Origin of the sequence: Candidatus Ancaeobacter aquaticus, assembly GCA_030765405.1 — a bacterium.
In the GTDB taxonomy this organism is placed as follows: domain Bacteria; phylum Auribacterota; class Ancaeobacteria; order Ancaeobacterales; family Ancaeobacteraceae; genus Ancaeobacter; species Ancaeobacter aquaticus.
The window spans coordinates 1-57,671 of record JAVCCP010000051.1 but is presented as its reverse complement, the minus strand read 5'-3'; the positions used below and the strand labels follow the sequence as shown (position 1 = coordinate 57,671).

At 36.7% G+C, this 57,671-nt stretch carries 45 protein-coding genes (1 of these 45 running past the window's edge); 5 read left to right on the top strand and 40 right to left on the bottom strand.

Annotated features, from left to right (window positions below):
• The 10 genes from P9M13_06685 to P9M13_06640 all read right to left on the bottom strand — a co-directional run.
• Window positions 1-283: the 5' portion of an aldolase catalytic domain-containing protein gene (locus P9M13_06685; GenBank protein ID MDP8262970.1), read on the bottom strand. Its footprint begins 668 nt before the window's first position; the window shows 283 of its 951 coding nt (coding positions 1-283); its start codon is at window positions 281-283; its stop codon lies off the left edge, out of view.
• Between the two features lie 89 nt (window positions 284-372).
• Window positions 373-993, bottom strand: a complete 621-nt coding sequence (locus P9M13_06680) for a redox-sensing transcriptional repressor Rex (protein ID MDP8262969.1) — start codon at window positions 991-993, stop codon at window positions 373-375.
• A gap of 8 nt (window positions 994-1,001) precedes the next feature.
• Window positions 1,002-2,261: an Nramp family divalent metal transporter gene (locus P9M13_06675; GenBank protein MDP8262968.1), complete on the bottom strand. Its 1,260-nt coding sequence runs from the start codon at window positions 2,259-2,261 to the stop codon at window positions 1,002-1,004.
• Between the two features lie 11 nt (window positions 2,262-2,272).
• Window positions 2,273-3,052 (bottom strand): acetolactate decarboxylase, encoded by a 780-nt coding sequence (gene budA / locus P9M13_06670; GenBank protein MDP8262967.1) that lies wholly within the window; start codon window positions 3,050-3,052, stop codon window positions 2,273-2,275.
• Window positions 3,053-3,505: 453 nt separating this feature from the next.
• A complete protein-coding gene (locus P9M13_06665; GenBank protein ID MDP8262966.1) occupies window positions 3,506-3,862 on the bottom strand; it encodes a macro domain-containing protein in 357 nt (118 codons plus the stop codon).
• A gap of 14 nt (window positions 3,863-3,876) precedes the next feature.
• Window positions 3,877-4,296: a secondary thiamine-phosphate synthase enzyme YjbQ gene (locus P9M13_06660; GenBank protein MDP8262965.1), complete on the bottom strand. Its 420-nt coding sequence runs from the start codon at window positions 4,294-4,296 to the stop codon at window positions 3,877-3,879.
• Entirely contained in the window at window positions 4,280-4,813 is a 534-nt protein-coding gene (locus P9M13_06655) for a VanZ family protein (GenBank protein MDP8262964.1), read from the bottom strand. Before P9M13_06655 ends, P9M13_06660 begins: the two co-directional genes overlap by 17 nt.
• Complete coding sequence (locus P9M13_06650; protein ID MDP8262963.1) at window positions 4,810-5,280, bottom strand: flavodoxin domain-containing protein; 471 nt, start codon at window positions 5,278-5,280, stop codon at window positions 4,810-4,812. Before P9M13_06650 ends, P9M13_06655 begins: the two co-directional genes overlap by 4 nt.
• A 10-nt stretch (window positions 5,281-5,290) precedes the next feature.
• Window positions 5,291-6,202 carry a tetratricopeptide repeat protein gene (locus tag P9M13_06645; protein MDP8262962.1) on the bottom strand — a complete coding sequence of 304 codons (912 nt, stop codon included), beginning with the start codon at window positions 6,200-6,202 and terminating at the stop codon, window positions 5,291-5,293.
• 27 nt (window positions 6,203-6,229) lie between these two features.
• Entirely contained in the window at window positions 6,230-7,774 is a 1,545-nt protein-coding gene (locus tag P9M13_06640) for a 4-alpha-glucanotransferase (protein ID MDP8262961.1), read from the bottom strand.
• Between the two features lie 115 nt (window positions 7,775-7,889).
• Between P9M13_06640 and P9M13_06635 the strand changes: the two genes are divergently transcribed.
• Window positions 7,890-8,597: an RluA family pseudouridine synthase gene (locus tag P9M13_06635; GenBank protein ID MDP8262960.1), complete on the top strand. Its 708-nt coding sequence runs from the start codon at window positions 7,890-7,892 to the stop codon at window positions 8,595-8,597.
• 4 nt (window positions 8,598-8,601) lie between these two features.
• Here P9M13_06635 and P9M13_06630 read toward each other — a convergent pair whose 3' ends face one another.
• The 3 genes from P9M13_06630 to P9M13_06620 form a co-directional block, all read right to left on the bottom strand.
• The gene (locus tag P9M13_06630; GenBank protein ID MDP8262959.1) at window positions 8,602-11,331 is read right to left on the bottom strand and encodes a hypothetical protein; all 2,730 of its coding nucleotides are present in this window, start codon (window positions 11,329-11,331) and stop codon (window positions 8,602-8,604) included.
• Window positions 11,332-11,334: 3 nt separating this feature from the next.
• Window positions 11,335-11,754, bottom strand: a complete 420-nt coding sequence (locus P9M13_06625; protein ID MDP8262958.1) for a cyclic nucleotide-binding domain-containing protein — start codon at window positions 11,752-11,754, stop codon at window positions 11,335-11,337.
• A gap of 75 nt (window positions 11,755-11,829) precedes the next feature.
• On the bottom strand, window positions 11,830-12,783 hold the full coding sequence (locus P9M13_06620; protein MDP8262957.1) for a tetratricopeptide repeat protein: 954 nt from the start codon (window positions 12,781-12,783) through the stop codon (window positions 11,830-11,832).
• Window positions 12,784-12,863: 80 nt separating this feature from the next.
• On the opposite strand from P9M13_06620, the gene P9M13_06615 reads away from it, so the two are divergent.
• The 3 genes from P9M13_06615 (at window position 12,864) to P9M13_06605 (ending at window position 17,478) form a co-directional block, all read left to right on the top strand.
• Window positions 12,864-14,525 carry a glycosyltransferase family 39 protein gene (locus tag P9M13_06615; protein MDP8262956.1) on the top strand — a complete coding sequence of 554 codons (1,662 nt, stop codon included), beginning with the start codon at window positions 12,864-12,866 and terminating at the stop codon, window positions 14,523-14,525.
• Window positions 14,526-14,562: 37 nt separating this feature from the next.
• A complete protein-coding gene (locus P9M13_06610; GenBank protein MDP8262955.1) occupies window positions 14,563-16,227 on the top strand; it encodes a glycosyltransferase family 39 protein in 1,665 nt (554 codons plus the stop codon).
• A 240-nt stretch (window positions 16,228-16,467) separates the two neighbouring features.
• The gene (locus P9M13_06605) at window positions 16,468-17,478 is read left to right on the top strand and encodes a DUF1016 N-terminal domain-containing protein (protein MDP8262954.1); all 1,011 of its coding nucleotides are present in this window, start codon (window positions 16,468-16,470) and stop codon (window positions 17,476-17,478) included.
• Between the two features lie 303 nt (window positions 17,479-17,781).
• Here the strand turns inward: P9M13_06605 and P9M13_06600 are convergent, their stop codons facing one another.
• The 15 genes from P9M13_06600 to P9M13_06530 all read right to left on the bottom strand — a co-directional run bounded on the left by P9M13_06600 (window position 17,782) and on the right by P9M13_06530 (window position 33,249).
• The gene (locus P9M13_06600; protein ID MDP8262953.1) at window positions 17,782-18,519 is read right to left on the bottom strand and encodes a PEP-CTERM sorting domain-containing protein; all 738 of its coding nucleotides are present in this window, start codon (window positions 18,517-18,519) and stop codon (window positions 17,782-17,784) included.
• 691 nt (window positions 18,520-19,210) lie between these two features.
• A complete protein-coding gene (locus P9M13_06595; protein MDP8262952.1) occupies window positions 19,211-19,885 on the bottom strand; it encodes a PEP-CTERM sorting domain-containing protein in 675 nt (224 codons plus the stop codon).
• A 498-nt stretch (window positions 19,886-20,383) separates the two neighbouring features.
• On the bottom strand, window positions 20,384-21,112 hold the full coding sequence (locus P9M13_06590) for a PEP-CTERM sorting domain-containing protein (protein ID MDP8262951.1): 729 nt from the start codon (window positions 21,110-21,112) through the stop codon (window positions 20,384-20,386).
• An 84-nt stretch (window positions 21,113-21,196) separates the two neighbouring features.
• Window positions 21,197-22,120, bottom strand: coding sequence for an RluA family pseudouridine synthase (locus P9M13_06585; GenBank protein ID MDP8262950.1), 924 nt, complete (start codon window positions 22,118-22,120; stop codon window positions 21,197-21,199).
• A 108-nt stretch (window positions 22,121-22,228) separates the two neighbouring features.
• Entirely contained in the window at window positions 22,229-22,612 is a 384-nt protein-coding gene (locus P9M13_06580; GenBank protein ID MDP8262949.1) for an SMR family transporter, read from the bottom strand.
• Between the two features lie 78 nt (window positions 22,613-22,690).
• Complete coding sequence (locus P9M13_06575; protein ID MDP8262948.1) at window positions 22,691-23,296, bottom strand: DUF1318 domain-containing protein; 606 nt, start codon at window positions 23,294-23,296, stop codon at window positions 22,691-22,693.
• A 15-nt stretch (window positions 23,297-23,311) separates the two neighbouring features.
• The gene (locus P9M13_06570; GenBank protein MDP8262947.1) at window positions 23,312-24,565 is read right to left on the bottom strand and encodes a hypothetical protein; all 1,254 of its coding nucleotides are present in this window, start codon (window positions 24,563-24,565) and stop codon (window positions 23,312-23,314) included.
• Complete coding sequence (locus P9M13_06565) at window positions 24,566-25,012, bottom strand: DNA-binding protein (protein ID MDP8262946.1); 447 nt, start codon at window positions 25,010-25,012, stop codon at window positions 24,566-24,568.
• Window positions 25,013-25,015: 3 nt separating this feature from the next.
• A complete protein-coding gene (locus P9M13_06560) occupies window positions 25,016-25,582 on the bottom strand; it encodes a nitroreductase family protein (GenBank protein ID MDP8262945.1) in 567 nt (188 codons plus the stop codon).
• Window positions 25,583-25,606: 24 nt separating this feature from the next.
• Entirely contained in the window at window positions 25,607-27,466 is a 1,860-nt protein-coding gene (locus tag P9M13_06555; protein MDP8262944.1) for a gamma-glutamylcyclotransferase family protein, read from the bottom strand.
• Window positions 27,467-27,556: 90 nt separating this feature from the next.
• A complete protein-coding gene (locus tag P9M13_06550; GenBank protein ID MDP8262943.1) occupies window positions 27,557-27,826 on the bottom strand; it encodes an HU family DNA-binding protein in 270 nt (89 codons plus the stop codon).
• A gap of 98 nt (window positions 27,827-27,924) precedes the next feature.
• On the bottom strand, window positions 27,925-30,027 hold the full coding sequence (locus tag P9M13_06545; GenBank protein ID MDP8262942.1) for a tetratricopeptide repeat protein: 2,103 nt from the start codon (window positions 30,025-30,027) through the stop codon (window positions 27,925-27,927).
• A 32-nt stretch (window positions 30,028-30,059) separates the two neighbouring features.
• Window positions 30,060-32,084 carry an NAD-dependent DNA ligase LigA gene (ligA, locus tag P9M13_06540; GenBank protein ID MDP8262941.1) on the bottom strand — a complete coding sequence of 675 codons (2,025 nt, stop codon included), beginning with the start codon at window positions 32,082-32,084 and terminating at the stop codon, window positions 30,060-30,062.
• Between the two features lie 8 nt (window positions 32,085-32,092).
• On the bottom strand, window positions 32,093-32,686 hold the full coding sequence (locus P9M13_06535; GenBank protein MDP8262940.1) for a hypothetical protein: 594 nt from the start codon (window positions 32,684-32,686) through the stop codon (window positions 32,093-32,095).
• A 53-nt stretch (window positions 32,687-32,739) separates the two neighbouring features.
• Complete coding sequence (locus P9M13_06530) at window positions 32,740-33,249, bottom strand: gamma carbonic anhydrase family protein (protein MDP8262939.1); 510 nt, start codon at window positions 33,247-33,249, stop codon at window positions 32,740-32,742.
• 116 nt (window positions 33,250-33,365) lie between these two features.
• On the opposite strand from P9M13_06530, the gene P9M13_06525 reads away from it, so the two are divergent.
• The gene (locus P9M13_06525; protein MDP8262938.1) at window positions 33,366-34,865 is read left to right on the top strand and encodes a sigma-54-dependent Fis family transcriptional regulator; all 1,500 of its coding nucleotides are present in this window, start codon (window positions 33,366-33,368) and stop codon (window positions 34,863-34,865) included.
• A gap of 69 nt (window positions 34,866-34,934) precedes the next feature.
• Here the strand turns inward: P9M13_06525 and glmS are convergent, their stop codons facing one another.
• From glmS to P9M13_06465, 12 genes are all read right to left on the bottom strand, one after another.
• Window positions 34,935-36,779, bottom strand: a complete 1,845-nt coding sequence (gene glmS / locus P9M13_06520; GenBank protein ID MDP8262937.1) for a glutamine--fructose-6-phosphate transaminase (isomerizing) — start codon at window positions 36,777-36,779, stop codon at window positions 34,935-34,937.
• A gap of 63 nt (window positions 36,780-36,842) precedes the next feature.
• Complete coding sequence (gene nagA / locus P9M13_06515; GenBank protein MDP8262936.1) at window positions 36,843-38,030, bottom strand: N-acetylglucosamine-6-phosphate deacetylase; 1,188 nt, start codon at window positions 38,028-38,030, stop codon at window positions 36,843-36,845.
• Between the two features lie 162 nt (window positions 38,031-38,192).
• Complete coding sequence (accD, locus tag P9M13_06510; GenBank protein ID MDP8262935.1) at window positions 38,193-39,065, bottom strand: acetyl-CoA carboxylase, carboxyltransferase subunit beta; 873 nt, start codon at window positions 39,063-39,065, stop codon at window positions 38,193-38,195.
• Between the two features lie 44 nt (window positions 39,066-39,109).
• The gene (gatB, locus tag P9M13_06505; protein MDP8262934.1) at window positions 39,110-40,546 is read right to left on the bottom strand and encodes an Asp-tRNA(Asn)/Glu-tRNA(Gln) amidotransferase subunit GatB; all 1,437 of its coding nucleotides are present in this window, start codon (window positions 40,544-40,546) and stop codon (window positions 39,110-39,112) included.
• Window positions 40,547-40,607: 61 nt separating this feature from the next.
• Window positions 40,608-42,080 (bottom strand): Asp-tRNA(Asn)/Glu-tRNA(Gln) amidotransferase subunit GatA, encoded by a 1,473-nt coding sequence (gene gatA / locus P9M13_06500; GenBank protein MDP8262933.1) that lies wholly within the window; start codon window positions 42,078-42,080, stop codon window positions 40,608-40,610.
• A 36-nt stretch (window positions 42,081-42,116) separates the two neighbouring features.
• Entirely contained in the window at window positions 42,117-42,404 is a 288-nt protein-coding gene (gene gatC / locus P9M13_06495; protein MDP8262932.1) for an Asp-tRNA(Asn)/Glu-tRNA(Gln) amidotransferase subunit GatC, read from the bottom strand.
• Window positions 42,405-42,417: 13 nt separating this feature from the next.
• Entirely contained in the window at window positions 42,418-43,128 is a 711-nt protein-coding gene (locus P9M13_06490; protein ID MDP8262931.1) for a diacylglycerol kinase, read from the bottom strand.
• A gap of 34 nt (window positions 43,129-43,162) precedes the next feature.
• Window positions 43,163-43,645, bottom strand: a complete 483-nt coding sequence (gene ybeY, locus P9M13_06485) for an rRNA maturation RNase YbeY (protein MDP8262930.1) — start codon at window positions 43,643-43,645, stop codon at window positions 43,163-43,165.
• A complete protein-coding gene (locus P9M13_06480; GenBank protein MDP8262929.1) occupies window positions 43,646-45,940 on the bottom strand; it encodes an HDIG domain-containing protein in 2,295 nt (764 codons plus the stop codon).
• A 362-nt stretch (window positions 45,941-46,302) separates the two neighbouring features.
• The gene (gene aspS / locus P9M13_06475; GenBank protein MDP8262928.1) at window positions 46,303-48,096 is read right to left on the bottom strand and encodes an aspartate--tRNA ligase; all 1,794 of its coding nucleotides are present in this window, start codon (window positions 48,094-48,096) and stop codon (window positions 46,303-46,305) included.
• 196 nt (window positions 48,097-48,292) lie between these two features.
• Window positions 48,293-49,576 (bottom strand): histidine--tRNA ligase, encoded by a 1,284-nt coding sequence (gene hisS / locus P9M13_06470; protein MDP8262927.1) that lies wholly within the window; start codon window positions 49,574-49,576, stop codon window positions 48,293-48,295.
• A gap of 233 nt (window positions 49,577-49,809) precedes the next feature.
• Window positions 49,810-57,447, bottom strand: a complete 7,638-nt coding sequence (locus tag P9M13_06465; GenBank protein ID MDP8262926.1) for a hypothetical protein — start codon at window positions 57,445-57,447, stop codon at window positions 49,810-49,812.
• Window positions 57,448-57,671 lie beyond the last annotated feature (224 nt).

Below are 57,671 nucleotides of genomic sequence, written 5' to 3'. Positions count from 1 at the left end.
TATCTACACGGCCGACATCAACCATCACAGACAGTTTCGTGTTCGATTCAATCCCGTCGGTTACTTTTCTGATATCATCATCATGACAGAATTTCCAACGACCATATTCATCAGACGAAAAAAGCTTTGGTGAATTCTTGTATCCGATTTCCATATAATCAACTCCAGAGGCACTCACCGCTTTATAGACATCTCTAACAAAATCATGCTTAAACTGATGTTTATTGATTAATCCACCGTCTCTTACCGTGCAATCCATTACTCTAATTTCTTCTCTAAACATTAAAACCCCTCCTTGATAATACTTTAGGCTATACATTTACGCAATAAACCGTTCATTGTAACAGATTTAGGAAAATATGGGATATTTTTTTAGATATGAGTATTACAAAATAAGGAGAGAAACTCTATTGAAAGATCAATATCTTTTACTTTTACGTTTTGTGGCACGCTGATAGATATTGGTGAAAAGTTGACAATCCCCCTTAACCCGGATAATACCATTACATCAGCTACTTCCTGACTATATTCTTTAGGTACTGCAATTACCCCGATATCTGCATGTGTTTTTGCAATTATTTCCGGGGCACGTATAACAGGATATATACTCACGCCATGCATTTTTTTTCCGATTTTTGATTTTGTCTTATCGAATGCCGCAACTATTTTTATCTTTTTTCCCTGAAACCCGGGATATTTCATTATTGCTGTACCAAGGTTTCCCACCCCAAAAAGAACTATGTGAACAACATTTTGTTGAAGAACAAACTTTTCCAATGTCTTTTTTAATTCCTTTGTTTTATACCCAATCCCCGGTGTTCCAACAACTTTTCCGAAACTGGATATATCTTTACGGATTTGTGCATCAGTCAGTCCGATTATTTGAGCAAGCTGTTTAGAAGAGACTAAATAGCGTTTCTCTTTAATGAGTCCCTCTAATGTCCGAAGGTATAAAAGTACTCGTTCAATTGTTTTTTTTGATATAGTTTTCATATGTAACCCTATTTAATAAAACGCCAATATATAAAAATGACACTAAATAATGACATTAATGTAATTGCTAGCCAGCTAACGAGTCTCATAAAAAGTTTTGGTCTGTGTTCCTCCGGCATATCACCGCTGGTAACAACTTTAAAATTCAAATATGCAAGCGGCGGCGCGGCCAAAAATGCGAGAATTGTTGCAATGTCAACCATACTCTTTATCCCGCTTACAAAAAAACCGATGATACATATGGTAAAAACGACCAGAGATCCAAAAACGATCCAATAAAGATGCCTGATCCTTTTTTTGGTTTTAGGGAAAAGCAGTTTTATAGACCCTCTGATAGTACGGGTATATCCGTCGAAAACTGTCAGTGTCGTGGAAAACATTGTAAAAAAAGTAGCTATAGCGATAAAAAGCCAGCTCCACCCGCCTATTGTTTTTGTATATAGCGAGATAAGCTGCTCAGAAAACTGTATTCCAGAATTTGAGAACGTCTGACCACTTCCATACATAACAAGAGCTCCTAACAATAAAAAAGCAATAGCAAGAATACCGGTAAGGATATATCCGAAATTAAAGTCGAAGAGAACTTCTTTCATTGAAGGTGTATATCTTGTTTGTTTTTTTCGTTCAATGCGCCATAATGAGGGCCACACAGATATATCTAACGGGGTTGGCATCCACCCCATTAATGCCAGGAGAAAGGTTACTCCGGCAAGATTCCAAAGCTTTGGATGAACACTTCCCGAAAGCGCCGGGTTACCTTTAACTAATGCCGCAGATACTGCAACAAGCGTTGCAATAGCAAGTAGAGAGAGCATAATTTTCATCGCTTTATCCAGAAGCGGATACCGACCTAGGAGCAAAATAACCGCCACAACAATTATTACCGGAATGCTCAATAGAGCCGGAGAGATATCTATCCCGAACAAAAATCCGCCCAGACACGCGGTAACAAGTGTAACTGCCGCGGTATTAATAAAAGCCGCACACAAAGCCAGAACAAAAAAAATTGCCAGAGCCCATCGTCCCAGATTCAGATACCCTTTCAATATGGTCTTACCCGTTGCAGCAGTGTAACGATGCGCATATTCAAAGAATGGATATTTTAATGCAAGGACAAGGATAATTAATCCTATGAGTCGGTATCCATAATTTGCACCTGCACGCGTTGACTGCACCAAATGCGATGCGCCGATTGCGGCACCCGCAAACAACAAACCCGGGCCTATGCTTTTAAATATACCTAACCACTGGTGTGCTTTTTTATTCATATATTCCCATGCTATCTATACTCTGATTTTTGCGAATCAAAATGCATTTTATAGAACGGTTCCGTGCGAGGTAAAACCATAAAAAAAGTATCATCAGCATCTATCTGTACATACACATTCTTTGTCGTAGACGCCAAAAGATGCCCCCCATGTCTTCGGTCTTTAGATATAAAATGGAAATGATAACCGGGCACATTCAGATTATTAATATATGGAGGACACCGAAATCCGATAATTGTCCCTTCTATATCATTAAATTCAAAGACAGACTGGTCTTTTAAAGCGTCAGTAAGTTTTTGATACGGCTTTTCTTGTCGTGCAACGCTTCTTGTCCTAATATATTCGAACATTCCGTCAATACGTATTGCGTAGAATATATTCTTTGTCGGCAATAGTTTGTCGATATATGTCTTCATTTCATCGATTGTTTTTCGTTCATCTATCTTATGTAGTGCATCAGATGTAAATCCTGTCACAACTGCAAAAGGTGTTTTTGCAAGATTATCCGCTATCACCACTTTTCCGCTATGTTTTACCTGATAACATTCGCCGTCAACCATTACTAATTCACCGTCTAACCCATTAAAAGTGCCTATGCCAACGTCGCCATGCGCTTTTAAAGCGTGTATTGTAATATCGCCGTCATAATCTCCCTTTAGCAATGCGCCTATCGTTGACACCTGGAAGATTTCCCCTTCGTTTGCAATATATTTCTTCTGATTAACACAGCCACATAATACAAGAGCACTCGCAAGACACAACATTAAGCTACAGCGCATATTTTTTATCATAGTAGAATCCTTTTCCTGTTTTATTGTTCGCAATTTAATTTACGATATTCACTTTTATACAAACAGTAATCATTCTCTGAAAAACATACAAATATTATTTCATTAAACGCATCTATATACTGCATCCCTACTTTTAATGCTATTTTGGTTGCTTCTTGTAGTAGGTATCCATAGACACCGGTGCAAGGGGGGTTAAGAAAGAATAATATGACTAATTTGGCTGAGTCGATTTTGGAGCGAAACAAGGAACGAAAAGCGCCGCGTATCCCCTGTGATACGCAAGCGATGAGTGACACCGTTGTAGCCCAAAAGCGGCCAGCCCCTTCGGGGAGGCACATCTTTGGCCGTCTGCTTTGTTGCTCCTCCTTCACGTACTGCAAAGGGCACGCCAACGTCGTTGCGCCTTGCATACAGCTCAAAGATGAGCCTCCAAATTGGTCATATTATTCTTTCTTAACCCCCTATTGCCGGAAAAGCTATCGTCTTAATCTCTTCTTTTTGCGCTAAAAGAAAACTATTTCTATACGAGTTTTCAAGAAGTATGGATTCGTTCTTATTTTCTCCCCGCCAAATAGGACCAACGGTATGAATGATTTTCTTTGCATTTAATCTACCTGCATTCGTGATAACTGCTTCTCCCGTTATGCATCCTCCTATTTTCTGACATTCTGCCATAACGGTAGGACCTGCAGCTCTGTGAATAGCACCGTCAACACCCCCGCCACCAGCTAAGCGTTCATTTGCAGCATTAACAATAGCATCTACCTCACACAACGTGATATCACCACAAAATAATGTTATTCTCCCCACAATACCTCTTCTTTTTACTCACCCATTATCTGAATAACAATATTTCTATTTCTCGGTTGATTATCAAATTCTGCTAACACAACTTGCTGCCATGTTCCTAAAGTTAATTTTCCTTCAATAAGAGGGATAACTAAGGATGGTCCCTGTAATGCTGCCCGGATATGACTAAAACCATTTGCATCACCCCATGTATCGTCATGACTATAGTGTTTTTTTACAGGTGCAACCTTTTCGTAGAGATCGTTCATATCACGTATCATTCCGGGCTCATATTCAAATGTTGTTACGGCAGCTGTAGACCCCACGACAAAAACGGTGACAGTACCGTTTTGCACGTTAGTATCCTCTATAATACGTCCTAAATCATCTGTTATGTCAATCAGATCCAGGTTACCTTTTGTATTATACTCAAGATTTTTACTGATTATTTTCACAATACCTCTTCTCTTTAAATAAGACACACAGTATTATCCCCCATAAACCGCTTGCTATATTTATAAGAGAATCTCTCATTTCTCCTACTCTATACGGTATAAAATGCTGCACAACTTCATCGAGAACACCTATTATTACTATGAACAAAAGCGGATAGAGAACCTTTTTTATCTTTCGTGTCTCTCTAAGAGCTAATTCTTTGTATGCGAACCAGCCAAGCAAACCAAATTCTAGAAGGTGCAATCTCTCTACAGGATTTTTTATAAACCATATCGCAATAAGCCCTAAAGCAACGAAAACCGAAAAAAGAAAACATCTTTTATGAGATATTCTTTCCCGATAGTTATAGATTATCAGCAATACGCACAAGAGAATTATAATGCATCTTACCGCTAAATAAAAATAATGAAATCCTATCGCGCTTCTCAATGCATCCGATAGCTGTGCCGCAAAGAATGATGAAGCAAGAATCAGAAGAGTTATTCCAAGAGTTATTTTTGGTAATTGTATTTTCATAATTTTTTAATGAGTGTCGCAATATTTATTGCATGTTTTTTACAACAATCAATTGTGCGTTGATCTGGAGATCCTATTGCGACAGGACCATAATGATCTCCTTTTGGTTCCCCCTGCACGATCATACCGTGTATTAAAAATGCATTAATGATATCAAGAATAGTTGTTTCATTTCCTCCAGCAATATTCGCTGCGGATGAAAAAGCTCCACCTACCTTACCTTTCAATTTTCCATGCAAAACGACGCTTTCATCTAATAACTTTTTAATTTCCCATGCCATTGTCCCATAATATGTTGGAGAACCAACAACAATGCCGTCATACTGTTCTAATTCATTAGCCTTAACATCCTGAACTTTCTTTACATCTACATCAACACCTTCATCTTTTATGAAACCTCCTATTGCTGCGGCCATTTTTTCAGTGTTTCCCGTTCGAGAATAATAACATACAAGAACTTTAGACATAGCACTCCTCCTATTTATTTATATATTTTTTTAAAACTTTTGAAAGATTTTTATCTTTAGCGCCACCCAAAGATAGCGCAAGTTTACCATGATCGCGGGCCTTATCAAACTCTTTATCTTGATAATAGAGATGTGCTAGCTGTACATGAGCAAGAAGTAATTGAGGATTTATCTCAATCGCGTAATTAAAATACTCTTTTGCTTCATTGCGTTTACCTTGTTTTGTATAAATATACCCTATATTGTAATACACTATAGAGTCATGCGGGTTATACCTTAAAGCTTCCCTATACAGTTTTAGTGCATCAGAATAGATACCTTCCGCTGTCATTAAATTTCCGAGATTATTATATCCGTCAGATGAATGCGGGTGTAGTTCTATTACTTTTTCAAATGCTTTCTTCGCTGAGTCCTTATCACCGACTTCATACAAAGTTACCCCGAGGTTAATATACGCTTTTGTATATTTAGGATTATATCGCACGGCATCTTTGTATCGAGAAATTGCCCCCTGCTTATTTCCTTGCGCACGCATGATATTAGCGCTTTTATAACATTGTAGAGCTTTCTGCTGTGTACTGTTTATTTTATTAGCAAGATACGCATTATCATTCAAAGCTGATTGGTTCCGTGTATATAGTACTATTTTCTCACATAACGTTACCGCAGTTTTCACTAAATCGCTATGCCTGTATGCCATATAGCTGGAATATGATATAAGTGTTAGGGCACATACGAGTATAAAAGAATGTATATATACTTTATTTAACACCCCTTTATTTTCCTGAATCTTCTTTTTTTGTTTTTCTTTATGCGTATATTTTCTTATTTTATGTTCGGGTATCTGTAATTCTTCAGATATTTTTCTGATTGTTTTTATACTTATATTTTCTGAAATATATATTTTATGTTTTTGTTTCATAAAACATTCTTAATCAAATCTTTTTATTTATCGTGCCGCCACAAACTGTTTTCTTCCTGAATCGTTTAGAACGGCATCTATTGTTTTTAAACATTTTGCATTATTCTTCTCTTTTATAATATTCTGAATGCTTCCCGGTAAGCGCCAACTCCAATTATTTTTACTCACTGTTCCCGGAACATTAATAACATCTTTCCACCCAAATAGATCCTGTATAGGAATTATAGAAAAAATTGAATTTGATCTATAGAGAATATTAAGTATCCCCATATGTATAGCAAAACTAAAAGCACACTTTTTATCAGTGGGGGTTACCCCTACCATGGCGCATATATCATTCTTTTCATTTTCCGGTACAGTTTTCCACCACTGACTCAATGTATCAGTGTCATGTGTGCTTGTTGTCGCAATTGAAATCTCTGAATAGTCTTTTGGATCAATATAATTTTGTTCTTCAGTATTCCAGTATCGTTCCCAACGAAATATCTTATATCCCGGTATTTGTAACCGCGCTAATGATTCACGCACAAAATCAGGTATCACACCAAGATCTTCCGCAATAGGATATGTTACTTTTGATTCATCAAGTAACACATGGATAATGCGTTCTCCAAGTCTGAGCTGTTCATCTTCATGCTCAGGAATAAAACGCGCCTCTCCAGATTTATCTTCCGGAAATGCATACATCCTATAACAACCCACAACATGATCTATCCTGTATATATGAAACAGTCTATCAGCCCATTGCGCACGTGCACGCCAATAACTAAACTCTCTCTCTTCCATATGTCCTATATGGTATACCGGTAACCCCCATTTCTGACCATCCGCACTGAAAGCATCAGGCGGTGCGCCGAGAGTAAAATTAGGATCTATAATTTCTCTATGAACCCATGCAACATCGCTTTCAACACATGGCGCAAAGGGAACATCCCCCTTTAATAAGACACCTTTGGATTCCGCATATTTTCTCAGATTTACCCATTGCTCCCATGCAACCCATTGAACATACTTTTGAAAGAGTATTAGATCACTTTCCTCTTTAGCAAATTTCTCTAATGCATCAACATTTCTATCTTTATATTCTTGGGGCCAATGCGTCCAACTGTACCAATTGTTTTTTTCCTTTAACACCCTAAATAGCGCATAATCATGCAACCACCAGCTGTTTATATCTAAAAATCCGCTAAAAGCCTCTGGGGGGGATTTTTTGAACGATTTAAATGATTCTTTCAGATAACCCAACTTGATATTTCTAATTTCTGTGTACGGTATTGGTGATTTATTGCATTTTTTCAAATCTTTTTGATCTATTATATTTTTCTTATCTATAGATATATAGACTGGGTCTATTGCAAAAATACTTAATGCTGAATAAGGACTATTTTCCCCGGGAGCCATTTCATTAAACGGCAGTATTTGCAATAAAGATTGCCCTGTTTCAGCCAACCAATCTATGAGTGAATAGACATCGCCTATTTCACCAATTCCCCAGCTATCTTTTTCATTAAGCGAGAATAATGGTATAGCAATTCCCGCACGACGTTTCAAAAGATCGGATCGTTCGACCATACTGTGAGACTCCTTTCATATATTACTATTTTTCAACCTCTTGCATTAATTTTAAAAAGGTTATATTATTATTAAAATAAAGTAATCTAAAACGCTAAATTAGACAACTACAAATATGCCAAATCTTGCCCCTCAAATTCTCTATGAAGACAATATGCTCCTTGTTATCAATAAACCTGCGGGTATTTTATCTCAAAAAGATATATCAGAGTCCAGTGATATGCTTACTATCACAAAAGAATACCTAAAAATAAAATACAATAAAAAAGGTAATGTGTTTTTGGGGCTAGTACATCGTCTTGACAGAAACACATCTGGTGTAATGTGTTTTGCAAAAAACTCAAAAGCAGCTTCCCGTCTTTCTCTCCAGTTTCGCACAAACACGGTAATACGCACCTATCATATCCTCGTTCGCGGAAAACCGAAAAAGTTATCAGGCATTCTAACGCATAATCTGGTTAAAGACACAAAAAATAATATGGTCCATATATCACCGAATGGTGTTCAAGCAAAGCTGATATACAAGACAATAAAAACGTTTACACTAAAAACAGATATACTACCTGATACGGTAAGAAACATCTCACTTATAGAAGTCGTTCTCTCAACAGGAAAACCACATCAAATAAGAGCTCAATTCGGGCATTCTGGATTACCAATTATTGGCGACATTAAATATGGGATAGCTTCACCGTTAATCAACAGGCCTGCTGTACACGCATACTCACTTGCCCTTGACCATCCTGTGACAAAAGAAACACTTACTTTCAAAGTGTCTTATCCAAAAGATTTTGACAGGGTGATAACAAGGATCTCTGATTAAAGCGCTATTGTGACTGTGCTAGAAAGCTCACTAATTCTTGTTCAATAGGATTATGAGTGTCTGATAAGGCCTTAATATCATCGACATACGTCATGCTTTTTTTTGTAACTCTAATAACATTAAGGGCCGTAATACGCAACCACTCATCTTGCGCACCGATGAGATACTTTATCATTTCATCTTTTGTTTTCTTCTTGATCTTAAATTTATCGTATGCGATTTTCTCAATTTTACTCATATAATGCACATACGTCAGTGGGATAACCGCATCAATGAGCTCATCTTCCTTCATAATAAACAGGCTTTCTATCGCAGTGTCAATTATGCGTTTATCAGCACTATAAATGTTCTTTGAAATTAATAGTATATTCTTGTCTTTTTTTAATATTGCAACAATATTTAAAATGAGAATAACACCTTTACGGATCATTTCGCTCAAAGCCTCAATAAGCAATGTATCTGCATCTGTTTTGATATTCTTCTGAAAAGATTTTTTTACGAGATAAAGCTCATATACATCTTTTAACTTACTGTACGCCACATCCTGCAGTTTTTTTAGTTCATCACTGTTAAAATCTCTTATATTTACAAGAACGGCTACAATTGCTTTTTTTACTTCTACTCGTCCTGTACCAACAAGCAAATCTAATAAGTCACCATGAGGAATCGTTTCATACGACTTTAATATTTTTACCGCTTTTCTACGAGCTCTATCCCTGTCAGATTTCAATTTCTCTATCAAAATCGGAATAAACACATCATCTTTGCAGCGAGCAACCATGTTAAGCCACTCAATCTCATTTTCTTTATCATTTTTAACACACTCGTAACATGCTTGCCTTATTAAATCATTCTTCACTGAAGGTATAACATAAGAAAGCTTCTTTCTCGTATCAGTCACATTTGATTTTAATAAATCTACAATAAGAGTGTTAATCTCAGGAACGTTAAGTTCCCCCAAAATTCTAACAAGTTCAATTTTGCAGCCAGTAGAGTCATTTTCTGCACATAAGCTTTTAATATTATTGAGAACATCTTTATTACCGTTTTTAAATAGAAGTTTAAGAGCATGGATTTTAATCAATGAGTTATCGCTCTCACTTAATCCCCGCAGCACATTTTTATCTATAGCTGTATTGCATTTATCTATAGCTTCCATAAGAGCAATTTTTACATTATCTGGTTCGTTTTCTATCTTAGCAACCAATTCTTTAAGCATGCCCTCATCGTTAATTGATACATTTACATTAATAAACTTGACCTTACATTCATCTGAAAACTGTTCATAATGCCGATTTGAAACACTTTTGCGTTGACTCTCACCTGTTGTAGATAATAGGTCTATAAGTACCAGAGTGCTCTCATTGTCAGCATTGTTGAAGCTCTCAACAAGTGAATCGGCAATATCGCTATCTGCAAACTCAACCTGGTTGAGGAATGAAAATATCGATGTTTTATCCTTTGATTTTAGCAGGGCAAAGATTGCTTTTTTATAATTCTTTTTAAGCATTAGTGAAAATATGATGAGGGCAATACCCGGGATTAATAGCAGCATGCATATTCTTGCCGCAGATACACCGAATTGTTTAACAAGTACATTAAGGATTATTCCTGAAGTGAGCATACCAAGTGACATAACAAACACGTTAATGAACACACGTACTTTTACACGGCTCTTTTCATCCGCAAGATAGCATATGATGTTTGTAACCGGGTTTCCTATTGAAAACCTGACAAAGGCAGGGACAACTTTAGCAAAAACACCGGCTGCTAAACTAAATCTAAATGAAAGACCGAGATATCCAAGAAAAAATACGCTCGGAGTGATCATCGCAGCGTTACCAATCCCCAATTTTGATATGATCTTTGAAGCGAAGAAAAACTGTACTATTATAGTAAGTATATTTAATATCCCTGTCCACAAACCTAAAAATACTGTCATCTGATCTTCGGTCTCAAAACTTTTCTGAATAAGATCGCTATAGTTATAATCAATACAGAAATTGAGTAAATAAGTGAGAAACGCAACTATACTTAAAATGCCAAACAACCTTGATTTAGCTACATACCTAAACCCATCGGTCATATCACTGACAATTTTTGACGGATCAATTTTCTTTACTTGTCTCACTTCTTTTTTTGTTTCGTACCGTTTCAGTATAAGTATTATGAGCATTCCGATTCCCAGTGTCCCAATAGATACAAAAAAGAGGTTCTCAGAATGCAAATAATAGACAAGTTTCTTAGCCGAAAAACCGGCTGCAATTGCGCCCATTGTCCCACCTGCCGCTAGTAACGGATATAATCGCTTTGAATCCATGAACGAAAACAGTGTATCGTTCATTGCCCAAAATTGTATGGTGGCATAATTAATAACCGTAATCATAAACATAAAAAGCATGATAGGAACAAGAAATGAAGAGAACGTAAGAGCCATCCTTAAACAAAGTATTAGAACTATATCCAAGGCAAAAAAAACAAGAGCCATTGTAAAATTATTTATTCGATCAGCAAAAAGTGAATACACTAAAGTCATAGCTATCATAAAAAAAGCATTAATGATATATACAACCGGCAGCAGTTCTACTCCAACACGCTTCAAGAAAAGCGCAATAGAAGCATTAAAGCCCAAGAAACCTCCGAAGAGAATCATAAAGAAAAGAGACATAGCAAGCATTACCTTAATGGCTTCCTCACTACGTATTTTTGATAGTATCTTTTTGTATGCATTCATAATTTATAAAAGACTCTTTATGCGATCAGATAAAACTTTGAATATTTGAAAAGATAATGATGGGATTTCATCAATAATGCTTTTAAAATCATCTCTATTAATGGTCAGTAGAAGAACCGGCTCGGAAACAACCGCAGTAAGGGATCTGCCATCTTCAGTGAGTATTGCCATTTCCCCGAAATATTCGCCGGAAGATAGTTCCGCAATTTTCTTATCCTGCTCACCTTCTTTTTTTATCAGTTCAACGACACCTGACACAATAACATAAAATTTATCGCCAAAATCACTTTCTTTAAAAAGAAGTGTATCTTTAGCGTAACTTTCTTCTTGCGCGATTTGCACAATTGCCATTAATTCTTCTGAATCAATTCTAGCAAAAAGTGATACTTTCTTTAAAAAAACTATTTTTTCAATTAATAACATATGCACGTCCTTTTATCTATGCATTGGGCATAGGCATCATAATAATGTTTAGTTTCTTTTCTTTGGTCATAGTGGCTATTTTTTCTTTAGTAATTCTTCAATATTCGCAATTTTCTTCTGAATAATAATTGCTTGGCTGCCTGTTATGAGCCCCGTATAGTCCATTGCACGGTAATACAACGAAAGAGCTTTCCTGAAATCCTTTTTCTGTGCAAAATATACATCTGCAAGCAAGATAATTGCATTTATATTGAGTGGATTATATTCCAGCGTTTTTTGCAGATTATATATCGTTCTGTCGTATTCCTTCCTCTGTAGGTATAAAACTGCCAAATTATAATAGCTGTGTGCGCTATCGCCTTTTATTTCTATTGCTTTCTTGAGCTCTTTTTCAGCGTCGTTATAGCGGTACATCTGAAGATATAAGCCACCCAAATTATTCCGTGCACGACAGTTATCAGGATTTATTGCAACAGATTTTTCAAGAGCCTCAACAGCTTTCCTTATTTCTCTTTGTTTTTGATAATACTGGGCAAGAAGAATATATGCATCAGAACATTGCGGATCAGTCTCAAGCGCTTTAAGAGCTTCTTTCTTTGCCCATTCGGGCTTGCCATACACCATAAGTTCCTGACCAAGTCTTACATATATCATTGGGTCACGTGGATGAATAGACTGGATATTATAGTATTGTTTTAGTGCTTTTTGACTTAACTCGTATTTGCCCTGTTGTTTTAACTTCATAATTTCTTTTTTAAACAACAGAAGATACATTTGGGCTGCATCATTAACTCTATTCGTTTTCTTAAATAAATAGGCAAGATTTTTTATAAAATATTCGTTTCCGGGGTATTCATGAACTAACCCAGTGTATAGCTCGATTGCTTTATTGTAATCGCCTTTATTTGCGTATCGTTCAGCAGCTTTTGCCTTAGACAAATGACGGGGTTCATCTTCATTTATTTCGGCATAGCCCATATGATTTAACAAAATAAAAGAAATAATCAGACACCAAAGATATTTACTCATTTAGAGATTCCTTATGATAAGTATTAACAAATTCTCCATTATATACTATCATACTTTAATTCGAAAGAGCACACTAAACCATGCAAAAATCATTAACATCTAAATACAAACAGAAGTTTCAGAATATCATTATATATATATCTGAAAACATAGATGAATTTTTGAAGCTTCCGGGAATGATTTTATTATGGACTGTACTGAGCATCGTTATTTTCTTTGTTTTCTTTTCAATACGCTTTAACGGATTAATAGAAATTGACGCAATAAATGACGCGCAAATTGCACAAAACATAGCTAAAGGAAAAGGTTTTACAACGTCTTTTTTGCTTCCTAAAACAATTAACGAGAAAACAACCCTACCGCAATCAGATATAATAACGCCTCCACTAAACCCTTATATCGTTTCACGCTTCATATCATTCTTTCATAAAAGCGATAAGATCGTTGCTTTATCTAGCGCTGTATTTTATCTTCTGAGTGTTCCGCTCTTCTTCTTTTTATGCATGAGATTATTTGATAAACGTATCGCTTTATATTCGCTTGCACTATATATAACAAATCCGGTATTGCTCTCTTACAGTATCTCAGGTCTTTCCGTATCTCTTCTCATATTCCTTTTTCTTATACTTATACTCTTGCTCTACAAAATACCCGATAGATATTTCGTAAGAGTTGCTGCAATCGGAATTATTCTTGGCCTGTGCTACCTCACACGATACTCTTATGGACTCCTGTACGCGCCATTACTATTTTATATCTATATGTCAATTGACGCTAAAAAAGATAAAGTTAAAGCATGCGTTCTTTTCACCGTATTCTTTCTTATTACTACATGCCCCTGGCTCATAAGAAATAGTGTTCTTACAGGAAATCCTTTTTATACACTTGAATTCTTAAAACCGCTTATGTTTACAACAACATTTCCTGAAAATTACTTGTTATGCTCAACGAGTCCTATAGATATATCTTTTTTTCAATTCATTTCATTAATTATTAAGAAATTTTACTACGGTATATATATTAATTATAATAACCTTCTCTATCTTCCACAAAATTACCTTATGCCGTTTTTTATAATGTATTTTTTTGCAAAACAAGAAAATCTCAAACTTTTGTCTTTCAAGAAAATAGTATTGGTCTTATTTCTTACCATAACTCTGATATTATCTCTTTATTATCCAGGAATTAATATCTTAATTCCTTTTATCCCTATTGTTATCGTTTATGCCGTTTTCTATTTTATCACATATATTATTAATGGTCATTTCACGCGTAACCTATCAAAAAGAATAAGACAATTACTGTTACTTGCTTTTATTATCGTTAATATGTACCCCTTAATGACATCTTTAGTCCATGGTGGTGCCACAATAAGCCCGTATCCTGTTAACCGCATGAATGGAATAGAACAACTTACTGACGCTGATAAAGTCATCATCTCTGATATTCCCTGGGCTATTGCATGGTACTCTAACCGTAAATCAGTATGGATTCCCTATAATAGAGATGATTATAACAAGATCAAAAGCAGTGTTGGCCCTATACAATGTATCTATTTGAGTCCGTTACTCAGATCGTTTCCTGCCGGAGAAAATATATCTGTATGGCTTAACGCACAATTCCACAAATATCTTCCCTGGGATATTGATCTCAATAAAGGAAAATCAATGGATTTTGGCGGTGTTATAATATCAGACAAACAACTTTGGGAAAAACTTGAAGACAATAATGATATAGAGTAATATACACACTAAATGTTACGAATACTAAGGAGAACACATGGATATTTTTAAATCGTTTTTTGCTGGTCGTGTAGAAGAAATATTTATTAAATTTAATGATAATGTTGAGGAATACATTAAAATTCCGGGAAAGATTCTTTTATGGGTATTTTTAAGTCTTCTCATATTTTTCCTGTTTTATGCTATACGCTTTGATGGGCTTACAAAAATTGATGCAATGGATACTGCACAGATCGCACGCAATGTAGCTACCGGTGAAGGTTTTACCACAAAACTTATTAGGCCGTACGCACTAACAGTCTCACCTGATATCGTCGATCACCCTGAGCTAACGGCCCCTCCACTCTACACAATGGTACTTGCAGGCATGTTTAGAGTGTTTGGTGCTACTGACCGTGTTGTTGCGCTTACAAGCAGTCTTTTTTATCTCTTGAGTATCCCACTTATATTTCTTATGGCATGTAAACTTTTTGATTCAAAAACAGCGTTTCTTACGCTCGCATTATATATTACAAACTCTGCTATGCTTGATTACAGTATTTCGGGTCTTCCCATGTCGTTTCTGATATTCATGTTTATGTTGTTTCTCTTTGTGCTCTACTACCTCAATGAGGAATCTGTTCTCATTACCCTGCTTGCAGGTCTTTTACTCGGACTATGTTTCTTGTCACAATACGCGTATGGGCTGCTTTACTTTGTTGTTGTTTTTCATATTATGAGTTCGTTTGAAAGCAAAAAAATAAGGCATATTGTATATTTTACGCTTATCTTTGTTCTCTCAATATCTCCCTGGTTATACAGAAACTATGTTGTTACCGGCAACCCTTTTTATACACTCGAATTTTATAAATCTATTATGTTCTCGAATATTTTTCCGGGGAACTCATTTTTACGTATCGTAAGAGACATAAATATACCGAACAAAGCTCTCGGTCTGGCTCTTGTGCAAAAAACATATTACGGTATTCAAGCGCTATACCGACAAATCATTTTTCTTCCAAATAATTATCTCATGGTGCTTTTCCTTGTATCGCTTTTCGTACTCTACGAAAATGTGCGAACATTTGCATTCCGAAGATTTTATATTTTTGCGTCTTTTGTATTTCTTATTGTTATGAGCCTTTTTTATCCGGGCACTAATCTCCTTGTTCCTTTTATCCCTTTTATTATTATGGCTGCGGCACATTACTATTACTATGCTGTTGATTCATCATATTTTGCTATCTCACGAAAAATGAAGTTACTAATACTCACGGTATTTATTCTCATTAATATTTTCCCTCTTATCACGAAGTTTATTGGTGGCGGGAAAAGTGCTCGTGCACAAACTGAAAAGCAAATGAAAACTATTGAGCAGCTTGTCGGTCCTAACGAAGTGGTTGTTACTGATATACCGTGGGCTATTGCTTGGTATTGTAACCGTACAGCGATATGGCTACCTTTCTCAAATCTAGATTATGCTAAAATCGAGAAAATAATCGGTGATATACCTAATGTATATCTCAGCCCAACACTATTCAATTATCCTGCGGCTGAAAATGTTAAGATGTGGAAATCTATATTTATGACACGTAAAGTACCTAAAGAAATATATCTTGAAAAAGGCACCTATTTACGTTCAGGTGGTATGTTCATGTCTCAGACAGCGAAATGGGAACAACTTAAAGAAGAGGAAGAATCAATACTCCCACAAATGGAGTGACTTCGGCAACTTCGTTGCTTTTACTGTTTTTTGTTTGTAGTGTTAAAAAAGGGGACTGTCCCAATTATTCTTGAATAATTGGGACAGTCCCCTTTTTTGTGCCTCCAGCACTTTCACTGTACCTCCGGTGACTTCGTCACTTTCACTGTTGCTTCCTCACTTTTAGTGTTTTTGTTAGTAGTGTTTACCACCCCCCAAATAGATATTGCACACAGCGTGCAATATCTATATAATAGTCTTATGACTACGTCCCTTGTTTCAGAAGCTCCATACTCAAAGCTATTAAAACAGCTTAAAAAAGAAATCGCTGAAGGCATTGTTCGTGCTCAAAAAGCTTATGACACGGAAAAGATCGCAGCATACTGGAATATAGGTAAATCGATATCTGACCACCTCACAAAAAATAAGCATCGAGCTGATTACGGCAAAAAACTATATAAAAGTCTTTCTCGAGATCTTTCTGTTGGTGAACGTCTCCTCTACCAAATGTCTCAATTTTATAATACATATCCTGATTTTAAACTCTCCGAAAACCTAAAGTGGTCTCATTACCGTTTATTATCCTCGGTTAAAGACAAAGAAAAGAGAGATCTAATTGAATCTAAAGTTTCGACTGATAACTTGTCAAACAGAGCATTAGAAACTTTTCTTAAAGAAAATAAAGAGGAAGAAATTCCGCCCATAAAGTTTTCTGGAAAAAAAAAGAAAAAACTGTCTGTTTCGAAAGGTAGGCTTTACACATATAAGATATTTAAAGATGTCTACACAGATAATTTTCTTATTGATTGTGGTTTTAATATTTATAAGGAATCTGATACAACAAATTTTAAAGGCAATTTCGCACAAAGTGTTAAAACCAAAAACAACTACAAGTTTGTTGCAGCAACAACTAATCGTAGACATTTATATACTTATAAAGCACAGATCAAAAAAATCGTTGATGGTGACACTATTTGGGTAAACATCGATTGCGGTTTCAAAATATGGGTTAAACAAAAGATTAGGTTGCGTGGTATAGATACTCCAGCCATTGAGACAAAAAAAGGTATTGATGCATCTAAGTTTGTTTCAAAAACACTTAAAGATTTACCGTTCGTTATAATCAAAAGTCACGGTAGAGATAAATATGGCCGGTATCTTACAGATATTTTTTACTCAAAAAATGAAGATAACCCTTTAATTGTTTTAGAAAAAGGTATGTTCCTTAACCAAGTGCTTTTGGATGAAGGATTAGCAAAAAGACTGTGCTAGTAACTTCGGTGACTTCGTCACTTTTACTGTTTTTTGTCAGTGGTGTTCGGTTCACGGTTTGAGTACTCCTAAAAAAAGGGGACTGTCCCTATTATTCAAGAATAATTCGGGACTGTCCCCTTTTTTGTACCTCCGGCACTTTCACTGTGACTTCTCCCCGTTTGTTTTTCGTTGCGCATAAAAACATATTTTGGCAAAACTGAAACAACATATCAAATCTCGCTAATTTAAAAAAAAGAGCAGGGATTAACTCCCTGCTCTTTTCCATATCTTATAGCTTACAACTTACAGCTTATAGCTGAGTTAAGCTTTTTTCTTTCTATATCTTCTTATACCAGCACCAACTAAACCAATAAGACCTATACCGAATAGTCCGACTGTAGATGGTTCGGGTACAGCTGAAACATTATCTACTAATACTGCACCTTGCGCCCCTAGAGAATCATTATTCAAAACAATGTTCAATCTAATACCCAGTGTTCCAACCGGCACTTCATTTGTCCAACCAATAGTTAAAACACTATCTAAAGTGTTTGCAGCGTTTATATATGTAGTACCTGCAGAAGCACCTGCATCGGTACTTGAATTACTTTCACTAAGTTTACTATCAAAATCAGTAGAATCATAATATTCAACTTTAATTGCCCCTTTTAAAGCATCAGTACCATTAGCTTCATACGAAACTACCTGGGCTGACCATACCAAAGACTCACCCACTGAAAATCCTGTGGTAAAATCTTGAAAAATACCTGCATGTTTTGCACTAGCATTGGTTTCAATAAAATATGAACCATCTCCCGCTATTGCCGTTGTATAATTTGCATATCCATCAGGTGGATAATGATAAGTTTTAGATTCATTTTCCGTATACCAAATAGCACTTCCTCCGCCGAATGAATAATAGGGGGTCCAGTTAGATGCAGTACCTACATCACCATCACCTGACTCAAAATCACCATTTAATACTGTAATTGCAAACACATTTGAAGCTGTTAACGCCATTACTACTATTGCCATTATTATAAGAAACTTCTTTGTCATTTCGATTCTCCTTCATTTAATTTTAAGAATAATTATATATATTCACCAAAATTTGTCAACATGTATGTGACTTCGTCACTTTCAATTTAAAGTTTTTGGTAATTCTGATTTAAATGTGACCTTCTCTTGTGTTTTCGGATGTATAAACCCTATCTCATACGCATGGAGGCTTCGCCTCTTTTCATGTAAAAAAGCTTCTCCACTCTTATTTTTATTATAGATCTTATCATCAACAAGCAGTAAAAAAGGGATCAGGTCTTGAATTGTGATTTTTTCAGGATTTTACTAACTGTTGAATAATGAGCATTTAAATACTCACCTATTTCTTTAACTGTATAACCATGCTAGATATGACTTAACGCAATCTTTTTTTAGATATTTTTACTCAAGAAATGAAGATAACCCTTTAATTGTTTTAGAAAAAGGTATGTTCCTTAACCAAGTTCTTTTGGATAAAAGATTAGCCATAAGACTATAGAAAAAGGCTCTAGGTGCTGGGTTTTGGGTGCTAAAAACTCATTGTACGGTTTGTAAAAAAAGGGGACTGTCCCCTTTTTTGTGCCGCTGGTGACTTCGTCACTTTTACTATTTTTACTATTCCACTAATTAAAAAAAGAGCCCCGATATTATCGGGGCTCTTTCACCATATCTTATAGCTTAAAACTTACAGCTTATAGCTGAAAGAAAAAGTTTATATCTTTTTCTTTCTATATTTTCTTACACCAGCACCCACTAAACCGATAAGACCTATACCGAAAAGTCCGACTGTAGATGGTTCTGGGACTGCTTGAACTGAATCTACCAACATACTAGCATTCCCGCTAGGTGATCCTCCTGTTACCACTTCAAATACTATAACAACTTTATCGCAAGTAGCAGGAACTTCTTTCTGAAAACTGATTGTTGTTGCAGCAGCGTAGTTATAAGTGCCTGAAACATAATTAACCCCTTCAAATCCCTCTGTTGAAACAAAATCAGAAATCGGGTCAACACCATTATAAAACTCAATTTTTATCTGCCCCCATCTCTGATCCGCTTCACCGTCAAACTGCACCACTCTCCCAGATAAACCCACCATATCTCCTTCAGAAAAACCAGTTGTAAATTGCTGATATACCTGAGCAAAGCCAGATGCTTGTTCCACATTCATAAAAGCTGAATAAGTATCAGCTATTGCCGATGTGTAACTAGCATACCCATCTGGAGGAAACGTATTTGTTCTGTCACTAGAAGCATTCGTCCCTGAATTATACGACCAATATGACCCTAGTTCAAATCCAGGATCACCAACTGTTATTGCAAATACATTTGATGCTGTTAATGCCATGACTGCAATCGATACTGCTATAAGAAGTTTTTTTATCATGTAGACACTCTCCTCTACTTTATTTTAGGAATAATTATGTATGCTTACGCAAATCTGTCAATAAATATGTGACTTCTTGTCAACCCAAAGTTAAAATGTCCGGTTTTAAATGGATATTTTTTACTCAAAAAATGAAGATAACCCTTTAATTGTTTTAGAAAAAGGGATCTTTCTTAACCAAGTTCTTTTGGATAAAAGATTAGCCATAAGACTATAGAAAAAGGCTCTAGGTGCTGGGTTTTGGGTGCTAAAAACTCATTGTACGGTTTGCGATTCTAAAAAAAGGGGACTGTCCCTATTATTCTTGAATAATTCGGGACTGTCCCCTTTTTTGTGACTTCGTCACTTTCACTGTGACTTCTCCCCGGTTGTTTTTCGTTGCGCATAAAAACATATTTTGGCAAAACTGAAACAACATATCAAATCTCGCTAATTAAAAAAAAGAGCCCCGATATTATCGGGGCTCTTTTACCATAACTTATAGCTGAAAGAAAAAGTTTATATCTTTTTCTTTCTATATTTTCTCACACCAGCACCAACTAAACCTATGAGCCCTATACCGAAAAGTCCTACGGTAGATGGTTCGGGAACGGCGCTTACATTATCCCACATAGCACTTGCATCAGAAGCATCCGCATTTGTATTTAAAATCAAATTTACCCTGAAGTATGAAGTAGTGTCAGGGACAGTTGCTGTCCATACTAACGTTAAATTTTCCCCATAACCATATGTTGTTGTCGCCTTATTCACACCCTCAGTTCCAGAGGATGAATCACTATCAGAAATCGTCCCATCGTCTGCATCATAAAACTCAAGTTTTATATGAGAAAACCGATCTGCACCCGCATCTAGTGTAACAAGACGAGCCGATACCCCTACAGTGTCACCTATGCTAAAACCTGAATTAATATCTTGATATAAACCAGAATAAGATGCTTGCCCAACGCTATCAGCTGAATTGACATAAAGGAACCATGATTTACTGTCAGCAATAGCTGCTGTATATTTACCAGCCCCGTAATCAGTTCCACCTGTACTTGCTGAAGGAATAGGAAACGTATCAGCTGCGAATGATCCTGCCGCTGTACCTGCCCCATCTCGATCGTATCCAAGCCAACCAGCTGACCCGCTTTCAAAATCGCCATTTGTTATTGTAAATGCAAATACATTTGACGCTGTTAATGCCATTACTGCTATTGCCACTACTATAAAAAGCTTTTTTATCATTTCGACTCTCCTCCATTTATTTTTAGGAATAATTGTATAGAGATCGCGCAATCTGTCAATAAAATACTGTGCCCGTAAAGTCATTTATTTAAGATTATTCGGTAATTCTGATGTAAATGTAACTTTATCTCTCGTTCTCGGATATATAAACCCTATCTCATACGCATGGAGGCTTCGCCTCTTTTCATGTAAAAAAGCTTCTTCACACTTATTTTTATTATAGATCTTGTCCCCCACTAACGGATGGCCTATTGATGCCATGTGGCATCGTATCTGGTGCATAACACCCGTCTTTATCTGTATTTTAGCCACAGTATGGCTTTCCATATTTTTTTTAACTGTATACTTTGTAATGGCACGAAGTACCCTTCGGGCCTTATCATAACTTTTTAATACCACCATCCGCTTTTTATCTTTTGGATCATGCGCCATATAGTTATCTATTTCACCGTCTTTTTTAACGATACCTTCAACTAACGCATAATATATCTTCTTTACTTTCCTCTTCTTAAACTGTTCTCGCATATACATATAGGTAGCCATATTCTTAGCGGCAACAATTACGCCACTGGTCATAGTATCTAATCTGTGCACAAATGCCGGGAAAAGCGGGTTATCTTCAATAATTTTACTTAACTTAGGATTATATGCTACAAGGGCATTAGACAAGGTATCTGTCTCTGTTGGCTTTATAGGATGAACGGGTATTCCGGAAGGTTTGTTTATTATTAAAAGACTCTCATCTTCATAAATGATATCTAGCTTTATCTTTTTGTTCGGAATAACTTTTATATCACATGTTTCCAATAATTTTACTATTTTGACACTGTCGTTTTGTCTTAACAGTTTCCCCTTTTGTGTCTTTTTATCATTGAGAAGTATATCGCCTGAGGAAATCACGTCAGCAATTAATGAACGGGACGAAGTCCCTATTTTTTTTAAAATATATTTATCAAGCCTTTGAGGGAGATCATTTTTTGTAATTTTAAATGTAAGATTATTAATCACCCAGAGTTAACTCCTAGAACCCAATCATCTATTACAAAACAAAAATATATACGCTAAACGCTACCCGCTATACGCTATTTGATAAAACATTAAAACGCGGCTCGCGTTTTAATGTTTTATCAATATTATCCCAACCAAAATTAACGCTATACCAATCAAATGAGGAAACGTTATCGGTTCCTTCAAAAACACCCATGCACATGCCAAAACAAAAATAGTTTCTAGGCCTATTGCCGTCGGATATGCAATACTTAGCTCCAGTTTTGATAAAACATAAAAATATAAAAGCATGCCGGATGCAAGCAGCCCAACACCTACCAAGACAAGCGGATTACCAATACCTTTAAGTATAGTACTCAGTATAGGACCATCCGGGACTTTTTCCATGCCGAACCGTATTGCCGTAAACGCAAGCGCGTTCATCAAAACCATCAAACCCAATAAAAACAATACCATCTTTATATCCCCTTTAATTTCCCTATTTTTTTTCACCGCGTAGGAATCCCCTTAGGCAACCTACGCGGTGTTTTATAAGCTATAAACTATCCGCTATACGCTATACGCTAAACGCTATTTAGTAATCCACTGTCCTGACCCGAGCTGTATTTTCTGGCCATTTGATGCTTTTTCTCTTTGTACTTCAGCAAAAGTTTTTTGCACTATAGCAATGTCAGAAGAAGCCATGCCGTTTTGTTCTACGATCGCATGATAGATAATGCTTCTATCATTGTTTTCCGTGTCAACAAGCGCTTTAACGTTGCCGCCACCACCAAGCTGTACAACATACCCTTTGTTTCCTTCTCCAACAAGCCCTTGGTTCTTATAATTCTGCAAGTCACCAAATCTATTTCTACGTGCATTAATGGCTCTATCAGTCTCAGGGGTAGAAAATTTGAGTGACATACTACCTGCAGCACAAGCGTTATCAATATCAAAGACAGAAAATATAAACTCAGGAACTGAGCGAAGAGATGCTTGTGGGGCGGGTTTGTCACCACTTACCATATCTTCAATATCTACAGCAGTATCTTTTAATTGGCGTATATCAACGGTGATATGTGCCTCAATCTTTATTGGTTTATCCGGATCACCAACAGTTTCAACTCTACAGCCAACAACAAACGCACCTATAACTGCCAGAACTGTTACACATCCAATCATTAACGGTTTATTCACAAAATCCTCCTCTCATTAAAAGATTTCTAATAGATCACGAATGACTTCATGATCGATATTTATGGTAAACTCTAACAAATGCTGCCCATCAAGAAACAAGTATGCCTGATACACATCTTTCTTTTTTGCAAATCGTAGCATTGCTTTCGTAAACTGAAAATCATGTTCTTTATCAAGCACAAGATCAACTTTATTCCGCAAATCACCTTTTGGAAGATAATTTAAAATGTTTTTAAGAAACGCGGCACTGATTGTCCCTCCAGGCTGCAAAGCATCAATTTTAAGCGATATGTTTTTTACATAGTTTCCTTTGCCTGAAAGAATAATTTCTCCTGCACCGTATCCTGACGCATCAAATTTCTCTTTACCGGCAATATCTTTTATTTGCCTGAAATCAAGTTTATAAAAAACACCCGTGCAATCATAACACACAATACTCTTTTCATACCAAATCTTTGCATATCCATCTAGCTCAGAACCAAAAAATGAACACTGCAAAGGATCTAACTCTATACTAAAATTATTGTAAGTTAGGAACCCTCGACATTCTTTCAGCTTTAATTTCCCGTACGACAGTTCTTTTATCCTTATTATTCCGACGTGCGGATCAATTGATAGTTCCCCGGTAAAATCTTCATGAAACGGTATATAACCATTAACCTCTTTAAACTTTATGTTCTGCGCACGTAAATCAACATCAACTCTAGATAACTTAACCATCCCGTTCACCGATGCTTTCTTATCCGTAAATATAAATTCACCATTAATAAGAAGTTTCCCTTTGAATCCGATATATTTAAATATCTCAGGATACAGTTTCCTTAAAAACTTGTATTTAAGCTCTTCGAGATCAATCCAATTTGTTTTAAATGATATTTTTTTCTCACTGATATCATCCCCAATAGCCACTTTATAATGGAGATATGACGATCCATACAATACTTCACCGATAACTTCCTTATTCAGCAGCTTTTGTATGGGATGAGTGATAATCAGCTTGTCAAATGTTACACGAGTCGTTTTATTTTTGTTCAGTTTTATGAGGACCGTGACATTATGAAAAATTGTTCTATTGAATACATCTGTTTCATATCCTTCTATTGTGACAGTTGACCCAGGTATCGCACGATTAATATAATTTTCAACATATGCTCGAATATGCTTGTTGATAGAATGGTGATTAATCCAATATGGTGACAACGCGATACTTACAAATATCGCCCCCAGTAGACACACCATAATAATGAGTAAATATTTGATTATTTTCACTTATTTAGCCGATAATATTTTTAGCATAATTAAGCCTGTTTTTGGATCGAGCTCTTTACGCGCATTGATTCCCTTTATCTCTAACATAAATGCCTCGATAACAAGGTATATCTTCGCATTTTTACGTATACAGCCGACCAAAGTCTTACTTTTTTTACCTGCCCCCATATGAAGATGGAGTTTTGGTTTCCCTTTTTCATAAAAAATTGTTCCAAAACCGAAAACTTCCCTACCATCATTAAAGGTATTCCAATTCGGCTCAGGCGGTATTACCGCTTTTTGCGGACCGGTAACAATGTCTGCACCCTTTAAAGCACCAAGAAAAAACACCAATCCGGTCTTAATTTTATGTTTTTTTGAAAGTGTTTCAAGACCTCCAATAAAATCTTCACCATGCTCAAATTTTGCAACAACAATTTTCCCTAGTTTTCCAACATCAGCTTGCATATATCATTCTCCCGGTATTTTTTCATATCTGTTAAACGAATACACTTCTTTAATATTCTTTCTTTGACGTTCTTTGCTTTCATATTCTGTTTCGTCATAATGGCCAACTGCAATAATTGAGGGGATTTTTAACATTCTTGGTATATGCAGTATTTTCTTTGTTTTTTTCTCATTAAACCACCCGAGCCAACATGTTCCAATGCCTAATTCAGTTGCCTTAAGTATAAAATTCTCACATGCAGCGCCTATATCTAGCAAGTAAAATTGTGTTCCCTGCAATGATGCAAACAGTTTATGGGTTAAAAGATCTTTTCGTGCGACAACAACAACCAATGCGCCCGCATTCTGCACGAATTGATTAAATGAGTGTACTCCTGAAAGTGATTCGTTTATAAGTTTTTCTTTGATATCAGGATCATCGACTATAATGAATTTCCATGGTTGTATATTACAAGCTGAAGGCGCAAGGTGCGCAGCATCAATACACCTTAAGATAAGATCCCTATCAACAGGCTTAGGAATATATGACCTGATACTTTTTCTTTTCTTTAGTACGTTAGAAAGCTCCATAAAACCCTCCGCCTTTTACACTGATTATTTTGAACTTTTAATGAATTCGTTTTTTGTAACCATTAAATCGTGTATTTTCTGTAATATGCAGGCTATATATTCTTTACTATGTGCTGGCCGGCCATTATCTTCGGTCATAAGACCTTTTTCAACGATACTTAAAAACCCATTGATATCATCCTTTGAAAGTGCCCACGGCGAATGAGCCCAGTTTATAAGATCCTCTTTTTCATCCATTGATATTGACAACAATCCTCTTTCTTCAGATACCGGATTAAGTGGTCTTGGGTTCGCTTCAATCTGATAGCCTTTTAACGCTGCGATTAATGGTTCGTAATCATTATCTGCTCGAAGCCGCGGAAAACCGTATTCTATAACTGTATGAGAATTCTTTGTTCCGTCATCTTCACTGTAATTGTGCACTTTTTCATGCGAAAAGTTTATGTTGCCAAAATTATCAACAACTTCATTATAAAAAATCCTTTTTTCTCTTAATCGTCCGTGCTCATCATATCCAATATCACCTCCCAGAAGCAACAAGCATATCAGATGCGATTCTTTAGAAGGTTCAAGGCAGTCCGAGGGAGCGTTTATTTGTATTGATATCTGGAGACTATGTGGAGATACACAGGCAAATTCAATGCCCTCACTGATCAAATGTGCCAATATCCAAGGATCGTGTGTCACCGGCTTTGATAGGTCTCCTAAAATCATGTACCGGCCAAATGCGTATTCAAGAAAACCGCGTTGCCGGTCTTGCGAGCTTGTAACATATCGATGAGAATCAACATGTCCGCCAAGTTTCCATAAGCGCCGGGATAAATCAAAATCATCAAAATAATAAAAACTGTCATAATGCGGATCTTGGCCGGGAGAAGCTGTTATCGCGTTCTTTCCGATATTGCTAAATTCCAATTCTGCACCGAGTGGTGTTTTCCCACCCGCACGAAATTCCTTTACCCAGGTTATGAGTTCACGCAGCTCATGTTCATCGTATATTGCATCAGCTATTAAAATACCTTTTCGCGCATAGTCGATATACCCTAATGACATCTCATAATGATCTGCGCCCATGTCTTTCATCATGTTTTTCAAAACAGATTTCTGACCATTTAAAAATTTGAGAGCAAGCATCATTGATATTGAATGCATATAATATTCGCTTGCGACCTTCACACTCCCACGAAAATCATGGCGTATCTTTTCTTCAACTTGATTAAATACTATATGCCTAACAGCAAAATCTATATAGTTGTCAGAATACGGTATAACCTCAGCATTTCCTCTGATACGTTCCAATTTTGGAAGGTTGTCTGCGTGAAGCGCTTTTTCTATCATAAACGTTGGTAAATTAAGCCACTCATAATGCGCTTTTATAATCGTCTCTACCGCGCTTCCTAAAAGTTCTTTTTTAATTCTTAGAGATAGATTTTCTTCAAATAGATTATCTGCTTCTGAGGCCTTACTTTCCTTTATGAGGTTATTAATTTTTACTTCAAGCTGATCTTCTATTCTATCAGTTATGTCTGTCCCGTCACCCATCACCTTTTTTATATTTTTGACTATACCAATATACACTTCTGCATCAACCAGCTCACCATCCGATTGCACCTTAACTTTTCTGCGATGATAATAGGTTCCTACATTTTCATACTTATCTATTGCTTTCAAGGATTCGGGATCCACATCAAATAAAAGCGCCCCTGTCGTAACTTTACCGCGTTTGGGAACAATAAAAGGATAGCTGTCTTTCGGAGTTATTTTACGATAATTAAGTAGTATCGCTTCTTTACGCGAAAATTCTTTACTGGTAATAATACGGAGATTAAAATCACTTAAAAGAGTGCCGTATGCAAACAAATTTATATTATTTTTTTCTTCCATAACATCCAAAATAATATCATACAAACAAAAAAAAAGCCCCAAACTTTATAGATATAAAATTCGGGGCTTTTAATTAACCTGTAATAAATATTACAGAGATTTCTTTAAGTCTTTACCACATTTGAAACCAACAGACTTACTTGCTTTAATTTTGATCTTTTCGCCTGTTTGTGGGTTTCTGCCTGCTCTTGCTTTTCTGTTAACAACTCTAAATGTTCCAAAACCAATAAGCTGTACATTTTTGTCTTTCTTAAGACCTTTTTTAATAGATACAATAACTGACTTAACAGCCTTTTCACCAGCTGCTTTAGAGATCTTTAATTCCTTTACTACTGATTCAACTAATTGAGCCTTATTCATACTAAACCCTCCTTTTGGTTTTGTTGGTACGAAATCACAAATGCCACAGTATTACAAATAACCGATAAAGTCAATAACTATCTACACTTTCATCGATTTTACTCGTTAAATTTCTTTTTACTTTTTATCGCACGAATCCTTCGTCGTGCATATGGTCGCCATTTCATATCTTTTGTTGCCTGCTCAAAATGATATATTGCAAGATCATATTCCTTTAAACTCTCTAATATTTCTCCGTAAGTGCAATGGCTAATAGCTGAATCCGGATCAAGTTCAACTGCACGTGCAATAGTTTCTCTCGCTTTCGTATAATTGTTGTTTTCAAGATACACGTTTGCAAGATTATTATAGAAGATCGGGTCATTAGGATCTATTTTAATAGCTTTTTGAATATTGTCTAACGCTTTTCTATACTCGCCTTTAGAATTAAACAATATACCAATATTGCTGTATCCTTTTGCATAATTAGTATCAAGCTCTATAGTTTTTTCGTACTGTTTCATTGCTTTATCTATTTTACCTGTACGAGCATATATATCACCCATTCGGCTGTAACTATCGAGATAGTCTTTATTATATTTAATAGCTTTTTTATAATTGGTAAGCGCTTTAGCGCTATTGTTTTTTACCTTATCATATATAAGAGCTAAGTTGTAATACGCATCCGGATTATCAGGAGTTAGCTCTATAGATTTTTCCAGCTGTTCTATTGCATCATCTACTCTTCCTTTTTGATTAAGTATCACTCCCATGTAGATACGCGCATTTGTCTCGTTTTCTTGTTTTTCTGCCGCAATTTTAAATTCTGAAAGAGCCTTATCAATATTCCCTTCAGTATATAACTGGACAGCTCGCGTATAATGTTCAGACGTGTCATCGTCCGGCGTTGATAATGCTTCAACCATAATCTCCTGTGTTCTTTGTTTATGGATAAGTTTGTCCTGATCGATCTTTCCAAGAATCTTTTTTACCTCGTAAGTAGTCTCATCATTGGGCCTTAATTGAATATATTGCTGAAAATATTTTTTTGCTTCATCATAATCGCGGATTTTTTTCCAGTAGGTCATACCAATATTATAAATAGCTTCAGGGTCATTTTCTTTTATTGCAAGAGCATTATTAAAGCTGTCTAATGCCTTCTCATATTCACCCTTTTCGGCAAACACTATACCCAAATTATTCATCACCTTAACATATTTTGGATTTACTTCTAATGCCCTTTTAAATTCAAATATCGCTTCATCATAATTTCCCTGCTTCGCATATATGAACCCTAAATTATTGTTTGCTTCAACATGTTTTGGGCTTAACGTTAACACTGTACGAAATTCCTTAATAGCTTCATCTTGAACACCCATCTTGTCGTATATAACGCCAAGCTTGTAATGTATCTCTGCATCGTTTGGATTTGACATAAGAGCCATTTGAAATTCGTCAATAGCTTCTTCAAACTTGCCTTGTCCTCCGAGAATGTTGCCAAGAAAAAAGTGCACTTCTGCATACTTTGGGTTTATCTCTAAAGCTATTTTAAACTCTTTTATCGCTTCATCATATTTTCCTTGGCCGCCATAAATGTTTCCCAGGAAAAAATGTGCCTGCTCATAATTTGGCCTTAATCTCAAGGCTTCTTTAAACTCATGTTCTGCTTCGGGCACCATATCTTTAAAATAATAATACACGATACCTAAACTATAATGCGCTTCTGCATAATTAGGGGCAATTTCTATAGTTTTCCTGTAAAGATCAATGGCGTCATCATGTTGTCCTGCTTTCGCATAAATATAGCCCAGGTTATAATACGCATCAACTAACGTGTGATCAATCTCTAGCGCCTGCTTAATAAGCTCTACTGCTTTTTTTGGGTCATTTTTTACATAGAAATAAATCAACCCAAGTTGAAGATAAGCATTTGCATTATAAGGATCTTCTCTTATCGACCGTTCAAATTCGTGCATTGCTTCTTCATACTTACCCTTTAATGCTAATTCCTCTCCTATTTTGACACGTGACATTTTACCAGTTTCAGTAACTGAACTTTCTTCCTCAATGTTAACATCCAGCGCTGATTCCGCCCCATAATTCCCGGAGACTTCCTCTGAATAGGATGTTGCCACGATACAAAATAGACAAAAGAATGTAGACAATAGGCCACAAACCACAGGACAGCAAAATAAAAACATTTGTTTTCTAGAAAATTCCACTCTTTTTCTCCTCTTTTGATAAAGCATATAACTCATTGCTCAATGATAGCAACAAATTCTTTTTCCGTAAGTATCTTAATTCCCAGTTTTTTTGCTTTTTCATACTTTGATCCCGGAGATTCACCCGCAACCAGGTAGTCAGTGTTTTTGCTCACCGATGAACTTGCACGTGCACCCAAACGTTCTACAATATTTTTTACATCATCACGTGAGAGATCTTTTAGTGTTCCGGTAAACACAAATATTTTTCCTTCAAATGGCCTGTTTTTTATCTCTTCTTCAATATGCCACTCAATACCAGCTTTTTTAAGATTATCTAATATTTCTTTATTCTCATCATTATTAAAAAACGCGACAATGCTTGATGCTATTTCCGGACCGATCTCTTTTACAGTCACGAGATCATCAAACGGCACAATGGATAGAGCATCTAATGATCTATATTTCTGAACAACCAACTTTGCACTTTGCTCTCCTACGTTACGTATCCCTAGGGCAAAGACAAATTTAGCTAATGTAGGCCCCTTACTATCCTTAATTGCACGGATAATGTTGCCGGCTGACAGATCTCCCATTCGTTCCATATCTCGCAGTTGTTCCTTTGTGAGTTTGTATAAATCACTTATATTCCTAATCATTTTTTTATCCACCAGCTGTTCTATAAGCTTGTCTCCCAAACCATCAATATCCATAGCTTTCCTGGAAGCAAAATGTTTTATCGATTCTTTTAACTGGGCACTGCAAGACAGCCCTGCACACCGATACACACTCATATTCTCATCTTTACGCACGTCTGCTCCACACACCGGGCATTTTTTTGGCATTGTAAATAATTTTTCTCTACCGGTACGTTTTGTTAGAACGACTTTAACAACCTCCGGGATAACATCCCCTGCACGTTCTATTATAACAGTGTCTCCAATACGCACATTTTTTTTTATGATCTCGTCTTGATTATGCAGCGTGGCCCGTTCAACAACAACTCCGCTAATCTCGACCGGATTCATTATTGCAACAGGAGTAAGCGCTCCTGTCCTGCCAACCTGCACTATAATATCGTTTATCACCGTAGTTGCCTGACGAGCTTTAAACTTATACGCTACCGCCCACCGAGGACTCCTCGCAATAGTGCCAAGTGTGTCTTGCAATGCATAAGAGTTTACTTTAATCACTATTCCATCTATATCATAGTCTAGTGTGTCTCTTTTTTTATACAACTCGCTATGATACGTCATAGCCTGACGAATATCGCTTACAACCGTGACAAGTGGATTGACCTTGAGCCCCCATTGAGGAAACAACTCAAGTAATTGATTCTGCGATGATACATTGATCCCCTGCATGCTCCCTATTGCATAAAAAAATATATCTAGCGGACGTGTTGCGGTAACCCTAGGATCAAGCTGTCTCACAGAACCTGCCGCAGCATTGCGAGGATTTGCAAAAAGCTGCTCACCTTTATTGAGACGAGTTTCATTCAGCATCCTAAAGTCATGCAATTTCATTATTACCTCTCCACGTACAGATACATAATCAGGAATTTTAAGATCGCCGCTTATTAAAGAAAGTGGAATCGAACGAATAGTTTTTAAATTAGCGGTGATCTGCTCTCCGATAAATCCATCCCCCCTTGTTGCCCCTATACTGAAAATACCTTTTTCATATACTAATTCAACCGCAAGGCCATCAAGCTTTGGTTCAACAACATATTCAATTTTCTCAACACCAAGCGTTTTTTTTGTGCGCTCATCAAATTTGAGGACATCTTCTTCTGTATAAGTGTTGGAAAGTGAAAGCATAGGAACGGGATGTTTAAACGAGTCAAATGACGAAAGCGGTACGGCACCAACACGCTGTGAGGGAGAATCAGAAGTAATTAAATCAGGATGGGCTTCTTCTAAGTGAACAAGTTTATTGTAAAGATTATCATACTCACCATCAGTAATTTCCGGATCATCAAGAACATAATACCGCCAATTATGGTAGGCTATCTTACTTCTTAAATCATTTATTGATCGTATGGCTTTATCTTTGTCCCCGTTATCTTTTATTATCATGATATACGTTAATCGCGATCAGTTTTTGAGCTGCAGGATTGTGATTGTTTTAATTCGTTCAACATGCTCATAATTGATTCTGACGCATTCTTTATCTGGTCAGTATTTTCACCACTACGAGCTGCATTCTTAACTGTACTCGCTTCATCAATTATTTTATTGATAATTTCACTGTTTCTTTTTTTCTCACATTGATACTTTTCAACCAGCACATTAATATCACTGGCAAGCTCTTTAAAATAATCATTTTCCCTTAATCTAATTTTTGTATCATCTTTTCCGGAGATAATAGCACGCATACTCCGCTTAAAATTCACCATTGGGCCCGCAAATTTGTTTTTTTCCAAGAGAACGCCCATTGAATAGCAAAGAAGTCCCCACCCAACAAGAACGATCATTTTTGCAACCTGACTTGTATGCAAAAACACAAAAGACTGCGTCATGGTACCGACACCAAAGAATTCAGAAAACGAAATAAAGAATTCTGCACCTAAAAAGAACACTATCGCAAAAAGAGACATTATTGTATATAGCGCAAATAATCCTTGTATCCTCTTTGATACAAATATCTTTCTTTTAATATTTTTTTTAGCATTCGTCATATACAATCTCCTTTTTTTATCGTTAGAGATATTTTAGAGGTTGCTGCTACCTGTTACATGTACTCATTTTTCAGTGCCACATATTCAGCTGCCAACTGAGAGTTTTTTTGCACATCTCGTTCATTAATTTCTCGAACAAAACGCGCCGGCTGCCCCATCACAAGAGTCTTTTCCTTAACACGCATCCCCTCAGGGACAATGCTTCCAGCTGCAATTATTGCACCTTCACCAATAATCGCTCCACTCAATATAATCGATCCTATTCCAATAACTGCATTATCCTTTATTGTGCACCCATGAAGATTTACTCCATGACCGATCGTCACCTCTCGACCAATAATGCATGGCTCATTATGTCCCACGTGAACAATACAGCTGTCCTGAATATTTGTTTTTTCTCCAATGATGATTTTATTAACATCGGCCCTTAAAACGCTGTTATACCATATACTTACGTCTTTGGCGATTTTGACGTCCCCGACAATTACCACACCATGAGCTATAAAACATGTACTATGTATCGATGGTGCTCTATTGTTATAATTATGTATATGATAATTCATGTGTTTAGATAGTATGTAAATGCACGTATATTATTGACATATGAGCAAATAACAGTATACAATACCGCCTAAGAAAATGGAATAATTAATTCAAATCAATGCCAAATGAGGGCTACATGGAAAACAATAATTATGACAGTCTCAGTCGTGAAAATTTATATACCTTGCTCCAAGTCGGATCAATAATAAATTCATCGCTAAAACTTGAGAATGTTTTAGAATCTGTGATGAATGTTGCAAACAAACTTTTAAATGCTGAGGCAAGCTCAATTCTCCTCATTGATGAATATAACAATAGACTATATTTTAATACAGCGACTGGTTTAAAATCTGAAGAAATAAAACATTTCACATTAAAGATTGGTGAAGGTATTGCCGGATGGGTTGCAAAAGAAGGTAAAATAGCCAATGTCCCCGACGTTACTAAAGATGATCGTTTTAAAAAAAATATTAGCGAAAAAATAAATTTTCCTACAAGAAATATACTATGCGTACCATTAACTCTCCATGATCGTGTTATTGGGTCGGTTGAAGTTATCAATAAAGTTGATGGTCATTCTTTTTCAGATGAAGATATGCAAATACTTGGAACAGTTGCAAATCAATCAGCGATTGCTATCGATAATGCTAAAATGCATGAGGACCTCAATCAAGAGAACAAAAATTTAAAACAAATTTTATCTCTCAAACACGATATTATTGGCAATTCCCCACCGATAAAAAAGATTTTTGAAATCATTGAGAAGGTCAGAAACAACCAATCTACGTTACTTATTCGCGGAGAAAGCGGCGTTGGAAAGGAACTTGTAGCAAAAACAATTCATAATAATAGCCCCCGTGCCGGGCAACATTTCATTATTGTAAACTGTTCTGTCCTGACTGAAACACTGCTTGAAAGCGAACTTTTTGGGCATGAAAAAGGCTCTTTCACCGGTGCAAGCGCGCGTAAAATCGGAAGGTTTGAAATCGCAAACAAAGGCACAATATTTCTTGATGAAATTGGTTCTCTTTCACAGAGCACGCAAATAAAACTTTTACGAGTATTACAGGAACGTGAATTTGAACGCGTCGGCGGCACAGAAACAATAAAAGTGGATGTTCGCATTATGTCCGCAACAAATGAAAATCTTGAAAAAGCTATCCTAGATGGACGTTTTCGTGAAGATCTTTATTATCGCCTGAAAGTAATTGAAATTTATGTTCCATCACTCCGTGAACGCAGAGACGATATCCCCCCACTGGCAGAATTCTTTCTTGACCTCAATAGTAGAGAGATTGGCCGTAAAGTAAGAAAAATAGATCCAAAAGCATTAACTATAATGCAGAATTATGATTGGCCGGGAAATGTAAGAGAATTAAAAAATATTATTGAACGAGCAGTCGTTCTTGGATCAGGTGATGTCCTTGTTCCAGATCATCTTCCATCAGAAATATATCAGCCAAAAACTACCATTCAAACGAGTCTGACATCACTCGATGACATTGAGAAACAACACATTTTAAATATATTAAATGAACTCAAATGGAATAAATCAAAAACAGCCAAAATATTAAAGATTTCACGCAATAGGCTTGACAGAAAAATTAAAATGTTCGAGATTACAGAACTATCTTAAAAAGTTTTAAGCTATAAGAAATAGTCAAAAAAATATTAATTCGGTACATACTATTTTAGTTTTTATTACTTACTCTACGGTAACACTTTTTGCCAGATTCCTTGGTTTGTCGATATCACATCCCTTGAATTCAGCGATATAAAAAGCTAATAATTGTAACGGGATAATATTTATTAGCGGGGATATTTCTTCCATTGTTTCAGGAACATAGATCACTGTTTCAGCTATACTCTTAATTCCTTTGTCTCCTTCTGTTGCAAGAGCTATGATTCTTCCTTTCCGTGCTTCAACTTCTTTTATATTAGAAATCATTTTATCATAAGTACTTCCCTTAGTAGTCAGACATATAACAGGAAATGATTTATCAATGAGCGCAATTGGCCCATGCTTCATCTCTCCTGCCGCATAACCTTCCGCATGCATATATGATATCTCTTTATTTTTCAATGCTCCTTCAAGGGCATTCGGATAATTAAATCCGCGCCCAAGATAAAATGAGCTTTGTGCTTTGTGATATTTTTTAGCTACATTTATTATATAAGACTCGTTACGGAATATTTCTTCCATTTTGTCCGGTACGAGCTGTAATTCTTTAATAAGCTTACGTGCTTTACCCTGACTCATTTCATTTTTTAACCTTGCAAGATAAATCGTAAATAAATACAGTGAAAGAAGCTGTGCTGTATACGCTTTTGTTGATGCTACAGATATCTCAGGCCCGGCATTTATGTATATAACTCCATCACTTTCTCTGGTCAGAGTGCTGCCCACAACGTTACATATTGCCAAGACACGACATCCTTTTTCTTTTGCTTCACGAATACTTGCCAACGTATCTGCCGTTTCCCCTGATTGTGATACCGCAACAATGAGGGTGTTTTTATTAAGCAGTTTAGGTTTCCTGTAACGAAACTCACTAGCAAGATCCGTTTCAACCGGAAGCGATGTGAAATGTTCAAGAAGGTATTTCCCGGTGTATCCGGCATAATACGCAGTACCACACGAAACAATATATACCTTATTTATATTTTTGAGAACACTATCAGGGATCCCCAGATCATCGAATCTGACCCCCATTTTTAATTTTGGGACCCTAATACTTATATTCTGCCTGATAATCGTTGGTTGTTCATGGATTTCTTTAAGCATATACTTTTCATAGCCACCTTTGTCTATAGAATTTTTATCCCAGGTAACATTTTTTATAACAGGTTCTATACGCCTGCCTTTAAAATCCGTAATTTTATAATTATTTGATGTTAAAACGATAATCTCACCGTCATTAAGATAAATTATTTTACGCGTATGATCCATAATTGCGTATACGTCACTTGATATATAATGCTCGTCTTTTCCTACCCCTATAATGAGCGGACTTCCCTGCCTTACCGCTATAAGTTTATGTGGTTCGTCTAAACTGAATATACCTAACGCGAAAGAGCCCTGTAATTGCGTTGTTACTTTGCGTAATGCTAATTCGATTGTTTTTGATCCTTTTTTTAATTCCTCTTCTATAAGATGAGGAATTACTTCTGTATCAGTTTCAGTTTTAAAGAAATGTCCTTTTGAAATCAGTTCGTCTTTGAGATCTTTAAAGTTTTCAATAATACCATTATGAACAACCTTTATTGTATTTGAGGAATCGCTATGAGGATGACAGTTCAACTGTGAGGGAATGCCATGTGTTGCCCAGCGCGTATGCCCTATTCCTATTGTGCCCGCTATTGGCCTCTTTTTTACCGAGGCACATAAATGAGCTAATACACCAACTTCTTTTCTCGTTTCAATTTTACCCTTACTATTAATAACTGAAACACCCGCTGAATCATAGCCGCGATATTCCAAATTTTTTAATCCCTCTAAAATTATGGGAACAGCATTTTTCTTTCCCACATATCCTATAATTCCGCACATAGTACTACTCCTTTGCCATTAGTAACTACCTTGTATAATTTTAATAGGATTACACATTACGGTTTATTTTTTATATACAGTACGCCCTTCTACCATTGTTAGCTGCACATTGAATTTTTTATCAACAACAACTATATCTGCATCCTTACCGACTGCAAGTGACCCTTTTTTCTTTTCTATTCCGAGTGCTTTTGCAGGATTTATTGTTATCAATTTTACACTATTTGAGACATCTTTCCCAGTAAAATTAATAATGTTTCTTAGAGCATTATCCATTGTCAACGAGCTACCCGCTAATGTTCCATTTTTATGCGCGTACCGGTCTTTTAGTTTATATGTCTTTTTTCCTCCGAACATAAAGGATGTACATTTATCTGAAATACCCTGCAAACTATCTGTAACACCTATAACCTTATCTATCTCCTTAACACCCATAACAAGCTTTATAAAAGCAGGGTGCAAGTGAACACCATCCGGAATTATTTCTACATATGCATCTTTATCTAATAAAAATGCACCTACAGCACCTGGATATCTATGGTGGATGGTTGTCATTGCATTCCCCAGGTGTGTGGCATAACACACTCCATTTTTTATCGCTTTACGTGCATCTTCATACGTTACCGATGAATGACCGCATCCTGGCACTATATGATTCTTCCTTAAATAGCGTATCAATATATCTGCCCCGTTTACTTCAGGGGCTAATGTTACTATCTTAATAAGTCCCTGAGAACATTCTACGTATTTTTGCATCGACACAAGATGGGGTTTCTTTATATCCCGCACATTTTGAGCGCCTGCTTTCATCTTGTTAATAAATGGGCCCTCCAGATGTATCCCCAGTATTCGCGCACCATCATTAGTTTTTTGTTTAGAAGCTACAGCTACCTTCTTAATGTTTTCTATGAGTACAGCCTCTCTCATCGTACAAAAAGTATAGAGAAAACCGGTAACACCATGCTTTGCCATGTGTTTACCCATTAAAATAGCGTTTTCATAACCGCCTAAAGACACATCGTATTCACCAATACCATGTACATGCGTATCAATAAATCCGGGCAGGATCATTTTCCCTGAACAGTTATACCACTTAGACTCTGAAATCGTTTTTTGAGAAGGTTTGCGAGAAGAAATCGATACAATTCTATTATTTGTAGTTACAATAAAACTGTTTTTGCATAGTCCTTTTTCTGTAAGCACATCACCGTACAACACTACATTTGCGGCGTTTTTGATAAAGCACCTCATTATAAAGCCGTTATTCGTGAATCGTATCTCGTGAATCGTCTTTAACTTTTTGTATCTTTTGTTTTTTTAGTCTTTGTCTCCCAAGAAATTTACTCATGTTTTCCCTGGTTTTAGTCCCTGAATGGGACCTTTTGGATTTTGTATTTAGAATTTGTTTAGAATTTAGATATTAGTATTTAGTTTATTCTGGTAACTCCCATTATTTTTATTAAAAAATAAAAGGAGAGACTCTAATTGCGATTTTAGCTCTTTTCTATGTATAATCATGTCAAGAAAACCTTTTTCAAGCATGAATTCACTTGTTTGAAAACCTGCGGGTAAATCCTGATTTATGGTCTGTTTAATTACACGCGGCCCTGCAAAACCCATCAAAGCACCGGGTTCGGCTATCATAACATCTCCTAGCGACGCAAAACTTGCCATGATTCCTGCCATTGTTGGATTTGTCATAACTGATACATAGAGTAATCCCTTCTCAGATAGTTTTGATAACGCACCGCTCGTTTTCGCCATTTGCATTAATGATAAACATCCCTCATACATACGTGCACCCCCACCGGAACCGGAAACCATAATAACAGGAAGATTTTTTTCTATTCCGCGTTCAATAAGACGCGTAATTTTTTCTCCAACGACTGACCCCATACTTCCCATAATAAAACGTGAGTCAGTAACACCAAACATGGTGTCAACGCCATTTATCTTTCCCTGTCCGGTAATAACTGCTTCTTTCAAACCGGTCCGTTGCTTATCTTCTTTAATTTTTTCAATATACGACTTAACCCCGGTAAATTCGAGGGGATCACACGAGTCAATATTTGTATCAATTTCATGAAAGGTTCCTTCATCAATCAATAGCGAAATACGTTCCGTAGCAGTCATTGTAAAATGGTAATCACATTTTGGACATGTTTTACATGCCTGTACAATTTCTTTTGTATATATCATTTCATGACATCCGGTACATTTTGTAAAAACACCGTCCGGGATATTTCTTTTTGCAACTTTCAGCTTTGATTTTCCAAAAAGCGCCATACACCACCTCTCGTTCCATTATATACTTATAAACACTCTAGCTATTATTCACTTTTTTCAATTTCTTCTACCAGCATTTTATTCACAAGCTGCGGATTTGCCTTACCTTTTGTCGCCTTCATCACCTGCCCGACCAAAAATCCGATCGCCTGTTTCTTCCCTTTTCTATAATCTTCGGCACTCGCTTTATTATGAGCTATCACATCTTTTGCGATATCCCTTATTGCAGACTCATCAGTGATTTGCATAAGACCTTTTTCTTTAACAATTATTTTCGCTTGTTTGCCTGTTTTAAACATATCTACAAAAACATCTTTTGCTATTTTACCGCTTATTGTCTTATTTTCTATAAGTTTCAGCATATCTACAAGCATTGACGTGCTTACCGGAGACATGTTAATTGCTATATTGTTCTCGTTAAGATCTCTTAAAAGATCCCCCATTATCCAATTGGCAACCATGGTAAAATCAGAAAATTGAGATGTACATTGCTCAAAATAATCAGCAATCGCTTTTTCACTTGTCATAACTCCTGCAGTATAATCATTAAGCCCGTATTTCTGTATAAATCTCTCTTTTCTTTCAGCAGGCATTTCAGGAATTGTTGCTCTTATTGACTCAATATACTCGTCACTAAACTGCATTGGCACTAAATCAGGTTCAGGAAAATACCTATAGTCATGCGCCTCTTCCTTCGATCTCATAGAAAATGTTTTTTGTGTCGTTACATCCCACAACCGCGTTTCCTGTATAATCCTCTCATTGCGAGAAACACATTCTTTTAAGCGATCAATTTCAAAGGTAAGCGCTTTTCTCACATTGCTAAACGAATTCATGTTCTTCACTTCTGCTTTTGTGCCAAGCTTGGTTTCTCCTACAGGGCGTATAGATACATTCGCATCGCATCGCAGGCTACCCTCTTCCATATTGCAATCCGACACTTCAAGATATGTAATAATCTGTTTGACGGCTTTGAGGTATTCAAAAGCTTCTTCCGGTGTATGCATATCCGGTTCACTGACTATTTCCATAAGCGGAATACCTGTCCGATTAAAATCAACACCACTTTTCCCTAATACGTCCATATGCGTTAATTTTCCGGCGTCTTCTTCTAAATGTACGCGGGTAACACCTATTGACTTCCCTACGCCATCAAGTTCAACATCAATACTCCCCCCTAAACAAAGAGGTTTATCAAACTGTGAAACCTGATAATTCTTTGGTAAATCCGGATAATAGTAATTTTTTCTATCGAACTTACTGAAATGTGAAATGGTTGACCCAAGCATAAGTCCTGTTTTAATTGTTGCAATCACAGCTTTTTTGTTCACAACAGGCAAAACACCCGGCAAACCCAAACACACAGGGCATACTTGCGTATTTGGCTGTGCGCCAAAAACAGTTGGGCAGCCACAAAACATCTTCGACTTAGTTTTTAATTGGACGTGTACTTCAAGTCCAATTACCGCTTCGTATTCCATATATTCTCACCGTTTTTTTTGCTTTCGCGCTCAGCGCAAACCGAGAACCGCTAAACGTTCTTTACTTAACAATATCAGGTATTTTACAATGATAATCAGTATTTAATTCAAACGCAGATCCTACCCTTAACAATGTTTCTTCATCTAAATATTTTCCAAGCAATTGAAGGCCAACCGGAAGATTATCAACAAAACCGCACGGAACACTCAGAGCCGGTATCCCTGCCAAATTTGCAGATATTGTACAAATATCTGAAAGATACATCTCTAACGGATCTGATGATTTTTCCCCTATTTTAAATGCACAAGTTGGTGATGTCGGAGTTATGATGCAATCACACTTTTTAAAGGCGTCTTCAAAATCCTTAATCATAAGAGTTCTTACACGCTGGGCTTTTAAGTAGTACGCGTCATAATACCCTGAGCTTAACACATACGTTCCAAGCATAATCCTTCTTTTAACTTCTGCGCCAAAACCTTTTGACCGAGAATGTTTATACATACCGATTAGAGCATCCTTTGAATCTTCCGCAGACCTGTACCCATACTGCACACCGTCATATCGTGCTAAGTTTGAGCTTGCCTCAGCTGTTGCAATGATATAATAAGTCGCAATTGCATATTCTGTATGAGGTAAAGATATATCGACCAGTTCAACACCGAGTGATTGCAAAACATTTATTGCCTCATGTATTTTTGCACTGACTCCTTTATCAAGTCCTGATTGGAAATATTCTTTAGGAACACCTACCTTTAAGCCCTTAACACTTTTTTCTAACGATTCAAGATAATTTGGCACATCTTGTTTTATGGATGTTGAATCACTCGCATCATAGCCGGATATCACATTAAGCATAAGAGCGCAATCTTTCATATTATGTGCAAAAGGACCTATCTGGTCAAGCGAAGAGGCAAATGCAACAAGTCCATACCGTGACACTCTTCCATACGTTGGTTTCATTCCAATAACACCGCACAGTGAAGCAGGTTGGCGTATTGACCCCCCAGTATCAGAGCCTAAAGCAAGTGCAGCTTCACGTGCAGCAATAATTGCCGCTGACCCACCGCTTGAACCACCTGGCACTCGTTCAAGATCCCATGGATTATGCGTCGGGTTATAACAAGAATTCTCAGTTGAAGAACCCATTGCAAATTCATCAAGATTTGCTTTCCCAATAACAATACCATCTTGAGCTCCGATTTTTTTAATAACCGTAGCATCATATGGAGATCGATACCCTTCAAGAATTTTTGATGCACACGTAACTTCTTCACCTTTAATAACCATGTTATCTTTAATTGCTATTGGCACACCTGCAAGCAAACCTACCGGTAGGCCTTGTGCAACCTTTTCATCTACCTTTTTAGCCGCACCATAAGCAGATTCTGATAATAAGCGGACATACCCACCTACCTTTGAATCACATTTCTCAATTTGACGGAAATATAGGTCAAGAATTTCTTGCGCAGTGATTTCTTTACGTGAAACCATATCTCTTATTTCATGTGCTGAAAGTTTCGCTATATCAATCATAGTAAAAACACCTTGTTATATCTTATAATTACCGCGTTACTCTATTATCTTCGGAACCATAAACAGTTTTTCATGCTCTTCGGGAGCATTATCAAATATTATATCGTCAGGCACATTTTCATGACACACATCATCTCTGTCAACATTTCTGACAGGTGCGATATGTGCAGTTGGCTCGACACCCTCTAAATCAAGTTTATTCAATGTATCAACATACTCTAAGATTGACCCCAGTTGTTTTGTGAAAAGCTCTATTTCCTCTTCACTCAATTCTAAACGCGCTAACTCCGCTACATATAATACATCATCTTTTGTGATGGCCATGCCAAATCCTTTTTTATTGTGTTACCGTAGTATATACTTGAAAAACAAGTAATGTTGCAATTATACCTAATCCTGCACCTACAAGCACCTCATAAAATGTATGCACTTTTTGAAAAAACCTACCAAATGCAACTATTGAAGCTAATATAAACACTAGTATTACTATAAGCGGCGATCCTGACACAAGTGATGCTATTGTCCATATTGAAAAAGCTATTGCAGAATGTCCGCTTGGCATTCCACCATGTAACGGCGTTCCCCTGTGAAGAAATAATTTCGCAAGTATTGTTAGCGTAATAACAAGAATGAGCGCAATAAATGACAGATGCCATGGAGATGTTTTTATTTTATGAATACCAATCTGAATAGGCTCAACAAAGTGTGGAGACAAAACAAGATATGCCACCACTACTGCAAACAGAGCCGCAATAAATACCGCTCCCGCAGCGACATCTTTTGCAACGCGAGCAAGAGGATGATACGCGTCACCGATAAGATCTATTGTAAGCTCTATTGCTGTATTTATCATTTCAGCAAACAGAACTAATCCAATTGCACAACACAAAAATAGATACTCCCGGCTATCTAACCCCATAAATATGCTTACAATAAGAACTACAAACCCGGCAATAAAATGGAATCTCATGTTCTTTTGTGTTTTAAGAACATAGATAATCCCTTCTATTGCATTATTAAATCCTTCAAAAAATAAATGTATTTTCATTATAGGCACCAGTTTACTACAAGTATACACGCTTTTATTTTTCAATCAATAATCGTGCTATCTTATCAAAAACATCTTCACCATGTAATTCTTTAATTAATTTTATCAATTCTGCTTCTCTTTTTTTCATGCGAGACGCTTTTACCTTTGATGTATCATCATAACCTGTAAGATGCAAAATACCATGAATTATATAAAGACATACTTCTTCAGAAAACTCTTTTCTGTAGCGTTTTGACTGGTGTAATGCTCGTTCAACAGAAACAATAACATCCCCGAGAACCACATCACCAACAACATTATCATATTCAAACGAAATTACATCAGTTACGGTAGTACGGCGAAGATATCTCTTGTTTACTTTTTTAATATACTGGTCATCCACAAGAAGCAGTGTCAGCTCTTTATCCTTAATCTTTTCTTTGTCCAAAACAAATGAAATGACTTTTTGCAGTAAAACCGAATTCATACGTGCAAATCTTTGAATGTTTTTTATTATAATATTTTTTCTTACCATTTAACACTCACTCTGTATTATTTTAAAATCTATTTCTTTATCCGATTTTTTGTCATCATGCTTTTCACTGTTTTCTTCTTTCGGATATTTAATGCGTGAATGATATATTGCAACAAGAACTCGCAGAAATGTTTCAGCTATGGTGTTAATTTCCTTGAGTGTCAGATCGCATTCATCAAGCTGTTCATCATTTATTTTATTATTAATAATCTCTTTTATAAGATTTTCTAATCTCGAAGGAGTCGGTTTATCTATTGAACGTGAGGCTGCTTCAATAGCATCAGCAAAAAGAACAATCCCGGATTCCTTTGAATGCGGCTTAGGGCCTTTATAGCGATAACTCTCTTCTTCAACAATATCTCCTTCCGTTGCGATACTTTCAGCTTTTTTATAAAAATAATATACGAGACTTGTCCCGTGGTGCTCCTGTAAAATATCAGTAATAACTTTTGGCAACTTATATTTACGAGCGAGATCCGCACCGTCTTTAACATGAGACAATATAATTAAGCTGCTCATACTCGGGTTTAATCCCTGATGAAAACTTTTCCCGTAAGCCTCATTTTCGGAATAATATTCAGGTTTAAGCAGTTTTCCAATATCATGAAAATAAGCACCCACTTTCGCTAAAAGTGGATTTGCACCAATTGCAGCTGATGCGGCTTCTGCAAGATTTCCAACCATCAAGCAATGGTGATATGTGCCGGGCGCTTTCAGAACCATTTCTTTTAAGAGCGGATGATTGAGATCAAGGTACTCTAAAAGCTTTAGATCTGTCGGAATATTAAAGATGTACTCTAAAAGAGGTATAAAAAATGCGGCAAGTATAGCACACACTAAACCAGCTATAACTCCGGATATTGCCTGATTGATAAACACATGCAGTGAAAAATTACCGATAAGTTGAAACGCGCAGATAAGCATTACATTAGTCAATGCGACAACCAGACCGATACGCATGACCTGCCAACGATGTTTCGTTGTACGGCTAATAAAAATAGCAGCAACACCCCCTGCAAGACTTAACAGCGCGAAATCAAGCCTCTGGGCATTCATAAGAGCAAGAAAGACTGAAAGCACAACAGTAAGAATAAGAGAAACCCGTTGATTAATAAGCAATGCAAACAGTATTGATGCACAAGGCACCACAATAATATACTTTAACAGTGGTAATTCAATCTGCTCATTGATGTAGAGAACAAACTTTGACACAACTAATGTAGCAAGAAAGATAATTACTATAAGAAATAATTTTGCATTATCCTGAAACAATCTCCCTTCATACACACGCATATACTCAGTGAAGAAAATCACGAGCAGAATAGTAATAAGGACAATGCCGATACGATATAGCCATTTACCCTTTTTCGACTCAGCAAGCATTTCTGTTTCAGCAAGAGCTTTTAATTCAGCGATATGTCTCTTTTTTATCTCCTCTCCTTTACGGATAATAATCTGCCCTTTTTTCACATAATCATACTGCTTTTTTACATTATCTTTCGCTGATTCCTGCAACTCTTCAGTTTTTCCTTTATCAAAAACTAAATTAACATCAACATAATTCCCTAGATAATTAACAATACTCCTTATAAAACGTGAATTGGAAAACTGCTTCTTTGCTTGCCATAAGAGATAGTTATCAATATCTTCCATACTTATAACTGATGAAACCGGTGTCAGGCGCAAGTGCCCTGTTTCTGAGTCAAGGATATTTATTCTATCTCCCACATCCTGATACATCTTTACTTTATCTGTTTTACTTAAAATCCCCTGTTTCATAAGCGAGCCGTAGAGCGAAACACATTTGTCTGAAATAGAAGTGATATCATCGGTAATCAAGAGGACAGCAAGGTCTTCATCAGAAATATTTATTCCTGATATGCTTTTTGCTTGTTCAAGCTTATCATCAAACGACAGATCTATATTTGCCGCTATAGGCGCTATATCAGAAAAGAATTTCTTTATTTTTTCATTTGCCACTTTGATTTCTTCGTCATTAATACTGTATACGGGTATAACGTTTTCCGAAGCTTTGAGACGCAAAGCTTCTGTCATATCTTCATCGGTAAAACGAAAATCTGTCGTAGCATATATATCGGTAGGACTCATTTGCCCTAACGACAAATTAATAACAGGTGAAACACTCTTCTGGATAAAAATCATATAAACAGCAACAATTGTCAAAACAGCAAGCATAATCTTTACTGCATTCCCGCTTTGCAAAAAAGTATGTCGCGAATACGATTTTGACCGTGTTCTTATCTCTGTTTTTTTTCCATTCTTATTTTTAACCATATTGCAAATGCTTCCTCACCTACGTTTGACAACAGAAAAAACTTCTCTTTTTCATGTGTATTATATAAAACACATACCACAAGTATACACCACATTACGAGACAAATACTTGCGGTAATTATTAATGAACACTGGGGGTTGAGAGCTGATAATATCCCTAATTTGGCTGAGCCGATTTTGGAGAGAAACAAGGAACGAAGAGTGTCGCGTATCCTCTGCGATACGCAAACGATAAGTGACACAGTTGCAGCCCAAAAGCGGCCAGCCCCTTCGGGGAGGCTCATCTTTGGTCCGTCTGCTTCGTTGCTCCTCCTTTACGTGCCGCATAGGGCACGCCAACGTCGTAACGCCTTGCATACGGCTCAAATCTTACCCTCCAAATTGGGGCTATTATCAGTTCTCAACCCCCTAATATGTAATTCTTTTAATTGTTTAGGAGCTACTTCCGATGGGGACTTTGTCATAAGGCACGTAGCGCTTGCCGTTTTAGGAAACGCTATAACGTCACGTATTGAAGATAGTCCCAGCATAAGCATCACAAGCCGGTCAAGCCCCAAGGCGATACCGCCATGCGGTGGAGCACCATACTGCAACCCTTCCAACAAAAAGCCAAACTGCCCGGAAGCAGTTTCTTCATCTATGTTCAAAATAGAAAATATTTTTTTCTGTAACTCACTGTCATGTATTCTGATACTTCCGCCACCTATTTCGACACCATTATACACAATGTCATATGCATTTGCATGCACCTTTTCAGGCTCAGTATCAAGAAGTGAAATATCCTGCATTCTCGGCGACGTAAAAGGGTGATGAATACTCACATAACGTTTTTCCTCTTCACTATACTCAAAAAGTGGAAAATCAACAATCCATGCAAACTCATTCTTTGCAGGATCTTTAAGTTTGAGTCTATCCGCTATTTGGTTACGCAAAGCACCCAAAGATGGATACACAACCTTAGCTTTATCCGCAACAAAAAACAGGATATCACCGGGCTTTCCATCAAATACATCTTTTATTTCCCCCTGTAAATCTGCGTTAAAGAATTTTGCAATCTGTCCGGTAAACGCACCTGCTTCATCAATCTTAAACCACGCTAAACCCTTTGCTCCAAAATCACGTAAATATGAGGTCAACTCTTCAATATCTTTAAGTGAAAACGATGCCCCGCCAGGAACACGTATACCACATACTTTACCTTTATTATCGGAAACACCCCTAAACACCTTAAAATCACACTTCCCCGCAATATGTGTGATATCGTTTATCTCTAGGCCAAATCGTAAGTCTGGCGCGTCAGTTCCGTATCTTGCAATTGCATCCTTATACGAAATTCTCCTAAAAGGTAATTCAATGTCTTTTCCTGACACATCCTTAAATATCTTTTTAAGCATCCCCTCTATGAGACGATAAATATCTTCAGGCGTTATAAAAGACATTTCAATATCAATCTGAGTGAATTCCGGCTGACGATCAGCTCTCAAGTCTTCATCACGAAAACAACGTACAATTTGAAAATATTTCTCGTATCCAGAAACCATCAGTAGCTGTTTAAAAAGCTGTGGAGACTGAGGAAGCGCGTAAAATTTACCTTCATTCACTCTACTCGGCACCAAATAGTCTCGTGCGCCTTCAGGGGTGCTTTTTGTAAGAAAAGGTGTCTCAATCTCGATAAAATCTTCCTGATCAAGATAATCTCGCGCAATTTTCGTAATTTTGTACCGCTGCTTGATATTGTTCTGCATAAAAGGCCTTCGAAGATCTATATACCTGTATACCAGACGTATATCTTCAGAGAGAGTCTCTTCATCCAAAGCAAACGGCAGAGTACGTGATTTACTCAATACCCCTATGTCATTAACCTTAACTTCTATTTCCCCTGTTTTCAACTTATCGTTAGTGGTACCCTCAGGTCGATTTCCCACTACACCTTTTACCGTAATAACATATTCATTACGAATTTCTTCCCCAATCTTATGTACTTCTTCATTCATCTGCGGATCAAGAACTAATTGCGTAATGCCGCCTCGGTCCCTCAAATCAATAAATATAAGGCCACCATGATCACGCCGAGAATCAATCCATCCCATTAACACCACTTCTTTACCAACATCTTGACCTGTCAGCATGCCGCAGGTATGTGTACGTTTACTCATTTCCATCACAACTCCTTGTTTTTCTTCCAGTGTTTTCCAATATGCTATTTATTATTTGGCCCGGGGTTCTCATCGAATTTCATAGCGAAGAGACGTTACTGCCTGCGTGTGCAAGGCATGCGACCAAGTCCTTTGCAGTCGTACTTTCAGTACGTCTAGAAGGACTTTCGGAGCATAACGCCGCACACGTAGGTAGTTACGTCTCTACAGCAGATATTCGCTGAGAATTCCGGGCAAACCAGCTTTCAATATCATCAACTTTGATTTTTTTCTCATCGCCACTCTTCATATCTCTTACGGTTATCACATTATCAGCAAGTTCATTATCTCCTCGTATTAATGTATACCGTGCCTTAGAAAGATCGGCTTGTTTCATCTGCGCTTTAATGCTTTTAGCATCATAGGAGATATCAATGCGTAAACCAGCTTTTCGCAAACGATCCTGTAAAATAAAGTTTTGTTTAAAAGATTCATCCCCCAGAGACACCAGATATGCATCAAGATTATATGTATCAATTCCAGTCTCTAGACGTTCAGTAAGAGCGAGAATTATACGCTCCATACCTACCGCGAAGCCTACCGCACCTTTTTTTTCGCCGCCAAGCTCATGAATAAGATTATCGTATCTCCCTCCGGCTGCAACAGCATCCAAGGCACCCAATGAGCCATGTTTTATCTCAAAAACAGTTTTAGTGTAATAATCAAGACCTCTTACCATTTTCTGGTTTATAGTAAAAGGAACTTTGAGAATATTCAATGCATTCTGTACCGTTTTGTAATGTTCGCTACACTCTTCACACACATGGTCAGTTACAACAGGGGCATCATTGAGCTGTAAAATATCCTCTTTCACCTTACAATCCAAAATCCTCAAAATATTTTTCTGGTACCTGTCCTGACAATCCTCGCAAAATGTACCAATTTTATCCTCTAAATAAGTCTTTAACGCTTTAGAATATCGCGGCCGACATTCAGGACAGCCAACACTGTTAATTTCTATTACAATGTCACCGAGACCTATATTTTTAAAAAACTGATATCCCACTTCAATAACTTCAGCATCTGTATAAGGACTGTATCCACCAACAACTTCTACTCCGATCTGATGAAATTGGCGTGATCTACCCTTTTGAGGGCGTTCATATCGAAACATCGGGCCAAGGTAGTACAACTTTGTGATAGCTTTCCTAAAATGTTCCTTATTCTCGATATAAGATCTTATTACCGGGGCAGTTGCTTCAGGGCGAAGCGTAACAGCACGCCCCTTCTTATCGGTAAATGAATACATCTCTTTTTTCACTATATCAGAAGTTTGTCCTATACTACGGGCAAAAAGTTCTGTTTGCTCAAAGATAGGTGTCCGTATCTCTTCATATCCGTAGAGGGAGAACACCTTACGAGCAGAAGACTCCACTTTCTGCCAGAGACCAATAACATCAGGCAAAATATCATTTACACCTTTTATACTTCTGAAAAGCACCTATAACTCCTTTTTTTATAAACCTTTAAAACGAACGTATATTTTACTATTTCTGGCAAAAATGTCAATACAGGAGTGCGTTTTAGATAAAAAGCTCTTTTTGCCTTCGTTAAAGGCATACACTGTTTCTGATATCACATTGACATATTTTCTTGAGCAATGAGGGAAGCAATAAGGAGGAGGACAACAGCGCACTTTTTTCTCATTGAATTTCGTCACGAAACAGCGAAGTGTTATGCGGCTGTTATCATGGCTTTTTCCGATATGATATTACTCTTTAATGTTTCATCAACATTTTGTATCGACATCGGAGATTTGACTATATCTGCTACTTTATCATTAATCCCTAACCCCAATTCAGCTACCGCTAAAAGAAACTGTTCTTTCACCGCAGGAGCGAGATATTCAGCCAATTGGGCAAATGTTATCGTATCAAACGCATCACCTGCTCTCTGACGGGCCATTATCCCTATTTCCATTATATCTAACAATAACCCTATATTATTTATCTCATCTTCACCCGGAATCCTTGGTGTCATTACCAGTATATTTGGTTTATCAGACACAATATTATCTATCATATAATCCGTATCCGCTGAATTTATCCAGCCGATATTTTTACCGGTTATAACAAATTTAGGAAATTTTATCCCTGCATAATTTATTGCCGCCTCCTCAAGTAGTTCTCCTTCTTCTTTGTATGTCTTTAATTCATCAATGTCAACCGGCGGAAACAATATATTTCCATATTTTTTCGCCGCTTCATCAAGATAATTAAATGCCCGCATAGAACTCTTTTTGTAAACCGGTATCACCTTGAAATTCTTCTTTCCGTTCCTCTTTCCTATCTCTTTATCCAGATTTACCATAAAATCAGGATCCACTGTTAAATACACAAATGTCATCTTATCAGCTAAACCCGGATCTTTTAATTTTACCGCTTCGATATTTTTCATGGCTTTTTCAGGCCTTATATTCAGCATTGCCATTGCTTTTTCCATTCCCCGGGCAATTTCCTCAGCTCGCTTTCCTTCCATCAACGCCACGGAAAGCAGTCTCCGCCTCAATCCTTCATCATGCTTTATAATCTTATGGTAAGGATCATTTAAAACTATATGTTTAGCTTCCTCTAAGAGTAGTTTCGCAATATCATCGCTTTTTGCGTGTAAAACCATCCCTATCGGCACATTGATTTGCATACCGGAATGGGCAAAAACATCATTCCCTATCGTTACATCGTTATAAAAGAAAATCCCTTTTGTTTCGATTGCATCTAACAGATCTTTATTTGTCACATTTGGAGGATATTTTATTGTAACATCTTTTAGTTTACCTATCACATCTTTCATCTTCTCTTTAAACTTAGCAATGTCTTCAGAATTTTTTATAAACCCATTTTCAATATCATTTGTTCTTTCCAATTTATTTGATTCTACATCCGGCAATATGGCTGTCCCATAGGTTAACGATTGTTCAATATCGGGCTTTTTAAAATCTATAGCAAGTGTAATAGCGCCCTCGCCAACAAGGTGTTCTTTAATTGCCTTATTAGTCTCCGCATGCGGAACATCAGCCCCGAGAGCCGTAAGATTTTTTCCGGCCGGCATAACAATTTCACCTTCCTGTTCTAATTCCCCCCTCACCCTTACCGTCTTTGCCGTCTTTGCACGGCTCATCAATGCTTCATTTTCTGACTCATCAGATAATGGCAATATTGGAGCCTCTGCAATCATCTTCTTTTCCGAAATCGCTGGTGTGGCAGATTCAGATTTAAGCCATGCAATGTATGTGCGAAGTGCTTCTATCTTATCTTTTTTGTATTTTAATTCCTTTTCCAAATCTAAAAGATTTGGAGTTTCTATTTCCGCTCTTGGAAGCTCTTGCATAGCTTCTTTTATTATTTCATTTTTTCTTTTTTCAATATCATCTAACTTTTTTTTCGTTTTGTTTAAGAGATATCTTACAGGAGAAAGATTTACAGGATCGTTTATTAAAACATTATTAAACTCTGCCTCAATGTTGCCTATCTCTATAAGTTCTTTAGAGATCCTATAAATATTTTTATCATATTCAACACCCCTGGCAGGTAAAACTTTTCTGATCAATTTCTTTACCCAACTTGCTGTCATACCAGTGAAAATCATTAAAGCCAAACAAATAATTAATACCGCAGTCATTCCAATCATCATTATGGATAATGGTACAATAGTACCACCTAAACCAATCGTTGCCGAGTAGTACAGAATCTGCCCGAAAAATCCCACTGCAATAAGCACTTGCCCGAAGTTATTATCTTCACCAACTTGTTCTTCGGATAAAGGGTGTGTAATGTTATAATATAAAGGCCCTCTCAAAAATTTGGTCGGCGTTACCTCTGATGCAGTTTTAGTAACCTCTAAAGATTCCATTAAAGCTATTACTTCTTTTGCTTCTTCTAACTCTGCTTTTTCCTTCTTAATCACTTCATCGATAGCGTCACTTTTTTCTTCTCCTAAGCTTGCAGTAAAGAGAGCTGTATTTATGTCTCTTAACTTTTCTTCTTCTTTAACCAAAAAGCGTTTTATTTTCTTTATTTCCTCGGCCTTTTCTTCAGAATTCATTTCCTTATCAAGTAGAATATATTTAATTAGCCCTTTAATATTGTCTATTGCTCCTAATTTTCTGCAAATTTCATCTATCTCCCGTTTATCTCGTCCACTTAATGAAGTATCTTTTAATTTATCCGCTATAGATGCTGTAATATGTCCTGAAATAAGCGGTTTAGTTGATTCTAATTTGCTTTGCTTGTCTTTTAAGCACCCAACAATAATGTCAAGTAAAGGTTTTTTGAGTACCGTTGATCGGGATACTATCATTGTTGGTTCTTCAAGCCATTGATCAATATCAAAGGACATAGCCGCTTTACTTAACAAGTATGCTATGTCTTTATCCTGCGAAATATTTTCGGGGATACTTAGAACTTTGCAACCTATCCTAATGTCTGTTCTTATCTCAACAGAAGGAGAAAATGGCATTTCTTTAAGTTTTCCCATAGTGTTTTCTTCATTTTCGGAGATCTTTTTGTTAGCAAAAATAAAAGTGTAATAATTGCCTCCTTTTTTGAACGGGATAATAAGATAACTAATAATATTATTCTTCGTTACACCAACTTTCATCAAATCAAATAATATTTCACAACGAACTTTGTGCTTCTCTGACTGATACTCTTCGCTTTTACCCAACATCAGATATTTTATGTCTGAATTTATATCATCAATTGTTTTCCCCGCTTTCAAGGCATCCTTAACAGTCTTTGCTACCACTTTATAGGTATGTTCCAGAAAATCATTCAACCCTTCGTGTTGATCATACTCAATTCCAGTTTTTTCATTAAGAAGTATCTCCGCACGGGCCTTGACTTCATCAGCTAATTCCTTAGCAAATGCTTTATCGTCTGAAGCAATTTCATTATTGTCTTCTATTTCCTCTTTCTTCAATTGAGTATCAGCTACCATTTGAGCAAGTATGTCATACCTGTTCTTGGCTGATAGTTTGTCAATCCCTTCTAATATACGTGATTTGGTTATTTTGCACTCCGCTCTTAAACCCTTTAAGTGTGCGGCTTTTCTCTTTAGTTCTTTTTTAACAGGATCGTTCTCAATAAAATAGCCATTGCCGTTTAATGCTTCGAATTCTGCGTTATCGTGAATTGAAGATAGATTTACGTCGCGTATCAAAGTCTCATCATCGCTGTTGTAAGCCGCCTGTGTAATAGCAAAATATGTAACACCGTTGGCCTTATCAGGCACCATACAGCCGGGAGCATCCGTCCCATTACCCATATCAAAAGCAAGTTCTTCACCCACCACAACTATAGGTACCAATCCTGCAGCCCTAGCATATCTCAATGCGGCATTGTTCGAATTAGCATTAGTTGTTATGTCAATTTTTATGTGGTTATCTGGATCTAGAATACGCTTAGTAACCGCATCGCTAAAATCTTCTGTAATCGTGGGGCCAACTGTCTTAGCAGTTAAAGATGTTTCTAATTTCTTTGCTTTTTCCTCTGCCTCTTTGCCTGCCGTATCTTTTTTCTTTGCAAGTTCCATCAATGCTCCACTTTCTGACTTATCAGGTAATGGCGATATTTGAGCTATTTCAATTATCTCCTTTTCCGGAAGTGCTGGTACAGCAGATTCAGGTTTAAGCCATGCAACGTATGTGCGAAGCTCTTCTATCTTAGCTTCTTTGTATTTTAATTCCTTTTTCAAATCTTTTAAATTTGGAGTTTCTATTTCCTTATCTGAAAGATTTTTCTCAGCTTCTGCTACTATTTCATTTTTTCTTTTTTCAATATCATCTAATTTTGCTTTCGTTTCGTTCAAGAAATCTTCCAGCCCACCCCACCCCAGCATTTTTCCTTTCACTTTTATAAACTCCGCATCAATGTTGCCTATTTCTATAAGTTCTTCAGAGATCTCGCGAATTTTTTTATTATATTCATTATATTTAATTTTATTGGCAGCGGCTTTGGCTAATTTTTTTTCCATGGGTTTCAGTCGCTTTTTTGTATATCTTAATATTCCCGTGGGGACCAATGCGCCAACAGCAAGGGCAATCATCGCGCCAAGAAATGTTATTGACATCATTGCTATAGCTGATACTCTTACTATTGCGTCTGAGTTGGGACTAAAACAAGCGAGACATGCAAATATAGTTGCCATCATACTAAACGTACTCGAAAATATAGTTAGACCAGACTCATAGTTAGAATCAAGCCCTAGGATTGTTTTAATAAGCCATGAATATATTGCATGAGAAGGGGTTACAAGGGAATAACGTGAAGGATCTTTTAAAAATTTGGCCGGTTTTACCACTGATGCAGTTTTTGTAACATCCAAAGATTCCGCAAAAGCTATTACTTTTTCTACTTCTTTTATCTCTGCTTTTTTCTTCTCAATTATCTTATCAATAGCAGTTTTTATAGGGTCATTGATTTCTTTTTCTATGCTTGCAATAAAGAGAGCATTAGATATGTCTGCCAATTCTTCTTCTTTTTCAGCCAAACGGCGTTTTATTTCCTCTATTTCCCCGGGCTTTTCTTTGGGATTTAGTTCTTTATCAAGCAGAATATGTTTAAATTCCTCTTTAATATCGCCTATTGATTGTAATTTCGTGTAAATACGAATTATTTTGTATTTATATTCTATGCTACCTGTTAATCGGGATAACATTGATTTAAGCCCATCCTTTTCAGCAAGAAGTGCCTGAGCACGGACATTAACTTCATCTGCCAGTCTTTTTGCGAAGCTCCTGTCACCTGCGCTTAGATAAGGATTAGCCTCTGCCTCTATTTCCTCTTTCTTCAATTGAGTATCAGCTGCCATTTGAGCAAGTATGTCATACCTGTTCTTGGCTGATAGTTTGTCAATCCCTTCTAATATACGTGATTTGGTTATTTTGCACTCCGCTCTTAGACCCTTTAAGTGCGCGGCTTTTCTCTTTAGTTCTTTTTTAACAGGATCGTTCTCAATAAAATAGCCATTGTCGTTTAATGCTTCGAATTCTGCGTTATCGTGAATTGAAGATAGATTTACGTCACGTATCACAGTAGCATCATCGCTGTTGTAAGCCGCCTGTGTAATAGCAAAATATGTAACACCGTTGGCCTTATCAGGCACCATACAGCCGGGAGCATCCGTCCCATTACCCATATCAAAAGCAAGTTCTTCTCCAGTTACAACTATAGGTATTAATCCTGCAGCCCCAGCATATCTCAATGCGGCATTGTTCGAATTAGCATTAGTTGTTATGTCAATTTTTATGTGGTTATCTGGATCTAGAATACGCTTAGTAACCGCATCGCTAAAATCTTCTGTAATCGTTGGCCCTATAGTTTTAGCAGTTAAAGATAATTCAACTTCCTGTCCTGGTCCCCTCCCCTCTTCTATAAATTCCCTTGCACGTTCCATCAATAATTCATGTTCTGACACCTTAGGCGACAATTTTTGAGCTGTTTCAATTATCTTCTTTTTCATCTTCTTTTCCGAAATCGCTGGTGCGGCAGATTCAGGTCCAAGCCATGCAACGTATGTACGAAGCGCTTTTATCTCAGCTTCTTTGCAGTTTAACTCATTTTCCAAATCTAAAAGATTTGGAGTTTCTATTTCCTCCTTTGAAAGCGTTAGCATAGCTTCTTTTATTATTTCATTTTTTCTTTTTTCAATAGCACCTAACCTTTCTTCTGTTTTGTTTACAAAGTTTTCCAGCTTCCTCAACTCCGTCATTTTTCGTTTCACATTTATAAACCCTACCTTAATATCGCCTATTTTTCTAAGTTCTTTAGAGATCCCGTGAATATTTTTATTATATTCAATTATATCGACTGATTCTTTTTCGATACGTTTCAGCTTTTTCTTTGCATACTTCATTATTCCTTCGCTTAAGAAAAACACACTCAGGAATACAGCAGGAACGCCAACCATGTTTACAAAATTCGTCGACATCCACTCTACAAATCCCGGGACTGGTCCTTGTGATAAGTTGCAAAAAAAATAAAAGAAATATGGCACGGTAAGAAGCAGACTTGACACACCCATAATTCTAGCAATACCCCCAATATCTAAAATATTATTGTCAACATTAATGATTATTTCCATAAGTATTGCAAATTTTGTGTGAAAAGAGCTTATAAGGTGATACTGTGAAGGATCTTTCAAGAATTTGGCCGGCTCCGGTCTTCCTTTAGTTTCAACAACATCCAAAGATTCTATCAAAGCTATTACTTCTTTTGCTTCTTCTAACTCTGCTTTTTCCTCCTTGATCACTTCATCAATAGCGTCACTTTTTTCTTCTCCTAAGCTTGCAACTATGAGATCTGCGCCTATGGTTTTTAACCCTTCTTCTTTTTTAGCCAAAACGCCTTTTATTCTCTTTATTTCAGCGGCCTTATCTTCAGAACTCATTGCCGCATCACGCTGAATCCATTTAATTGGTCCTTTAATATCATCGTCTATTGCTTCTAATTTCCTGCAAATTTCATCTATCTCCCGTTTATCTCGTCCATTTAATGAAGTATCTTTTAATTTATCCGCTATAGATGCTGTAATATGTCCCGTCATAAGCGGTTCAATTGATTTTAATTTGCTTTTTTTGTCATTTAAACACCCAACAATAACATCAAGCAAAGGTCTCCCGAATTCCGTTGATGAGGATACTATCATTGTTGGTTCTTCAAGCCATTCATCAGAGGACATAGGAGTTATCTTTGACAACAATTTTATTTTTTCATCCTGCGAAATATTTTCGGGGATACTTAGGACTTTGCATGGTATCTTAATGCCTTTTCTTATCTCAGCAGAAGGAGAAAATGGCATTTCTTTAAGTTTCCCCATAGTGTTTTTTTCATTTTCGGAGATCCTTTTGTTAGCAAAAATAAAAGTGTAATAATTGCCTCCTTTAATGAACGGGATAATAAGATAACTAATAATATTTTTCTTCGTTACACCAACTTTTATCAGATCATATAATATTTCACAACGAACTTTGTGTTTATCTGACCGATATTTCATGGTTTTTACCGTGAGCAGAGATTCTATGTTTGAATTTATAACATCAATTGTTTTCCTCTTTTTCAAGGCATCATTAACAGTATCTAAGACCGTTTCACAGGTATATTCCAGAAAACCATTCAACCCTTCATAGATCTCTATCTTTTCAGAAGAGAGTTCTTTCTCAAAGTCAAAGGGTTCAGGCGCGAGAGATTCTTTAACAACAGCCCGGGAACCGGAATTTAATGAGTTCTGAGGAGCCGACCATGCAATGCTGGTAGATAGAAAGGTTATTATGGTAAAAACTGACATACATTTACAAAACAGTTTTGGAATCTTCATATTTAAAACACCCTGTTATGTTATCACATCAACTACAACTAACTGATATCAGACATGATACCTTATAAAAACAAGTTTGTCAAGGGGTCCGGATAAAAAGCAACGATTCCGCAACAATACGCATAAGGTATGATTTTAAGCTTAATTAGAGGTTTTTAAACAAAGGGTCATATTCGCGAAAGGATTTCGCTTAAAAAATTGGATTACAAAAGACGATTATATCT

Bases quoted from the DNA above. Each gene is read 5' to 3' on its own strand.
- P9M13_06650 (MDP8262963.1), bottom strand. From the start codon at position 5,280: ATGTCTAAAGTTCTTGTATGTTATTATTCTCGAACGGGAAACACTGAA.
- P9M13_06605 (MDP8262954.1), top strand. From the start codon at position 16,468: ATGACTACGTCCCTTGTTTCAGAAGCTCCATACTCAAAGCTATTAAAA.
- P9M13_06630 (MDP8262959.1), bottom strand. From the start codon at position 11,331: ATGAATGCATACAAAAAGATACTATCAAAAATACGTAGTGAGGAAGCC.
- P9M13_06535 (MDP8262940.1), bottom strand. From the start codon at position 32,686: ATGACGAATGCTAAAAAAAATATTAAAAGAAAGATATTTGTATCAAAG.
- accD (MDP8262935.1), bottom strand. From the start codon at position 39,065: ATGGCGCTTTTTGGAAAATCAAAGCTGAAAGTTGCAAAAAGAAATATC.
- P9M13_06610 (MDP8262955.1), top strand. From the start codon at position 14,563: ATGGATATTTTTAAATCGTTTTTTGCTGGTCGTGTAGAAGAAATATTT.
- P9M13_06560 (MDP8262945.1), bottom strand. From the start codon at position 25,582: ATGGAGCTTTCTAACGTACTAAAGAAAAGAAAAAGTATCAGGTCATAT.
- P9M13_06620 (MDP8262957.1), bottom strand. From the start codon at position 12,783: ATGAGTAAATATCTTTGGTGTCTGATTATTTCTTTTATTTTGTTAAAT.
- P9M13_06490 (MDP8262931.1), bottom strand. From the start codon at position 43,128: ATGAAAATACATTTATTTTTTGAAGGATTTAATAATGCAATAGAAGGG.
- P9M13_06550 (MDP8262943.1), bottom strand. From the start codon at position 27,826: ATGAATAAGGCTCAATTAGTTGAATCAGTAGTAAAGGAATTAAAGATC.
- ybeY (MDP8262930.1), bottom strand. From the start codon at position 43,645: ATGGTAAGAAAAAATATTATAATAAAAAACATTCAAAGATTTGCACGT.
- P9M13_06465 (MDP8262926.1), bottom strand. From the start codon at position 57,447: ATGAAGATTCCAAAACTGTTTTGTAAATGTATGTCAGTTTTTACCATA.
- P9M13_06480 (MDP8262929.1), bottom strand. From the start codon at position 45,940: ATGGTTAAAAATAAGAATGGAAAAAAAACAGAGATAAGAACACGGTCA.
- P9M13_06525 (MDP8262938.1), top strand. From the start codon at position 33,366: ATGGAAAACAATAATTATGACAGTCTCAGTCGTGAAAATTTATATACC.
- gatB (MDP8262934.1), bottom strand. From the start codon at position 40,546: ATGGAATACGAAGCGGTAATTGGACTTGAAGTACACGTCCAATTAAAA.
- ligA (MDP8262941.1), bottom strand. From the start codon at position 32,084: ATGATAATAAAAGATAACGGGGACAAAGATAAAGCCATACGATCAATA.
- P9M13_06635 (MDP8262960.1), top strand. From the start codon at position 7,890: ATGCCAAATCTTGCCCCTCAAATTCTCTATGAAGACAATATGCTCCTT.
- aspS (MDP8262928.1), bottom strand. From the start codon at position 48,096: ATGAGTAAACGTACACATACCTGCGGCATGCTGACAGGTCAAGATGTT.
- P9M13_06625 (MDP8262958.1), bottom strand. From the start codon at position 11,754: ATGTTATTAATTGAAAAAATAGTTTTTTTAAAGAAAGTATCACTTTTT.
- gatC (MDP8262932.1), bottom strand. From the start codon at position 42,404: ATGGCCATCACAAAAGATGATGTATTATATGTAGCGGAGTTAGCGCGT.
- P9M13_06600 (MDP8262953.1), bottom strand. From the start codon at position 18,519: ATGACAAAGAAGTTTCTTATAATAATGGCAATAGTAGTAATGGCGTTA.
- P9M13_06615 (MDP8262956.1), top strand. From the start codon at position 12,864: ATGCAAAAATCATTAACATCTAAATACAAACAGAAGTTTCAGAATATC.
- P9M13_06590 (MDP8262951.1), bottom strand. From the start codon at position 21,112: ATGATAAAAAAGCTTTTTATAGTAGTGGCAATAGCAGTAATGGCATTA.
- P9M13_06655 (MDP8262964.1), bottom strand. From the start codon at position 4,813: ATGAAAATACAATTACCAAAAATAACTCTTGGAATAACTCTTCTGATT.
- P9M13_06675 (MDP8262968.1), bottom strand. From the start codon at position 2,261: ATGAATAAAAAAGCACACCAGTGGTTAGGTATATTTAAAAGCATAGGC.
- P9M13_06680 (MDP8262969.1), bottom strand. From the start codon at position 993: ATGAAAACTATATCAAAAAAAACAATTGAACGAGTACTTTTATACCTT.
- P9M13_06640 (MDP8262961.1), bottom strand. From the start codon at position 7,774: ATGGTCGAACGATCCGATCTTTTGAAACGTCGTGCGGGAATTGCTATA.
- P9M13_06645 (MDP8262962.1), bottom strand. From the start codon at position 6,202: ATGAAACAAAAACATAAAATATATATTTCAGAAAATATAAGTATAAAA.
- glmS (MDP8262937.1), bottom strand. From the start codon at position 36,779: ATGTGCGGAATTATAGGATATGTGGGAAAGAAAAATGCTGTTCCCATA.
- P9M13_06565 (MDP8262946.1), bottom strand. From the start codon at position 25,012: ATGCAAGCTGATGTTGGAAAACTAGGGAAAATTGTTGTTGCAAAATTT.
- P9M13_06595 (MDP8262952.1), bottom strand. From the start codon at position 19,885: ATGATAAAAAAACTTCTTATAGCAGTATCGATTGCAGTCATGGCATTA.
- nagA (MDP8262936.1), bottom strand. From the start codon at position 38,030: ATGAGGTGCTTTATCAAAAACGCCGCAAATGTAGTGTTGTACGGTGAT.
- budA (MDP8262967.1), bottom strand. From the start codon at position 3,052: ATGATAAAAAATATGCGCTGTAGCTTAATGTTGTGTCTTGCGAGTGCT.
- P9M13_06530 (MDP8262939.1), bottom strand. From the start codon at position 33,249: ATGAATTATCATATACATAATTATAACAATAGAGCACCATCGATACAT.
- P9M13_06555 (MDP8262944.1), bottom strand. From the start codon at position 27,466: ATGGAAGAAAAAAATAATATAAATTTGTTTGCATACGGCACTCTTTTA.
- gatA (MDP8262933.1), bottom strand. From the start codon at position 42,080: ATGATTGATATAGCGAAACTTTCAGCACATGAAATAAGAGATATGGTT.